At 66.9% G+C, this 56,261-nt stretch carries 55 protein-coding genes and 4 pseudogenes (2 of these 59 running past the window's edge); 35 read left to right on the top strand and 24 right to left on the bottom strand.

What is annotated here, in order from left to right:
* Positions 1-135, bottom strand: the start of a protein-coding gene (locus tag AS181_RS05415; RefSeq protein ID WP_058250550.1) for a TetR/AcrR family transcriptional regulator. 441 nt of this gene lie to the left of the window's left edge; the window shows 135 of its 576 coding nt (coding positions 1-135); the start codon lies at positions 133-135; its stop codon lies beyond the left edge, outside the window.
* Between the two features lie 110 nt (positions 136-245).
* Here AS181_RS05415 and AS181_RS05410 point away from each other — a divergent pair, with 110 nt between their 5' ends.
* Positions 246-2,045 carry an ABC transporter ATP-binding protein gene (locus AS181_RS05410; RefSeq protein ID WP_058250549.1) on the top strand — a complete coding sequence of 600 codons (1,800 nt, stop codon included), beginning with the start codon at positions 246-248 and terminating at the stop codon, positions 2,043-2,045.
* Positions 2,046-2,129: 84 nt separating this feature from the next.
* Here the strand turns inward: AS181_RS05410 and AS181_RS05405 are convergent, their stop codons facing one another.
* Together AS181_RS05405 and AS181_RS05400 are read right to left on the bottom strand one after the other, a co-directional pair.
* On the bottom strand, positions 2,130-2,654 hold the full coding sequence (locus AS181_RS05405; protein ID WP_058250548.1) for a hypothetical protein: 525 nt from the start codon (positions 2,652-2,654) through the stop codon (positions 2,130-2,132).
* Entirely contained in the window at positions 2,651-3,469 is an 819-nt protein-coding gene (locus AS181_RS05400; RefSeq protein WP_058250547.1) for a class I SAM-dependent methyltransferase, read from the bottom strand. The genes AS181_RS05405 and AS181_RS05400 overlap by 4 nt, the downstream gene beginning before the upstream one ends.
* Before the next feature lie 187 nt (positions 3,470-3,656).
* Between AS181_RS05400 and AS181_RS05395 the strand changes: the two genes are divergently transcribed.
* Both AS181_RS05395 and rsgA read left to right on the top strand, forming a co-directional pair.
* Entirely contained in the window at positions 3,657-6,140 is a 2,484-nt protein-coding gene (locus tag AS181_RS05395) for an AAA family ATPase (protein ID WP_231742283.1), read from the top strand.
* A 256-nt stretch (positions 6,141-6,396) separates the two neighbouring features.
* Complete coding sequence (rsgA, locus tag AS181_RS05390) at positions 6,397-7,482, top strand: ribosome small subunit-dependent GTPase A (RefSeq protein WP_058250546.1); 1,086 nt, start codon at positions 6,397-6,399, stop codon at positions 7,480-7,482.
* Between the two features lie 165 nt (positions 7,483-7,647).
* On the opposite strand, the gene AS181_RS05385 is transcribed toward rsgA, so the two are convergent.
* Entirely contained in the window at positions 7,648-8,418 is a 771-nt protein-coding gene (locus AS181_RS05385; protein WP_058250545.1) for a DUF6319 family protein, read from the bottom strand.
* Positions 8,419-8,620: 202 nt separating this feature from the next.
* Here AS181_RS05385 and AS181_RS24900 point away from each other — a divergent pair, with 202 nt between their 5' ends.
* Positions 8,621-8,764, top strand: a complete 144-nt coding sequence (locus AS181_RS24900; RefSeq protein ID WP_156422431.1) for a hypothetical protein — start codon at positions 8,621-8,623, stop codon at positions 8,762-8,764.
* 132 nt (positions 8,765-8,896) lie between these two features.
* Here the strand turns inward: AS181_RS24900 and AS181_RS05380 are convergent, their stop codons facing one another.
* Positions 8,897-9,838, bottom strand: coding sequence for an SDR family oxidoreductase (locus AS181_RS05380; protein ID WP_058250544.1), 942 nt, complete (start codon positions 9,836-9,838; stop codon positions 8,897-8,899).
* 116 nt (positions 9,839-9,954) lie between these two features.
* On the opposite strand from AS181_RS05380, the gene AS181_RS05375 reads away from it, so the two are divergent.
* On the top strand, positions 9,955-10,794 hold the full coding sequence (locus AS181_RS05375; protein WP_082652873.1) for a helix-turn-helix transcriptional regulator: 840 nt from the start codon (positions 9,955-9,957) through the stop codon (positions 10,792-10,794).
* 40 nt (positions 10,795-10,834) lie between these two features.
* Here the strand turns inward: AS181_RS05375 and AS181_RS05370 are convergent, their stop codons facing one another.
* Positions 10,835-11,626, bottom strand: coding sequence for a hypothetical protein (locus AS181_RS05370; protein ID WP_058250604.1), 792 nt, complete (start codon positions 11,624-11,626; stop codon positions 10,835-10,837).
* Here AS181_RS05370 and AS181_RS05365 point away from each other — a divergent pair.
* The 8 genes from AS181_RS05365 (at position 11,598) to AS181_RS05330 (ending at position 18,765) form a co-directional block, all read left to right on the top strand.
* Positions 11,598-12,308 (top strand): GNAT family N-acetyltransferase, encoded by a 711-nt coding sequence (locus AS181_RS05365; RefSeq protein ID WP_331456746.1) that lies wholly within the window; start codon positions 11,598-11,600, stop codon positions 12,306-12,308. The genes AS181_RS05370 and AS181_RS05365 overlap by 29 nt on opposite strands.
* Before the next feature lie 56 nt (positions 12,309-12,364).
* A complete protein-coding gene (locus AS181_RS24505; RefSeq protein ID WP_068972513.1) occupies positions 12,365-12,568 on the top strand; it encodes a zinc-ribbon domain-containing protein in 204 nt (67 codons plus the stop codon).
* A 90-nt stretch (positions 12,569-12,658) separates the two neighbouring features.
* Positions 12,659-14,167 (top strand): protein adenylyltransferase SelO, encoded by a 1,509-nt coding sequence (locus tag AS181_RS05355; RefSeq protein WP_058250541.1) that lies wholly within the window; start codon positions 12,659-12,661, stop codon positions 14,165-14,167.
* 25 nt (positions 14,168-14,192) lie between these two features.
* Entirely contained in the window at positions 14,193-14,564 is a 372-nt protein-coding gene (locus AS181_RS05350; protein ID WP_058250540.1) for a TraR/DksA family transcriptional regulator, read from the top strand.
* Positions 14,565-14,858: 294 nt separating this feature from the next.
* Entirely contained in the window at positions 14,859-15,902 is a 1,044-nt protein-coding gene (locus AS181_RS05345) for an NAD(P)-dependent alcohol dehydrogenase (RefSeq protein ID WP_058250539.1), read from the top strand.
* Positions 15,903-15,981: 79 nt separating this feature from the next.
* Positions 15,982-16,707 (top strand): lysophospholipid acyltransferase family protein, encoded by a 726-nt coding sequence (locus AS181_RS05340; RefSeq protein WP_058250538.1) that lies wholly within the window; start codon positions 15,982-15,984, stop codon positions 16,705-16,707.
* A 68-nt stretch (positions 16,708-16,775) separates the two neighbouring features.
* Complete coding sequence (locus AS181_RS05335; protein ID WP_058250537.1) at positions 16,776-17,867, top strand: YihY/virulence factor BrkB family protein; 1,092 nt, start codon at positions 16,776-16,778, stop codon at positions 17,865-17,867.
* A gap of 79 nt (positions 17,868-17,946) precedes the next feature.
* Entirely contained in the window at positions 17,947-18,765 is an 819-nt protein-coding gene (locus AS181_RS05330; RefSeq protein ID WP_058250536.1) for a DUF1206 domain-containing protein, read from the top strand.
* A gap of 30 nt (positions 18,766-18,795) precedes the next feature.
* On the opposite strand, the gene AS181_RS05325 is transcribed toward AS181_RS05330, so the two are convergent.
* The 4 genes and pseudogenes from AS181_RS05325 to AS181_RS05310 form a co-directional block, all read right to left on the bottom strand.
* The gene (locus tag AS181_RS05325; RefSeq protein WP_058250535.1) at positions 18,796-20,280 is read right to left on the bottom strand and encodes a flavin-containing monooxygenase; all 1,485 of its coding nucleotides are present in this window, start codon (positions 20,278-20,280) and stop codon (positions 18,796-18,798) included.
* Between the two features lie 84 nt (positions 20,281-20,364).
* Positions 20,365-20,805: a DUF1622 domain-containing protein gene (locus tag AS181_RS05320; protein WP_058250534.1), complete on the bottom strand. Its 441-nt coding sequence runs from the start codon at positions 20,803-20,805 to the stop codon at positions 20,365-20,367.
* A 105-nt stretch (positions 20,806-20,910) separates the two neighbouring features.
* Positions 20,911-22,013: pseudogene (locus AS181_RS05315) on the bottom strand (thiamine pyrophosphate-binding protein); the annotation flags it as partial.
* Between the two features lie 120 nt (positions 22,014-22,133).
* Entirely contained in the window at positions 22,134-22,928 is a 795-nt protein-coding gene (locus AS181_RS05310; protein ID WP_058250533.1) for a PfkB family carbohydrate kinase, read from the bottom strand.
* Positions 22,929-23,118: 190 nt separating this feature from the next.
* Between AS181_RS05310 and AS181_RS24500 the strand changes: the two are divergent.
* From AS181_RS24500 to AS181_RS05285, 6 genes and pseudogenes are all read left to right on the top strand, one after another.
* Positions 23,119-23,435: pseudogene (locus AS181_RS24500) on the top strand (glutathione-dependent formaldehyde dehydrogenase); the annotation flags it as partial.
* Positions 23,432-24,035: pseudogene (locus tag AS181_RS05305) on the top strand (hypothetical protein). The pseudogenes AS181_RS24500 and AS181_RS05305, both read left to right, overlap by 4 nt.
* Positions 23,989-24,328, top strand: a pseudogene (locus AS181_RS05300) (uracil-DNA glycosylase family protein); the annotation flags it as partial. The pseudogenes AS181_RS05305 and AS181_RS05300, both read left to right, overlap by 47 nt.
* Before the next feature lie 130 nt (positions 24,329-24,458).
* Entirely contained in the window at positions 24,459-24,896 is a 438-nt protein-coding gene (locus AS181_RS05295; RefSeq protein ID WP_058250531.1) for a nuclear transport factor 2 family protein, read from the top strand.
* 206 nt (positions 24,897-25,102) lie between these two features.
* Positions 25,103-26,437: an NAD(P)H-binding protein gene (locus tag AS181_RS05290; protein ID WP_058250530.1), complete on the top strand. Its 1,335-nt coding sequence runs from the start codon at positions 25,103-25,105 to the stop codon at positions 26,435-26,437.
* 135 nt (positions 26,438-26,572) lie between these two features.
* On the top strand, positions 26,573-27,586 hold the full coding sequence (locus tag AS181_RS05285) for a YihY/virulence factor BrkB family protein (protein WP_058250602.1): 1,014 nt from the start codon (positions 26,573-26,575) through the stop codon (positions 27,584-27,586).
* A 39-nt stretch (positions 27,587-27,625) separates the two neighbouring features.
* Here AS181_RS05285 and AS181_RS05280 read toward each other — a convergent pair whose 3' ends face one another.
* The 3 genes from AS181_RS05280 to AS181_RS05270 all read right to left on the bottom strand — a co-directional run bounded on the left by AS181_RS05280 (position 27,626) and on the right by AS181_RS05270 (position 28,894).
* Positions 27,626-27,946 carry a DMT family transporter gene (locus tag AS181_RS05280; protein WP_058250529.1) on the bottom strand — a complete coding sequence of 107 codons (321 nt, stop codon included), beginning with the start codon at positions 27,944-27,946 and terminating at the stop codon, positions 27,626-27,628.
* Positions 27,947-27,948: 2 nt separating this feature from the next.
* Entirely contained in the window at positions 27,949-28,308 is a 360-nt protein-coding gene (locus tag AS181_RS05275; RefSeq protein WP_058250528.1) for a DMT family transporter, read from the bottom strand.
* A 121-nt stretch (positions 28,309-28,429) separates the two neighbouring features.
* Entirely contained in the window at positions 28,430-28,894 is a 465-nt protein-coding gene (locus tag AS181_RS05270; protein ID WP_058250527.1) for a DoxX family protein, read from the bottom strand.
* Positions 28,895-29,008: 114 nt separating this feature from the next.
* Here AS181_RS05270 and AS181_RS05265 point away from each other — a divergent pair, with 114 nt between their 5' ends.
* Positions 29,009-29,479 (top strand): MarR family winged helix-turn-helix transcriptional regulator, encoded by a 471-nt coding sequence (locus AS181_RS05265; RefSeq protein ID WP_058250526.1) that lies wholly within the window; start codon positions 29,009-29,011, stop codon positions 29,477-29,479.
* An 18-nt stretch (positions 29,480-29,497) separates the two neighbouring features.
* Here AS181_RS05265 and AS181_RS05260 read toward each other — a convergent pair whose 3' ends face one another.
* Entirely contained in the window at positions 29,498-30,349 is an 852-nt protein-coding gene (locus tag AS181_RS05260) for an MmyB family transcriptional regulator (RefSeq protein WP_058250525.1), read from the bottom strand.
* Positions 30,350-30,450: 101 nt separating this feature from the next.
* Between AS181_RS05260 and AS181_RS05255 the strand changes: the two genes are divergently transcribed.
* Positions 30,451-31,209 carry an SDR family oxidoreductase gene (locus AS181_RS05255; protein WP_058250524.1) on the top strand — a complete coding sequence of 253 codons (759 nt, stop codon included), beginning with the start codon at positions 30,451-30,453 and terminating at the stop codon, positions 31,207-31,209.
* A gap of 31 nt (positions 31,210-31,240) precedes the next feature.
* Here AS181_RS05255 and AS181_RS05250 read toward each other — a convergent pair whose 3' ends face one another.
* From AS181_RS05250 to AS181_RS05240, 3 genes are all read right to left on the bottom strand, one after another.
* The gene (locus AS181_RS05250) at positions 31,241-32,254 is read right to left on the bottom strand and encodes an NAD(P)H-dependent flavin oxidoreductase (protein WP_058250523.1); all 1,014 of its coding nucleotides are present in this window, start codon (positions 32,252-32,254) and stop codon (positions 31,241-31,243) included.
* Entirely contained in the window at positions 32,255-33,721 is a 1,467-nt protein-coding gene (locus AS181_RS05245; protein WP_058250601.1) for a sugar porter family MFS transporter, read from the bottom strand.
* 222 nt (positions 33,722-33,943) lie between these two features.
* Positions 33,944-36,343, bottom strand: coding sequence for a sensor domain-containing protein (locus AS181_RS05240; protein WP_231742292.1), 2,400 nt, complete (start codon positions 36,341-36,343; stop codon positions 33,944-33,946).
* A 292-nt stretch (positions 36,344-36,635) separates the two neighbouring features.
* Here AS181_RS05240 and AS181_RS05235 point away from each other — a divergent pair, with 292 nt between their 5' ends.
* From AS181_RS05235 to AS181_RS05225, 3 genes are all read left to right on the top strand, one after another.
* Positions 36,636-37,838: a beta-ketoacyl synthase N-terminal-like domain-containing protein gene (locus tag AS181_RS05235; protein ID WP_058250522.1), complete on the top strand. Its 1,203-nt coding sequence runs from the start codon at positions 36,636-36,638 to the stop codon at positions 37,836-37,838.
* Positions 37,839-37,942: 104 nt separating this feature from the next.
* Positions 37,943-38,830: a hypothetical protein gene (locus tag AS181_RS05230; RefSeq protein WP_231742282.1), complete on the top strand. Its 888-nt coding sequence runs from the start codon at positions 37,943-37,945 to the stop codon at positions 38,828-38,830.
* 54 nt (positions 38,831-38,884) lie between these two features.
* Positions 38,885-39,745 carry an LLM class F420-dependent oxidoreductase gene (locus AS181_RS05225; protein ID WP_058250520.1) on the top strand — a complete coding sequence of 287 codons (861 nt, stop codon included), beginning with the start codon at positions 38,885-38,887 and terminating at the stop codon, positions 39,743-39,745.
* A 230-nt stretch (positions 39,746-39,975) separates the two neighbouring features.
* Here the strand turns inward: AS181_RS05225 and AS181_RS05220 are convergent, their stop codons facing one another.
* Positions 39,976-41,565: an ABC transporter permease gene (locus tag AS181_RS05220; RefSeq protein ID WP_058250519.1), complete on the bottom strand. Its 1,590-nt coding sequence runs from the start codon at positions 41,563-41,565 to the stop codon at positions 39,976-39,978.
* A 4-nt stretch (positions 41,566-41,569) separates the two neighbouring features.
* Complete coding sequence (locus AS181_RS05215) at positions 41,570-42,535, bottom strand: ABC transporter ATP-binding protein (protein WP_058250599.1); 966 nt, start codon at positions 42,533-42,535, stop codon at positions 41,570-41,572.
* Positions 42,536-42,632: 97 nt separating this feature from the next.
* On the opposite strand from AS181_RS05215, the gene AS181_RS05210 reads away from it, so the two are divergent.
* The 10 genes from AS181_RS05210 to AS181_RS05165 all read left to right on the top strand — a co-directional run bounded on the left by AS181_RS05210 (position 42,633) and on the right by AS181_RS05165 (position 50,176).
* Entirely contained in the window at positions 42,633-42,836 is a 204-nt protein-coding gene (locus AS181_RS05210; RefSeq protein WP_058250518.1) for a DUF2945 domain-containing protein, read from the top strand.
* 74 nt (positions 42,837-42,910) lie between these two features.
* Positions 42,911-43,270 (top strand): PadR family transcriptional regulator, encoded by a 360-nt coding sequence (locus AS181_RS05205; protein ID WP_058250517.1) that lies wholly within the window; start codon positions 42,911-42,913, stop codon positions 43,268-43,270.
* Positions 43,267-44,610, top strand: coding sequence for a permease prefix domain 1-containing protein (locus AS181_RS05200; RefSeq protein ID WP_058250516.1), 1,344 nt, complete (start codon positions 43,267-43,269; stop codon positions 44,608-44,610). Before AS181_RS05205 ends, AS181_RS05200 begins: the two co-directional genes overlap by 4 nt.
* 86 nt (positions 44,611-44,696) lie before the next feature.
* The gene (locus AS181_RS05195) at positions 44,697-45,293 is read left to right on the top strand and encodes a sulfite oxidase-like oxidoreductase (RefSeq protein ID WP_058250515.1); all 597 of its coding nucleotides are present in this window, start codon (positions 44,697-44,699) and stop codon (positions 45,291-45,293) included.
* A complete protein-coding gene (locus AS181_RS05190; RefSeq protein ID WP_058250514.1) occupies positions 45,290-46,006 on the top strand; it encodes a ferredoxin reductase in 717 nt (238 codons plus the stop codon). Before AS181_RS05195 ends, AS181_RS05190 begins: the two co-directional genes overlap by 4 nt.
* Before the next feature lie 60 nt (positions 46,007-46,066).
* Complete coding sequence (locus tag AS181_RS05185) at positions 46,067-46,543, top strand: glutathione peroxidase (RefSeq protein ID WP_058250513.1); 477 nt, start codon at positions 46,067-46,069, stop codon at positions 46,541-46,543.
* Positions 46,543-47,475, top strand: coding sequence for a DUF1295 domain-containing protein (locus AS181_RS05180; RefSeq protein WP_078113851.1), 933 nt, complete (start codon positions 46,543-46,545; stop codon positions 47,473-47,475). The genes AS181_RS05185 and AS181_RS05180 overlap by 1 nt, the downstream gene beginning before the upstream one ends.
* Positions 47,472-48,590: an FAD-dependent oxidoreductase gene (locus AS181_RS05175; protein ID WP_058250512.1), complete on the top strand. Its 1,119-nt coding sequence runs from the start codon at positions 47,472-47,474 to the stop codon at positions 48,588-48,590. The genes AS181_RS05180 and AS181_RS05175 overlap by 4 nt, the downstream gene beginning before the upstream one ends.
* 55 nt (positions 48,591-48,645) lie before the next feature.
* On the top strand, positions 48,646-49,371 hold the full coding sequence (locus AS181_RS05170; protein ID WP_058250511.1) for a hypothetical protein: 726 nt from the start codon (positions 48,646-48,648) through the stop codon (positions 49,369-49,371).
* Between the two features lie 4 nt (positions 49,372-49,375).
* Entirely contained in the window at positions 49,376-50,176 is an 801-nt protein-coding gene (locus AS181_RS05165) for a crotonase/enoyl-CoA hydratase family protein (RefSeq protein ID WP_058250510.1), read from the top strand.
* Positions 50,177-50,460: 284 nt separating this feature from the next.
* Here AS181_RS05165 and fadD5 read toward each other — a convergent pair whose 3' ends face one another.
* The 4 genes from fadD5 to AS181_RS05145 form a co-directional block, all read right to left on the bottom strand.
* Positions 50,461-52,071 (bottom strand): fatty-acid--CoA ligase FadD5, encoded by a 1,611-nt coding sequence (fadD5, locus tag AS181_RS05160; protein ID WP_058250597.1) that lies wholly within the window; start codon positions 52,069-52,071, stop codon positions 50,461-50,463.
* 189 nt (positions 52,072-52,260) lie between these two features.
* Positions 52,261-53,496: an RNA polymerase sigma factor gene (locus AS181_RS05155; protein ID WP_058250509.1), complete on the bottom strand. Its 1,236-nt coding sequence runs from the start codon at positions 53,494-53,496 to the stop codon at positions 52,261-52,263.
* Positions 53,493-53,870, bottom strand: coding sequence for a YciI family protein (locus AS181_RS05150; protein ID WP_058250508.1), 378 nt, complete (start codon positions 53,868-53,870; stop codon positions 53,493-53,495). Before AS181_RS05150 ends, AS181_RS05155 begins: the two co-directional genes overlap by 4 nt.
* Positions 53,871-54,098: 228 nt before the next feature.
* Complete coding sequence (locus AS181_RS05145; RefSeq protein ID WP_058250507.1) at positions 54,099-54,605, bottom strand: M15 family metallopeptidase; 507 nt, start codon at positions 54,603-54,605, stop codon at positions 54,099-54,101.
* Between the two features lie 103 nt (positions 54,606-54,708).
* On the opposite strand from AS181_RS05145, the gene AS181_RS05140 reads away from it, so the two are divergent.
* Positions 54,709-55,890 (top strand): DUF2235 domain-containing protein, encoded by a 1,182-nt coding sequence (locus tag AS181_RS05140; protein WP_058250506.1) that lies wholly within the window; start codon positions 54,709-54,711, stop codon positions 55,888-55,890.
* Here AS181_RS05140 and AS181_RS05135 read toward each other — a convergent pair whose 3' ends face one another.
* Positions 55,891-56,261: the 3' portion of a VOC family protein gene (locus AS181_RS05135; RefSeq protein WP_058250505.1), read on the bottom strand. 34 nt of this gene lie beyond the right edge of the window; 371 of the gene's 405 nt are visible here — the last part of the coding sequence; the start codon falls outside the window, past its right edge; it ends in the stop codon at positions 55,891-55,893.

Genomic DNA, 56,261 nt, shown 5'->3' with positions numbered 1-56,261 from the left:
GTCCGCCCGGTCGGCGATGTCGCCCAGGGACGTCGAGAAATCAGTTGCCCACGCCGCGATGGCGGCTGACACTATGGCCTGTCGGGTGCGCAGGCGCACGCCCGAGACGGCAGCCGGTTCCGGCGCATCGTTCACCTGGCCGAGACTATCCACCACACTCGGGTCTCTGCAACACACTTGATTGAAAATGGGACATCGATGTGTCATTGTAGAGCTTGCATGTTCCGCTCGGGAGGGCTCACACCATGACGACTTCGACAACCGCGGCCGATCCCGGGCAGACCCCGGATATGCCCATGCGCGCCAAACCCGTGATCCTCTGGGACTACATACGCCCCTACCGGGGCGTCCTTGCCGTGGGCGTCGTCCTCGGGTTGCTCGGCACCGCTGCCGAACTCGCCACTCCTCTGGTCACGAAGTGGGTACTCGACGGTCTCGCGGTGTCCGAGTCCCTTACGGCGCCGATCACGGTTCTGGCCGTGCTGCTCGTCGCCGGATCCGTGATCGGGCTGATCCAGACGATCATGTTGGGCACGCTGGCCGAACGCATCATCCTGGCCACCCGAACCGGGCTGATCGGCCACCTGCTCCGCGTCGAGGTCCCCGAACTCGCTCGCAGACCGAGCGGCGAGATGGTCGCCCGCGTCACCTCCGACACTCTGCTGATCCGGGAAGCGACGACATCGAGCATCGTCAACGGTGTCAACGGCTTCGTGGGGATGGCCGGCGCGCTGGTACTCATGGCGGTTCTGGACCTCCCGCTCTTCGCGACCACGATGGTCGTCATCATCATGGTCGGTGTCGCCGCAGCAGTCCTGATGCCCGGTCTCGCCAAGGCGCAGCAAGACGCGCAGGCCGAGATCGGTTACCTGGGTGGACGATTGGAAGGGATTCTCCGATCGATCCGCACCGTCAAGGCGAGTCGCGCCGAGGCACGTGAGTCCGACCGGATCGGCGAGTTCGCGCATCGGTCGGCGAGGAAAGGCATCCGGGCCGTCCGTATCGAGGCGTGGGCCTGGACGATCACCGGTGCGGGGATCAACCTCGCGGTGATGATCGTGCTGGCGTTCGGGGCCTGGCGCGTGGCGGACGGCTCGATGACCGTCAGTACCCTGATCGCCTTCCTGCTCTACGGGTTCCAGCTGATGATGCCGGTCTCGCTGCTCACCATGAGTGTCACCGCACTGCAGTCCGGACTTGCCGCTGCCGCTCGGATCTCCGAGATCTCGGATCTCAGAACGGAATCGGACGACGCGGTGTCCGAGCCCGCGCCGGCCCGTGTCGACCGGACCGCTGCCGCGCTCGAACTTCGCGATGTGGTGTACCGCTACGCGCCCGATGCTCCCGCCGCGCTCGACGGAATCGACCTGACGATTCCACGCCGAGGGCACACCGCCATCGTCGGACCGTCGGGTGCCGGGAAGACGACGATCTTCTCCCTCTTCCTGAAGTTCCTGCGGCCGGATCGCGGCGAGATCGTGCTCGACGGCCGACCGTTGGATCAGTGGACACTTCACGATTTACGAGCCCGGATCGCCTACGTCGAACAGGACACCCCGCTCGTTCCCGGAACCGTGCGCGACAACCTCGTCTATGCGGCACCCGAGGCCTCGGACGACGAGGTCTGGCGCGCACTCGCGGCTGTTCGGATGGATGACCGGGTCCGTGCGATGCCGGACGGTCTCCTCACCGACGTCACCACGTCCACCCTTTCCGGCGGGGAACGGCAGCGGATCGCACTCGCCCGGGCGCTGGTCGTGGACCCCGAACTCCTCCTGCTCGACGAGGTGACCGCCCAGCTCGACGGGCTCACCGAGGCCTCGGTGGCCGAGGGGATCCGACGACAGGCGACCCGCGGAGCCGTCGTCACGATCGCCCACCGGCTCTCGACCATCATGGACGCCGACCAGATCGTCGTCCTCGAGGCCGGTCGGGTGCGCGCTGTCGGCAACCATCGAAGCCTGCTCGCCACCGACGAGCTCTATCGCGAGCTGGTGGCCGCCATGCGTATCGACACCGACCTCGAACCCGCAGACCGCACGTAGTCCGGCACTTGCCCACCCGGTCGAGCCCGGGTGGGCGCTGCCGGGTGGGCGCTGTCGGGTGGGCGCTGCCAGGTGGCTGTCGGGTCAGAACCTGCCGACCACCACGTTGGTGGTCTGGACGCGCGCCCGGCAGTCACCGTCGGTGAACCGGACCCGGACGAACACCTCGTCGGCACCGTCCCGGTCCTCATCGAGAACCGAACTGGGAACCACGAATTGGCGAAGATATTCGAGTCCACGGTCCGATGCACGCAGGAATCCGTCGGTGCTCACCGAGGTGCCCGGGAAGTTGCGATCGTAGAGGTACTGCTCCTTCCCGTCGTCTCCCAGCACGATGTAGTGCATGCCACCACAGCCCCGATCGTTGATGTGGGTGACGAACCCGACGGCGTCCGCACGGGTCATCGGATACAGACCCTGGATGATGATGCGGTTCTTGCCGGCGCCGGTGATGTTCTGATCGACGATCGTCAGAGTCGCGCCCGGCGTGCGGGCGGGCGCTGCCGATGCCGTCGTCGCCAGCGGTGCCGCCACCCCGACGGCAGCGGCGATCGCCACCGCCGAAGCCAGGCGGGTGATGACCTTGCGGTGTCTGCGAGAAGCGTTCACGACCGCACCGCCTCGACCACGCGGTACTCCCAGTCGATCGAGATCCCGCCGGGGACCGGCCGCTCGTGGGACTCTGCGAGTGCGATGAGATCGGCTCGGAGTGCCTGCTCACCGTCGTCGTCGAGCTTCGACGCGGCGGTGAACGTCGGCCCGTAATGGCTCAGGAACAAGTCCGCGAACGCGGACGCGTCGACGAACCTCACGGTCAGCGCGGCAGTGTGCGAGTCCAGCGACTGCACACGGTCACCGAGCAGCGAGGCGACGTACTCCTGGTCGCCCCAACGAGTGGCGGGACGAGCTCCGGGAGGTGGCGTCACGTGGCGGCCGACGGCGGCGAGCATCCCGCCGACGAAACCGTCCGCAGTCCAGCTCGTGACGACGATCCGCCCACCCGGTCGGACGACGCGGGTCAGCTCGCGGGCCGCCTGTTCGTGATCGGCGGCGAACATGATGCCGATCGTCGAGATGCCGGTGTCGAAGGCCCCGTTGCCGAACGGCAGAACCTCGGCGGGGGCCTCGATGAAGTCGACGTCGAGATGCTCTGCGGCTGCACGGCTGCGGGCGATGTCGAGAAGTGCAGGCACATAGTCGATCGCGGTGACGTCGCCGCCCTGCCGGGCTGCGGCGAGTGCCGAGTGGCCGGTGCCGGTCGCGACGTCGAGAACACGGTCGCCGGGGATGACCGACGCCGCGGCGACGGTCGCTTCGTTGACCGGCACGGTCAGCGCGGCGATACGGTTGTAATCGCCGCTGCTCCAGACCTTCTGCTGCTTGTCGCGCAACGAGACGAGGTCCGGGGAGAGGGATGTCGTCATTGGATTGTCCATTCTATGTGGTGGGACGACTGGCCGTCGGTGACCGATGTCGGTACCGGCGCACCACAACAGTCGGTCACCGGGCATGCGGGCCACATCGGTGAGGACCTCCCATCTTTCGTCGAGCGTCCTGCCCTTGAATGGGTAGACCCACCTATTCGGCCGTCTCGCGGCCTACACTCGGACGGTGCGTCTGTTGGAGAGAACCGATCAGTTGTCGCAGATCAGCGCGGCATTTGCCCGGTTCCCGACCGGCTCGGCGTTCTCGATCACGGGCGAGAGCGGCGCGGGCAAGACGACGCTGGTCGCGCAGATCTGTGCGACCGCTGCAGATGTGCGCGTCCTGCGGGTGGCCTGCGATCCGCTCGACACCCCGCGACCACTGGGACCGGTGAAGGATCTCGGGATCGGCCGCGAGCCGATGATGCTGGCCGACGTCTGCGAGGCCGCCTTCGCCCATCTCGGCGCCGAGCCGACGCTGCTGGTGGTGGAAGATCTGCACTGGGTCGACGCCGCCTCGACCGATGTGCTGCGGTTCTTGTGTCGCCGGATCGAGTCGGTGCCGCTGCTCTTGCTGCTGACTCATCGAGATCTCGAACCGCAGGCGGCGGCGCGTGCACTTCTCGCCGAAGACGTCTGTCGGATCGAACTGCCGCCGCTCAGCGTCGCGGCGATCGCAGAGCTGGTCGAGGGCACAGGTCTCGATCCCGCGCGTGTGCATGCCGCGACCGGCGGCAACCCCTATTTCGCGACCGAGGTCTCTCGTGAACCCGACCTGCCGATCCCGTCGTCGGTGCGCGATGCGGTCCTGGCGCGGACGACCAAGGTCAGCGCGGCCGATTTCGAAGCCCTTCAACTGATTGCGGCGTCGCCGGAACGGGTGTCGGACACCGCGCTGCCGGTCCTGCGGATCGGTTACCCCACTCTGCAGCGTCTCGCCGACACGGGACTTCTGGAATGGGGGCCCGACGGCACTCTTTTCCGACACGAATTGGCCCGTCGGGCAATCGAATCCACGATTCCGCCGGGTGGGGTGGCCCATCTGCACGCGCAGCTCCTGGACGCACTCGAGCAGCTGGTCACCGTGCACCCGTCGGTGTTGACCCACCACGCCGTCGCCGCCCGGGACTTCGACCGCGCCGTCCGTCATGCCTGCGCCGCAGCCGAGGACGCCATCCGCGGCGGAGCGCACACCGAGGCCGTCGCGTACTACGAGATCGCCAAGCAGCACCAAGTCAATGCTCCGGCCCGCGAGCGTGCCGAACTGTTGTTGGCGCTGGCCAACGAGCAGTACATGGTCAGCCGACTGCGCGATGCGATAGCCAGTGTGAACGAGACCTTCCCGTTGTGGACCGAACTGGGTGACGACACCGGGTTGGCCACGGCACATGTGGCCGTCGGGGTCTACGAGTACTACAGCGCGCATCGGCAGAGCGCGGAATCGCACCTGGGTCGTGCCGCGGAGATCGCCAACGGGACGGGGGCGTCGGCGGTGTACAGCGAGGCGCAGATCCACCGCGCGTTTCTCGCGTTCATGCGGGGCGACGTGTCGGGAACGGCGTCCCTGCTGGCCGACACCGCGTCGGCATCCGACGAGGAACTGCGGCTGTGGAACAAGGTCGTCTCGGACTCGGCTGCGCTGTCCACCGGCGAAGTCGACTCTCGCAGAAGACTTCTCGATCACATGGAAACCGCCCGCACCCTCGGCTTCGACGAACTCGCATCAACCGTCTATTCACAGGTGGCCAGTCTCGATGTCGAACAGGGAAGGTACCGGGCTGCCGACCGGATCCTCGACGCGGGTCTCCCGTTCACGGTGGAGCGCGACATCCAGATCTGTCGCCACTGGCAGACCGCGGTGCGGAGTCGCCTGCATCTGACCCGCGGACACTGGAACGGAGCCCTCGAGGACGCCGGGGCGGTCATCGACGCCGACGGGATGCCGATCGCCACGCTGTGGCCGCTCCTGGTCACCGTGCTGGTGCCGCTCCGATGCGGCGCGTCGTTCGACATCGACGAGATCGAGAACGCCTGGACCCTCGCCAACCAGATCGATGAACCCCTCCGACGGCTCGCGGTCCTGACCGCCCTGGCGGAGATCAGTTGGATGACCGGGACCGAGGACGCCCGGGTCACCGCGGCGCATACCCTCGACGATGACGGAACAGAGTGGGGCTCAGGGAGTCTCGCCGTCTGGCGTGCGAGGCTCGGGTTGTCGACGCAGACCGGGCCGATCGCGGCGTCGTACCGATTGTCGCTCGACGGTCGGCACGCCGATGCCGCGCGCTGGTGGTCAGACGCGGGTGATCCGTTCGCATCGGCGATGTGCTGGTTGGATTCCGACGAACCAGCCCGTGGTGTGACGATGCTCGACGGACTCGGCGCCGCGGGTACCGCCGATCGTGCGCGTGCGTTGATGCGCGAACGGGGTTGCGCCACCGTCCCGCAGCGCCCTCGGCCCACGACACGCGTGAACCCCGGTGGCCTGACGAACAGGCAACTCGAGGTCGCCCGCCTGGTGGCGGAGGGACTATCGAATTCGGAGATCGCCAAGCGGCTGTACATCTCGTCGAAAACCGCGGACCATCACGTGTCCGCGGTCCTGGCGAAGCTGGGGATGACGTCGCGTCGTGAGGTGCTCGCGCAGGGCGCCGCGTTGGGGCTCCGGTAGCGCGAACCCGCGGAAGAAAAAGGAGTGGTGGGCATCGCCGGACGGTGTTAGCGTGAGCCGCTCTGTCCGGAGGGGGCAGCACGAGACCTGGAGGTGAGTCGATGGTTGCCGTCGAGATCGCTGGCATCGTCAGCATCCGAACCATCCCTGTTCCTCCAGCCCGTTGCTGATCCTCGAACACCGTTCTCGCACGACCGACTGAGTTGCGAGTCGGATGACTCCTGGGGTCGCGGGCTTTCCTCGAAAGTCCCCAACAGTGAATTCTGCAAGTAATTCGTCTTTTCCCGTCGAGCTCGCCGCTCTCGGCTGGGACGAGCATTTCTCGACCCTGTACACCGACCGCGCGTCCGACGACGAGCTACCAGCTCGCATCGTGCGGGTGGATCGCGGCGGGTGCGACACCATCACCGCATCAGGTCCGGTCCGCGCCATCCGCGGTGTCGGGCGGACTGCGGAGCGCGAACAGTCCGTGTGCACCGGCGATTGGGTGGTGCTGCGCCGAGACGACGGGCAGGCCCGGATCGTGCACCTGTTGCCGCGCCGGACGGCGATCGCGCGCGCGAGTTCGGATCGGACATCGGAACGGCAGGTGCTCGCCGCCAACGTCGACACGGTGATCATCGCGGTGTCGGTCGCGGACAGGGTGAATGTCGGTCGCGTCGAACGCCTGCTGACCTTGGCCTACGACGCCGGCACCCGGCCGATCATCGCGTTGACCAAGTCGGATCTGGTTGACGATCCTCTTCCGGGTGAGGCGATGGTCGCCGCGGTCGCTCCGGGCGCCGACATCGTGACGACGAGCACGATCACCGGCGCAGGCGTTGATCTCCTCGAGTCCACCATGACCGGCACCGCCGTCCTGCTGGGCTCGTCCGGCGCCGGCAAGTCGAGCCTGGCCAACGCATTACTCGGTCGTGAACAGATGGCGGCCAACGAGATTCGGGCGGTCGACGGAAAGGGTCGGCACACGACGGCGCACCGCGAGCTGCTGCTCCTGCCGGGAGGCAAGGTACTCATCGACACACCTGGCCTGCGTGGGATCGGGGTGCAGGATGTCGCCGAGGCGGCCGGCCGTACGTTCGCCGACATCGAAGAGCTGGCTCGTGAGTGCGCGTTTCGCGATTGCGAACACCGCAGTGAGCCGAGATGTGCCGTACAGGAGGCGATCCGGGACCGCCGACTCGACGCCGGCCGGCTGGAACGCTATCGCAAGCTGCTGAGGGAAAGTGAGTGGTCGGCCGCTCGGGGCGACGCCCGACAGGCGAGCAAACGGAGCAAGCGGGACAAAGCGATCACGCGAGACATTCGCGCGATGTACCGGTTCCGGGACCGGCAGGCCTGACGGGCCGTTCGTGACGCGCCCTCCGCAAGCTCCGGGCGCTCCTCAGGGAGCAGGGGGTCGCCCTTGCAGGCTCCGGGCGCTCCTCAGGGAGCAGGGGGTCGCCCTTGCAGGCTCCGGGCGCTCCTCAGGGAGCAGGGGGTCGCCCTCGCAAGCTCCGGGCGCTCCTCAGCGAGCGCGGCCGCGCTGGTCGTCGACGGACCCGTCGAGGTTGGCCAGCGCGGCCCGCGCGGCTTCGAGTTCCTGACTGAGCTCGTCGATGCGGCGTTGCGCGGCCGTTCGGGCCGATTCGATGACGGCGTCGACCGCGGCGATCGCGGTCTCGTCATCGAGCTCCCGCATCGCCCGGGCCACCCGGTCGGCGGTGATCTCGACGGGTTTCGCCAGCTTTCTGGTTCCGACCGCAACCGACAGCGTCCACGTGCTCTCCCCTGCCGCGGTGATGGTGACCGTGGTCGGCGCGGTCGGCGTCTTGGCCTTTCGCGACGACCTGGTCGTCGCAGGCGCCGGCGCCGACTCCGCCGCCCCCGGCGGGGCATCCGTCGCAGGACGCGCCTTTCGGGACGGGCGGGCGGAACTCGATTCCTCGACATCTGTTTTCGATGACGACGTCGGTTGTGGCTTCGGGGGCGCCGGTTCCGGTGTGCGTCGACGAACCGCAGCGGTCGCAGTGGTGGCGGCCTCCGGTCGGTGACGTCGCAGTTCGTCGGCTTCGAAGGGCAACTGGTCGTCGACGCCCCTCGGGCTCACCGTCACTGTCGTACCGTCGATCGACACGACTCGCGCCGAGGCGCCGGCCTCCAGGTTCAGCGATGGCATCGCATCGCGCAGATAGACCGTGGCTCGCTTACCGGCCGCGAGTGCCGCGGACAGCGACTCCAGGTCGTCGGGACTCAAGCCGGCCCTCGTCTGTGAACTCACCGCGCCATTGTCGCACATGCGTGCGAATCAACGTTACCCATCCCTGCGTCGCGCCATTGGCGCTTCGCCGTTTGCGCAGTTCAAACCTAGTAGCTATGACCGTTATCGTTTCGTTACCCTTCGCATCGGTGTGGCCTCGAACGTCGCCGCCGGGTCTCTGCGAAACGTTCGCGGCCCTAATGTTCTCGGGGAAGGTAACGGGTCTTCGGAGGGACAACTTGTGACAGAGGCCAGCACCCCGACACGCACATCGTCGGTCAAGGCACGCGAGACCCCGATTGCCGATCACGCGTATGCAGGCGTCACGATCGCGGCGCTGCTGTGCGCGACCTCGGCAGCGACATTCCTGACGCTCTTCCCCTGAACCGGGCGTCCCTCAGACCTCAAGTGGAAAGCACCACAAGTGCTCATTGCCGGTGTGTCACCTGCGTCGACTTCGGTCCGCAGGTGGCACACACCACTTGACGATCGCACATCGGCGCCGGGAGGCCCGTCTTCAGCCCGCTGTCACCCGGGTGAGCTGTTCAGACACCGCCCACAGACGCGATGCCGCTTCGCGATCACGGAACGGTTGCCAGGGTTGCCGTAATCCGGGCGGCCCGCCGGCGTCACCGGGCCACCGTGGTCCGAAGAACGCATCATCGGGCGTCTCCGGCTGCGTCGCCGCCATCAGTGCTGGGAGGGCAGCGGTTTCGACGGTGCCCACACCGACGCCGTGCCGCGACATCCACTCGATCACCCGCCGGCCGCTCGTCGGCGCGGTCCTGCCGACCTCAGGACGAGCGGCGAGAAGGCTGGTCGGGGCGACTCCCGGATGGGAGATCACGCTCGTCACATCCCAACCGGCAGCGCGGCTTCGGCGTCCGAGTTCGAGTCCGAACAGCGCGCACGCGATCTTGGACTGGCGGTAGGCCTTCATTGCGTCGTAGTGACGCTCCCAGTTCAGATCATCCCAATTGATCGAGCCTCGTTTTGCCGCGATGCTCGTCTGCGAGACCACCCGTGCCTTCCCGGACTGGAGCAGCGGAAGCACCGCGACGGTCAGGGCGAAGTGTCCTAGGTGGTTGGTGCCGAACTGGACCTCGAATCCATCGCCTGTGGTCAGGCGTTTCGGCGGAGTCATGATCCCGGCGTTGTTGATCAGGATGTCGATCGGTGTGCCGTCCGCCCGGAGCCTGCCGGCAAGCGCCTCGACCGATGCCATCGATGACAGGTCGACTTCCTCCATCGTGAGTGTGGCGGCGGGGTGACGATCACGAATGCGCTCGACCGCCCTCGCCCCCTTGTTCGGATCACGCACCGGCACGACCACTTCCGCACCGGCGCCGGCGAGCGCATTCGCGATCTCCCACCCGATGCCGTCACTCGCGCCGGTCACGACCGCTCGACGGCCCGTGAGATCGGGGATGGACAGGCTGTATCTGCTGTTTCGTGTCATGCGGAGCTCCTGACGGACTCGGAATGTTCCCGCTTCCAGTCTTGTGTCGGTCCGCACCGTTATCCACGGCCTGTCGATCCGTGGCTCCGCGGTTCCGGGCGCGCAAGAATGGCCGAATGATCGATCGACCCGGTCTCGCTGACTTCCTTCGGGTGAGGCGTGCCGCCCTTCAGCCCGAGGACGTCGGACTGCCTCGCGGGCAGCGCCGTCGCACAGGTGGACTCCGTCGCGAAGAGGTGGCTGCCCTGTGTCACATATCCGCCGACTACTACTCACGACTCGAACGCGAGCGCGGCCCGCAGCCGTCGCCACAAATGGTGGCCGCCATCGCACAGGGCCTCCACCTCTCCGTCGAGGAGCGAGACCACCTGTTCCACCTCGCCGGCCACCGGCCGCCCGTGCGCGGACCCGACCGCGAGCACATCTCCCCGGGCATGATGCGGATCTTCGACCGACTCGCCGACACCCCGGCCGAGATCGTCACCGAACTCGGTGAGACGTTGCGCCAGAACCGACTCGGGGTGGCATTGGTCGGCGACCTCATGCGGTTCGACGGGCCGGCGCGGAGCATCGGCTATCGGTGGTTCACCGATCCCCGGGCTCGCCAATTGCATCCGACCGACGACCACGACTTCTACTCACGGATGTACGTATCCGGACTACGAGGAGTGGCTGCGCTACGAGGCCCGCAGTCGTATGCGGCGTCGCTCGCGGAACGGCTCACAGGCGAGAGCGAAGAGTTCCGCGAGATCTGGGCACGGCACGAAGTGGGTATAGCTCCTCGCGAGATCAAGAGGTACGTGCACCCCGACGTGGGATTGCTCGAACTGAGTTGCCAGATCTTGGTCGACCCGCGGTGTTCGCATTCGCTGCTCGTCTACACCGCGACCCCGGGCAGTGCGAGTGCCGAGAAGCTCCGGTTGCTGTCCGTCGTCGCGGCACCCACGGCGACCTGACACCCGGCAAGCGAAGCCGAGTCACTCGGAGGGCGGCCGCTCAGAACCCCCCGAAGTCGCCACCGCCGAAGTCGCCTCCCCCGCCGAAGTCGCCGCCACCGAAATCTCCCCCGCCGAAGTCGCCGGAGTCACCACCGCCGAAGTCGCCGGAGTCACCGCCTTCCAAGGCGCCACCGTCGGAACCGTCGCCGGCGCCACTCTCGAAGGACTGCGCGTCATAGGGGACGCCCGCCATGCCGGAGAACATCGCCGAGAACAGGAACATCGATCCGAGTCCCCAGGCGCCGGCGACCAGAGCCGGTTTCCACCACGGCTCGGAGTACCAGCCGGCGGGTACCGGCCTGCCGGCGACGCGGCCACCGGGATAGTAGTTGGGCGTCTGCTCCGACGGGTTGGGCGATGCGGCGACCTTTCGTCCCTCGAACTCCACAGTCCGGTCCTCGGTGACCGCACCGGCACTCTTCTGCCCGTCGAGCTCGGGGATCGCCGGACCGGGGTCGAGGTCCATGGCGGCCCGAGCCGCACGGATGTAGTAGAGCCCCTCGATCGCAGTCTGTTTGGCCAGCCGCGCCTGCACCGGCGAATTGGCCTGCTCGATCTGAGACCCCGCCGCGGTGTATCGCTCCCCCGCGTCGGCCAGCGCCTGTTTCGATGCCGGGCCGTCGCCGACCAGCATGAACACCTGGCCGCCCAGACGTTCGATCACCTGTCGTGCGTCGGCTTTCGCGTCCTCGAGGGTGCGGGCCGCGTTGGCGCCGGAACGCTGTTGGGCGAACACCACCACCCCGACGACGATCACGACGATGACGGCGATCAGGATCAGTGCTTCCATGCTTCCCTCCGGTTTCGCGAGTCCGCAGCCCGGTGGCGGTGACGTCAGGCCGACAAAACGGACACCACCGAGCGTACCGATGCCCGCCGACCCGATGCGTCTCGACAGATGGCGAGCACCTCCGGCCTCGTCCATTCTCCGCGAGGCCGGCGGTGGTCGCGGAGTTTCTGCGGTGCCGCACGCGCAGCCGCCGACCGTCATCGGTCACCCTGGGTGGGTGACCGGTCGACACGCGGTACGAATTCAACCTTCGCAGAACTCCCACCTTGTGGCCGAGCTCCGCTGGGAGTGGGCGTACGAAGACGATCGCTCCGTCGGGCCGTGGCTTGGCGATACCGCCTTCGCCGCCGCGGTTGCGAGTTGGTTGGACGATGAGCGACGAACGGTCTGGACCGCGGGCACGGACGACATGACCGTGGGAATGGTGTGCTTGACCGAACACGCCCGGATGCCGAGTCCCCGGCAGGGCGCCGGCGGCCGATGGGGTTATCTCGGTCATCTGTACGTCCGCCCGGCGTTCCGCGGTTCCGGGATCGGACGTGAACTGGTCCGGCATACCGTCGCGACCGCGGACGGCCGTGGATACGCGAAGGTGGTGCTCAACCCGACCGAAGCATCGACAGACCTGTACAAACAATGCGGTTTCACAGCCGAGAACGACCTCATGGTCCGCCGCCCGTGATCGACTACCGCGGCGCGTGACCGGCCGCCGCGAGCCGCGAACTCTACGATGGCGGCGTGTTCTTCTTGTTCGGATATGGCCGTAGGCAGAAGCATCTCGGTGCGGGTCAGACCCGCACCTGTCCCCGCTGCCACAACACCACCCAGTGGGCGCGGATGCGTGAATACAGCCAGTTCAGCGTGTTCTTCATCCCGATCGCCCGGTGGAACCGGCGCAACTTCGAGGCCTGCGGCATCTGCGGCGCGGCGCTGGCGGCCTGATCGCCGTCCGGGGTGAGTGAGGTGGACACTCCTCCCTCGCCCCTTCTGCGCCGCCGGTTTGCCGGTCCGGAAACTGGTTACCCTCGAAGGGTGTCCGTCTCTCCCGATACTCCCGCCCGCACGAGTGCTGCGATCACCGGCTTCGAGCGCACCTTCGTCGACGAGCTGACGCCCTTCACCGTGCCGTGGCAGGGTGCCGAGACGCCTGACCCCCGACTGCTCGTCGTCAACGAGTCACTCGCCGACGACCTGGGCCTCGACATCGCGGCACTGACATCCGACGACGGTGTCGCACTTCTGTCGGGTGCGGCCGCGCCCGCCGATGCCGTCCCCGTCGCCACCGCGTACTCGGGGCATCAATTCGGCGGGTACACACCGCTTCTCGGGGACGGCCGGGCGTTGCTGCTCGGGGAGCTGATCGACCGCGGCGGTCGACGAGTCGATCTACAGCTCAAGGGTTCTGGGCGTACCCCGTTCTCCCGAGGTGGCGACGGATTCGCGGTGGTCGGGCCGATGCTGCGCGAGTATCTGATCAGCGAGGCCATGCACGCACTGGGGATCCCGACCACGCGTTCGCTGTCGGTCGTGGCCACGGGGCGAGACATCCAGCGCACCGGGGCCGAGCCCGGCGCGGTGTTGGCGCGGATCGCAGCCAGCCATCTCCGTGTCGGCACCTTCGAGTACGCAATCCGGAACACCGACCTGACGCAACAACTCGCCGACTACGCGATCAGCCGTCACTACCCGGAGCTCGCGAAAGCGTCGGAGGCCGGCGACGGCAACCGGTATCTCGCGTTCTTCGAAGCCGTACTCGAACGTCAGGCCGCACTGGTGGCCCAGTGGATGCTGGTGGGGTTCGTGCACGGCGTGATGAACACCGACAACACGACGATCTCGGGTGAGACCATCGACTACGGGCCCTGCGCCTTCCTCGACGCCTTCGACCCGTCGGCGGTGTTCAGCTCGATCGACCACGCGGGCCGATACGCCTATGGGAATCAGCCCGCCGTCCTGAAGTGGAATCTGGCGCGGTTCGCCGAAACCCTGCTCAGGCTCATGGCCCCGACACCCGATGAGGCGATCGCTGCGGCGTCGGACGTGCTCGCCACGTACGAGGCGCGGTACGAACACCATTTCGCCACCGGCATGGTGTCGAAGATCGGTCTGACAGAAGCGCTTTCCGAACCCGAACTGGTCGCCGACCTGTTGACCCTGATGCGTGATCATCGCGCGGACTGGACAGGCACCTTCCGGGCACTGGCCGACGAACTCCGCGGAGATCAGGTCCCGATCATCAGCCTCATGCCGCGCGCGCAGATCGGTCCGTGGCTGGAACGATGGCGCCGTGAACTCGCCCGTCTCGGGCGCGAGCCCGCTGCGGTCGCCGAGACGATGGACACCGTGAACCCGGTGTACATCCCGCGCAACCATCAGGTCGACGCCGCTCTGCGCGCCGCGACCGACGGCGATCTGGAACCGTTCACGCGGCTGATGGATCCCGTCACGCATCCGTTCGAACGCCGCTCCGAATGGGCTCACTACGCGGCGCCGGCCCCGCAGGCGTTCAGCGACAGCTTCCAGACCTTCTGCGGCACCTGAGCGAGACGACTTCGGTGGGCCCACGGTGACCTCGAGCCAGGACGACGAGTCGCGAGATGCGCTGCTCGCAGAACGGGAACGAACCGCCGCGCTGATCGAATCGTTGTCGTCCCGGCTGGCCGCGGTGCTCGAGGCGACGAGCGACGCGGCGGCCGACGACGAGCACGATCCGGAGGGTTCGACTCTCGCGGTGGAACGCGGCCATCTGGTTGCGCAGCTGGAACGGTCGCGAGTCCGGCTCGACGAGATCGGTGCCGCCCTGGACCGGGTCGGCGCGGGTGCCTACGGCCGGTGCGAGGACTGTGGCGAACCCATCGGTGCCGAGCGCCTCGAAGTCCTGCCGGCCACCCGGCAGTGTGTGCGGTGCGCCGCGCGGAATCAGTCGCGACGATGGTGACCCGGAGTCGCAGCGTTGTCCGGTCCACCCGTACTCCAGAGTGCATCCGGTCCTCTTCCGACTCCGGCTGTCGTCTCGGCTGATTGACTCTGCCCCAAGGGGTTTGATGCACCCGACACGCCGCGACATCGAACTCCGTGGTCCGTCCCGGCTTCTGATCGGCTTGTCCACCTGTGCCGCGGTTCAGCAGGAATTCGCGTCTCATTTCCCGCCGACGTATGCGCGTACAGCCATACGCGGGTAGACCGGAAGGCGGGAGAGCACGCAAACGACTCGAACCGAGAGGTGTCCGGCATGAAAGCCATCCAGATCGTCAAGCCAGGAAGTCCGCCCGAGCTCCGCGAGGTCGACAAGCCGACACCCGGCCCCGGCCAGGTGTTGTTGAAGGTGACTGCAGCCGGTGCGTGCCACTCTGACGATTTCGTGCTCAACATGCCCGCCGAGGGTTTTCCCTATCCGTTACCCATGACGCTCGGGCACGAGGGAGCCGGTGTGGTCGCCGAGATCGGAAGCGGTGTGACGTCGCTGACCGAGGGAACCGCGGTGGCGGTCTACGGCCCCTGGGGTTGCGGGGTCTGTCACTTCTGCTCGCGTGGGTTCGAGAACTACTGCAGTCGTGCGGCCGAGCTCGGCATCACTCCACCCGGGCTCGGCAACGAAGGCGCGATGGCCGACTACATGATCGTCGACGACGCCCGGCACCTCGTTCCGCTCGGTGATCTCGACCCGATTGCCGCGGTACCGCTCACCGACGCGGGGCTCACGCCGTATCACGCGATCAAACCATCGCTACCGAAGCTCGTCGGCGGCACCACGGCAGTCGTCATCGGTGCGGGCGGACTGGGGCACATCGGGATTCAGCTGTTACGCCATCTGACCCCGGCGCGCATCATCGCCCTCGACCTCAGCGAGGACAAGCTTGCGTTCGCACGCGAGGTGGGTGCCCACGAGACCGTTCTCAGCGATGCCGACGCCGTGGCGAATGTCCGGAAGATCACCGGAAACGACGGCGCCACCGCGGTATTCGACTTCGTCGGCTTGCAGCCGACCATCGACACCGCGATGGGAATCGTCGGCACATTGGGCGACGTCGTGATCGTCGGCATCGGTGACGGTGTCGCCGCTGCGAAGGTCGGCTTCTTCACCCAGCCCTACGAGGTGTCCGTTCGGGCGCCGTACTGGGGTGCGCGGCACGAACTGATCGAGGTCCTCGACCTCGCGCGCGACGGTGTCCTGGAGGTCGCCGTCGAGAAGTTCTCCCTCGACGACGGGCTCGAGGCCTACCGTCGGTTGGCCTCGAACGAACTGCGTGGCCGGGCGGTCGTCGTCCCCGATTGACCTCGGAGCTGTACCCGGGCTGTCATGTGTAGTCCCGTTGCGGCACCGCGGCGCCGCAACCTACGGTACCGTAACTTAGGTGAAGGTCGAGCTGTCCGAGGCACAGGCGGTATACGAGCACTACCTGACCCATCAGCAGGACCGCGCCCGGGCGCGAATGATGTACGCGGTGCTCGCCGCCCGAATCCGGCCGGTCGTGCGCTTTCGTTCGCGGGAGGCGATCGTCCGCGCCGTGCGCAGCGGGGCTCCGCTGCTCATTGCGGCGAATCATGTCTCCGAGCGCGACCCGTTGGTCCTCGCAGCTGCAGGCTTCCGGTCACCGCTGCGGCACCGGATAGGCAGCCTGCGTGTCCTCGCGAAAGACGAACTGTTCCAGGATCCGGAACAGCGAAAGAAGATCGACACTCTGGGCGGGATCCCGGTGTTTCGCAGCAAGGACCACGGAGTGCGAGCTGCGGCCGACGCCGGGCGTCAGATGATCGCCGTCTGCGTCGAACGAATGGCGCGCGGGGACAGCATCGCGGTGTTTCCGGAGGGGACCTGCAACGAGGGCGACCCGACGGAGGTTCAGCGGCTCGGCACCGGGATCGGCCACATCGCCCATCGAGCCCTGCGTGACGGTGTCGGACTGTGGTTGGTCTCCGCCGGGATCGCCTACCCGGCCGGTGGTGGCCGGCCCGTTGTCGCTCTGGGCGAACCGGTGGACCTCGGCGCCCGTCGAGACGACACACCCGCCGCCGTGACCCGCTGGATCCAGCGAGATCTGCAGGGCGCGGTCGACGACGCCTGCGGCCACGTGCGCTGACCCACAGGTGACGGGTGCGCCGACGTCGGCCGGGTTTGGCTTGCGCGTTCGCCGGTTAAGCGTAGGGGATGAAACGAGATGACGCCGCTGAACGAGCTGACAAGGAACCCGCCTCAGCTGAACCGGACGTTCGCGACGACCCCGGATCCGCCGACCCCGATGACCCGCGCAAGCCGGACTCCCCCACGGACCTGACCAAGCCGTCGCTCCTCTTCGTGCTGAAGAAGACCGCGCGGGAGTTCTCGCGCGATCAGTGCACCGATCTGGCAGCGGCGCTCACCTACTACTCCGTGCTCTCACTGTTCCCGGCGCTCCTCGCGCTGGTCTCGCTGCTCGGTGTGTTCGGTCAGGGCGAGAAGACGACCGACGCCGTCCTGCAGATGGTCGACGACCTCGGACCGTCGTCGGCCGTGGACACGTTGCGGGGCCCTGTCGAACAACTCGTGGCCGCCCCCAGCGCCGGTTTCGCGCTCGTACTCGGTCTGCTCGGCGCGCTCTGGTCCGCGTCGGGTTATGTGGGGGCGTTCGGACGCGCGATGAACCGGATGTACGAGATCGACGAAGGTCGTCCCCTCTGGAAGCTGCGGCCGATCATGCTGCTCGTCACGCTCGTAGCACTTGTCCTTGCCGCCGCGGTGGCACTCATGCTGGCAGTCAGCGGACCGATCGCGAAATCGATCGGAGACGCCATCGGTTTCGGCGAGACCGCGCTGACCGTGTGGAACATCGTCCGTTGGCCGATCCTCCTGCTGTTCGTCATCCTGATCGTCGCCATTCTCTACTGGGCAACCCCGAACGTGCAGCAGCCGAAGTTCCGGTGGATCAGCGCCGGTGCGGTGCTGGCCATCGTCACATGGATCGTCGCGTCGGCGGCATTTGCGCTGTACGTCTCGAACTTCGGCAGTTACAACAAGACCTACGGCGCACTCGCGGGAGTCATCGTCTTCCTGCTGTGGCTGTGGCTGACGAACCTCGCGCTGCTGTTCGGGGCCGAGTTCGACTCCGAACTCGAACGTGGCCGACAGCTACAGGCGGGGATGCCGGCCGAAGAGCACCTGCAACTGCCGCCTCGGGACACCACGGCGTCGGACAAGAACGACGAGAAGGACCAGAAGTACATCGAACAGGCTCGGGCCCTGCGTAACTCGCACGGGAAGTGAGCGACCGGCCGGCACCCCGTAACGTCAGTGGAACCGGCCGGGCACCAGATCGGTCGAACGGCGGAAGGAACGTGGCGCGATGAGCCGCAATCAAGTGACCGGCGCGGTCGACCGCGCCACCGACAGCCCTTGGTTCGAACGCTTGGCGCGTGCCGGCCACGCCGTCAGCGGCCTGCTCCATCTGCTGATCGCCTACATCATCCTGCGCCTCGCGTTCGGTGGGGGCGGGAACGCCGACCAGTCGGGTGCGTTGGGGATCTTCGCCGACTCGTCCGGCGGCCGCGTCGTCCTGTGGGTGGCCGCGGTCGCGTTCGCAGCACTCGCGCTGTGGCGACTCGCCGAGGCCGTCGTCGGACCCCACGCCACCGAACCGGGCGAGGACAGTGATGGCGCCGAGCAGTGGTTCGATCGCGGAAAAGCGTTGTCGCTCGCCGTGGTCTACGTCGGGTTCGCTTGGTCGGCAATACGTTTCGCGACTGGCCAGGGCAAGTCGAGCGGTCAGGAGAACGCCGGACTGACAGCGCGACTCCTGCAGTCCGGTGGCGGCAAGTTCGTCCTCGTCGCGGTCGGCCTGATCATCATCGGCGTCGGCGTCTACCACGTCTACAAGGGAGCCAGCCGGTCGTTCCTCGACGATCTCAAGATCTCCGACGACAAGGCGGCGACAATCGCGGGCGTGATCGGTTACTGCGGCAAGGGTGTCGTTCTGGCCGGCACCGGCATCCTGGTCATCGTGGCTGTTGCCTCTGCCGATCCGTCGAAGGCCACGGGGATCGACGGCGCGGTCAAGACACTGGCCGGCCTGCCCGCCGGGCAGGTGCTGATGATCCTGGCCGCGGTGGGTATCGCCGCCTACGGCGTCTACTGCTACTGGCTGGTGCGGTTCGCGCGGATGTGACTCAGCCCGCCGTCCGGCGAGTCGTCACCGCTACCCGACCGTCGACCGCACCCGCTCCCCCGCCCGCGCGAATCGGACGTTGTCGTCGGCGACGTCACCACGGAACAACTTGCGGTCGGCGTAGTAGCTCATCGACATCACCCAGGGCTCCTCAGCTCCCTGCTTGGGCAGGGTGTCGAGGGCTCGTTGGACGTAGCCGGCCCCGAAGTCGAGCAGTGGCCGAGTCGGCATATCGGGGTCCGCGACCGCCCACACACTGTCGTATCCGTGAGAATCCATGTGCGCCAGAAGTTTGCAGAAGTATTCGCACAACAGTCCGATCTTGAGGGTCCACGACGCATTGGTGTAACCGATCGCCAGCGCGAAGTTCGGGACACCGGACAGCATCATCCCGCGGTAGACGACGGTGTCGGGAAGGGACACCGGTTCACCGTCGACGCTCAGCTCGATGCCGCCGATGATCTTGATGTTGAGCCCGGTGGCGGTGACGACGATGTCGGCCTCGAGTTCCTCCCCGCCCACTGTCCGGATGCCGTTCTCGGTGAAGGTGTCGACCCGGTCGGTGACGATCGAGGCCTTCCCTGAGCGGATGACACGGAACAGGTCGGCGTCGGGCACCACACACAGCCGCTGGTCCCACGGGTTGTACGGGGGGTTGAAATGCGTGTCCACCGGATAGTCCTCGGGCAGCTGAGATTCGTTGATCTTGCGGATCACCCGACGGGCGACCGATGGGAATCGCTGGCACAGTTCGAAGAGCACCCGCTGCTGCGCGACGTTCTTGTGTCGGGTCAGTGCGTATCCGCGTTCGGTGCCGAACACTTTCTTGAGGGTGTTGGCGATGGCGTCCTCACGGGGCAGCGGGAGGATGTAGGTCGGTGTGCGCTGGAGCATGGTCACGTGCGCGGCCTGTTCCGCCATCGCGGGAAGCAGCGTGACCGCCGTTGCGCCGCTGCCGATGACCACGACCCGCTTGCCCGTGTAATCGAGGTCCTCGGGCCAGTGCTGCGGATGCACGATCTCGCCACGGAACGTCTTGGTGCCGGTGAACTCCGGCGCGAACCCCGCGTCGTAGTCGTAGTAACCCGAGCCACAGAAGATCCATCGCGCACTGATCTGGCTTCGCGTTCCGGTGTCAGTGTGTTCGACGTCGACCGTCCACCGCGCGGCGTCCGACGACCACGCGGCCGCCACCACCCGATGCCCATACCGGACCAGCGGAGCGAGATCGTTCTCGTCGATCGTCTCGTGGAGGTAATCGAGGATTCGCGGGGCGTCGGCGATCGCCTGTCGATCGGTCCAGGGCTTGAAGTCGTACCCGAAGGTGTGCAGGTCCGAGTCGGACCGAATCCCCGGGTAGCGGAACAGGTCCCACGTACCGCCGGCGGTATTCCGGGCCTCGAGAATCGCGATCGACTTGCCAGGGTGTTCGGTTCGCACCCAGCGGGCCGCACCGATGCCGGAGATCCCGGCACCGACGATGAGGACATCGACTTCGTCTGGGATCGTTGTCACCCGGCACTCCTTCGGTCGGTCTGTCGGTGATCGGCATCCAGGATGCCTCGCCGGTCGTTGTCGGCGCCAGACCGGGTGGCGACACTACCCGTCGACGCGTCGCGCGGTGCGTTCGGTTGTCGGTCGCGCAGCTGCTGCGTCGTTTGCGACCGCTGCACCGAGCAGTTGTCCACCGCTGGTCAGCAACGCTCGACGCCACGGCGCCACGCCCTCGATCTCGATCTGGATGGACATCGACAACACGGTACGGATGAGGACGATGAGCCCGAGGATGAGCGCATCCTCGATCGACGGTTTGGACGTGATGGTGCGGATGAGATCCGCCGCGACCAGGACTTCCAGCCCCAGGAGAATGGCTGCTCCGAGTGTGTTGCGCAGTACCGAGAAGGCAGTGTTGCCACCCTCTCCCCGACGGAGCGAACGTGCGCCCAGCACGCACGCAATGATCGCTCCCACGATCATCGCGAGGGCTCCGACTGCCTCGAACCCGACCGCTACCGCTGTGAAGAGTTCCTCACCGCTCATGCGGTGGAGAGTACGGGACCGGGGCGCAGCCGGTGTCCCGTGTAGTCAGTCGTTGTCGGACTGCCGTCCGGGTAGGAACTGGCGGATTCCCTGTCTGGCTGCGTTCTTGGCGCCGATGGCATAGGGCACCGCCGGCCCCATCGTGGCCAGCGTCCCGGACAGCGACCCCCTCATCTCGTCGCGGAAGACGATGTGCCGTGCGTACCAGTTGGCGGCACTGCCCGAATCCGCGGTGATGATGCAATTCGACGCGGTGCGTGGCGAGAGCTCGTGAAAGACGCGCATCGGATTGACTGGATCCACGTCGGTCATCGCCTGGCCGGCCGCGTTCGTCCACCAGCGCTCGACGTCGGCTTCGACCTTGTCGCGCCACGAACGGTCGGTCTTGGCTTCGAGGAGCGGGATGAGAGCTTGCAGCGTGGCGCGTGCGTCGCCGACGACATTGAGCTCATTCGGGTAGCGCATGCCGATCATCTCGGGTGAATGGTCGATCTGCACTCCCCTGGCCTGTCCGAACGACGGAAGGAACTGCGAGTACGGGAAATTCGATCCGACGGTTAAAAGGGTGTCGCAGCCCGACATCAATCGATGGCTGGCCGTCGTGCCGAGCAGGCCGATGGATCCCGTGACCCACGGCAGCGTGTCGGGGAGGACATCTCGCCCGAGAAGCGCTTTCGCGCAACCGGCGCCGAGGATGTCGGCAACCGTGATGAGCTCAGGCGCACATCCCCGTGCCCCCTGGCCGACCAGCATCGCGACCCGCTCCCCGGAGTTGAGGATCTCGGCGGCACGCGAGACCGCGTCTGGGTCCGGCGCGGGAGTCGCCGACGTGACCCCGAGGCTGGACGGGACCTGCTTGAAGGCCTGCCGTGGTGGATCGTAGGTGAGGTCGAGAACATCCGAGGGAAAGATCAGGGCCGTCGGCGCGCGTTCGGCGAGCGCGATCCGGATCGCCCGGTCGATGAGTGGATGCCGCCGGGACCACTGGTCGCGGCACATACACCGACCTCACCGGAGAATTTCGCGTACCCGACGGCTCGGAACGCGCTCATCTCCTCGTGGCGCGACTGCACGAACTGCGGATCGTCCTCCGCGCGTACCCAGGCCGACAGCAGGCCGTTGATGCCGTCGCCGGGGTAGCCGAAAACCTGCCGGACCCCCCACTCCCGAAGGCGTTGCAGCACGATGTCGGCGACGGTCTCGGACATGGATTCTCCTCGGGACGACGTCCCGGACGGTGACGGTGACCGCCGGGCTGTCGCTCGACTACCCGGGGAGAAGCCCGCTGACACCCGACGGGCTGGGCCGACCGAGCACTCGCCCGTGGGTCACCTCGATCCGTGCCACACGGCGTCGAACGGTGCGTTCGAGGCGAGCCGGCCGACGATGCCGTCGTGGGTGAACTGCTTGGCGGTCCGGATCGCGTCGAGGACCCCTGCGCCCTTGGTGAGTTCGGCGGTGGTGGCGGCCGCGAACACGCAGCCGGCTCCGGAGACCCGCTCGTCGCCCACCTTCGGGGCACGCAGGACGGTGACCTCGGAGCCGTCGAAGACGACGTCGATCGCCTCCTCGCCGGGGAGTCCGACCCCGCCCTTCACGACGACGACCTTCGGCCCGAGTTCATGGATTCGCCGCGCCGCCTCGGCGAGGTCGTCGGTGGACGTCAGTTCGTCCATGCCGGCCAAGGTCGCGGCCTCGAACAGATTGGGGGTCACCACGGTGGCCAGCGGCAAGATCTCGGAGCGGAGGGCGTTGTCGGTGTCGAGTGCGGCGCCGGGCTCCTGGCCCTTGCAGATCAGCACCGGGTCGACGACGACGTCTCGCCACTGTCGGGAGCCGAGCGCCTGCGCGACCGTGGAGATGGTGGCCGGGGTGCCCAGCATGCCGATCTTCACGACCTCGGGTTCGTGCGCGGCAGTGGCCACCTCGATCTGATCGGCGATCACCCCGGAGTCGATCGGTACGAACCGATGGGACCACTCGTTGTTCGGGTCGAAGGACACGATGCAGGTGATGGTCCCGACACCATAGGTACCCAGCTGTGCGAAGGTGCGCAGGTCGGCCTGGATGCCCGCTCCCCCGCTGGCCTCCGAACCGGCGATCACATAAGACACCATTGACATCGACGATCTCCTCCCGAGGACTGTCCTGGATTCGGGTTCCTTTTCTACACCCCCGCGCGTGACACCGGTCTGCGCGCACCGCGCCGCCGGCGCGGTTAGTACCGCATTTGTGGGGTACCCGAACGCGCGTTAGTCCAGACACGATGTGCGCGATGGTCTACCGCGTCCCCGCTGCCAAGTTCCAGCTGCAGGCGGGTCACCGATCGCCCTCAACTGGGCCATCGATGCGGTCCGCAAAGGTGGCACCGTTTCGGTCATGGGTGCGTACGGGCCGATGTTCAGCGCGGTCAAGTTCGGCGACGCCATGAACAAGGGACTCACCCCGAACATGAACCAGTGCCCGGTCAAACGGCAGTGGCCGAGACTGTTCGACCACATCCGCAACGGCTATTTCACACATTGTCACGCATCGAATTCCGCTTCGAGCACATCGCTGAGGGCTACCGCATCTTCTCCGAGGAGCTCGACGACTGCATCAAGCCAATCATCGTTGCCGACGCCGGCTGAGGAGGACCCGTGCCCGCTATCCCGCAGACCGCCCCCACGACCCCGACACCGCCGCACTGGTCGACCGCATACCCGGATGGGGCGTCGACCTGGATCCCGCAAACCGCCCCGCGGTTCCGCGCGAACTGCCCGTCGAACCGGCCCCGGGCGTCCACTGGACCGTCCCCGAAGACCAGCCCGAGCGTCAGCCCCGAGCGATCGAACGAACATGCCTTTCTGCCACCGGTTTTCGGCACGTCCACGCCGCCGCGCGGGCTGTCCGGGGTGATCCGACGCTCCGCGTACCGCTACAGCGTGGGGCGCGCGGCGCATTGGCTGATCCTGCTGGGCGCCGATCGCGTGGCGTCCATCGAGGCGCACCTCGCGTCGTTCGCGACCGGTCGGCCCGACAACCCGGTGACCGAGACGGGCATCCGGTCCGAACTCTCCCACCACGGATGGTCGTCGCGCCGTGGCCGGAAACGCGTCGACGGCAACCACTCCCGGTTCGACCCGTTGCTGGTGGGCGGGCCGCGGGTGATCACCGGGGCCGCGGCGGGTGTCGCGGTGGGGTGGGCCGCCCGGTTCGACGATCATGTTCATCGGCGAACAGCCCGGTGACCAGAAGGATCGTGCCGACGAACCGTTCGTCGGTCCGGCCGGCCGCTGTCGTGTGTCTGGGTGCCACGGCCGCACAGGCCTTGCTGGGCACCAACTTCCGGCTCACCCGACACCGTGGCGAGCGCTTCGATCTCGGCGCCGACGGAGACCTCGGCCCCGACCATTCCGAGTCCGTGGTGGCGACCGTGCACCCGTCGTCGATTCTCCGCGGACCCACGGATCAGCGCGAGCGGGCCTTCGACGCCTTCGTCGCCGACCTCCGCGTCGTCCGCGACCTCGCAGCATCGACCTGACTTGCGGCACCCGCTCCGGTGCGGTTTCGCTGACAAGCGTCTGGACTGGTGTCTATAGTCGGCGGCGACGGCCGGTCTCGGCGCTGCCGCGACGGGCCGCCCGTACCGGATACCGGTGGACGGGAGAACGATGGACCTGCAGGAGATCAGCGACCGGTTCGGCATCGCGGACACGTTGTACCGGTACTCACGAGCGGTCGACACCAAGGACTGGGAACTCTGGCGCTCGGTGTTCACCCCGGAGGCGGTGGTCGACTACTCGTCGACACCCTACGGTCAGGCGGGCACTCGGGACGAGATCGCCGCGTGGCTGGAGGAGAGTTTCGCGTTCGTGTCGGTGAGTCAGCACTTCATCACCAACATCGAGTACACGTTCGACGGAGACCGGGCCGACGTGCGCGCCATGTTCTACAACCCGATGCGTTTCGTCGGCATGCCCGAACTCAGCACCTGCGGCGGCAACTACCACCATTCGATGGTCCGGACCGCGGAGGGCTGGAAGAGCGCGGGCCTCGTGGAGGAGTGCCTGTGGTTCGAGAATTCGCCGGCGGGCGCGAACGACAGCTGACGGGCAGACCTGAACTCGACCGTCAGACTTCGATCAAGGTCTGGCTGTCGGATTCAGGTCTGGTGGTCTGGGTTCGGTCTCGGCCAAACGTGCCGTTATCGAATCGTGGCCACGGAGAACGATCCGGCACCGACCGCGCCGAGGCGACGGCGCCGAGCGGCTTCGCTCCCTAGCCTGGGCGGAACACCCCAGAGCGGAGGAGTCAGGTGGACGAGTCGCGAACCTGTCTGGTCACCGGAGCGACCGGTTACGTCGGCGGCCGATTGGCGCCCCGGTTGTTGGCACGCGGGCACCGAGTGCGCGCACTGGCGCGGACACCGGAGAAGCTCGCCGACGCACCGTGGTTGTCTGATCCGACGGCCGAGGTGATTCGGGGTGATCTGTCTGATCGCGATTCGCTGGTCAAGGCCTTCGCGGGTGTGGATGTCGTCTACCACCTGGTCCACTCGATGAGCACCGACGCGGACTTCGCGGCCGAAGAGCGGCGTGCCGCGGAGAATGTGGTGGCCGCGGCTCAGCAGAACGGCGTGTCGCGCATCGTCTACCTCGGCGGTCTCCATCCGTCGGGCACCGACCTGTCCGAACATCTGGCCTCACGCGCCGAGGTCGGCGACATCCTCATCGACTCACCGATCGAGACCATCGCGTTGCAGGCCGGGACGCTGATCGGCTCGGGGTCGGCCTCGTTCGAACTCATCCGGCACCTCACCGAGCGACTGCCCGCGATGACGACGCCGCGGTGGGTGCACAACAAGATCCAACCGATCGCGGTCGACGACGCCCTGCATTACCTCGTGGAAGCCGCCACCGCCACCGTCCCGTCGTCGAGGACCTGGGACATCGGCGGTCCCGACGTCCTCGAGTACGGCGACATGATGCAGGTATATGCCGAGGTCGCAGGTCTTCGACCTCGAGTCATGGTGGTACTGCCGTATCTCACGCCGGCGCTGGCGAGCCGCTGGGTCCGGTTCGTCACGCCGATTCGCGGCAAGATCGCTCGACCGCTGATCGAGTCCCTCGAATGCGACGCCGTCTGTCGCGACCGAGCCGTCGACGCGATCATCGATCGTCCGGAAGGGGGGTTGACCTCCTACTCGGAGGCGGTTGCCCACACGCTCGAACGCTCGGCGCGCGGCGATGGCCGTGCCTCGTGGGCCAACGCGTCCGTAGACGTGTCGCCGGCCGAACCCCTTCCCACCGATCCACAGTGGGCCGGTGAGGAGATGTTCGAATCGGAGACCCGGGTCAGTGAGCGCGCGAGTAGTGCGACGGTCTGGGAGCGGCTCGAGTGGGATGCGCGGCACCGCGGTGAGATCGTGCTCGCGCAACGACCGGATCGACTTCGTATTCGTTTGCGCGACAACCGGTTCGGCAGATCGTATCGCGAGTACCGCCTCCAGGATGCGGACGACGCGGACGGGTCGGTGACGGTCACGACCACCGACCGCTACTTCCCGCGCGGGCTGGCGGGGCTGGCCTATTGGCGTCTGGGAACACCCTTCCGCGCCCTCGGCATCCCGGGTTTCGATCCGTTCCGGTGAACCCCCGATCCGATGACGTGTCCCGAAACGTCTCGTGCTCGGGTTAAAGTCGGCACGACCGTGGTAACTCCCGGTGAACGACTCGTTCAACGGAACGGGGAACAGGCACGGTCCGGCGAGGAGAAGGATGATCGGGTGTCGTTGACCGAGCGGGTCGACCGTTTTCAGCGGCGTCATCCGGCGACCGGCTTCCCGCTTGCCGTCATCTACAAGTTCGTCGACGATCAGGGCGCCTACCTGGCCGCGCTCTGCGCCTACTACGCGTTCATCTCGTTGTTCCCGCTGTTGCTGCTGTTCGCAACGGTGCTGGGGATCGTCCTGGCCGACAACCCCGACCTCCAAGACCGCATCCTGGACTCGGCGATGAGCCAGATCCCGGTGATCGGTGGGCAGTTGGGCGAACCCGAGAAGCTCAGCGGCGGGGCCACCGCCATCATCATCGGGGTTGTCGTGTCGCTGTATGGCGGCCTCGGAGTGGCCGTCGCCGCCCAGAACGCGATGAACACGATCTGGGCAGTGCCGCGCAACGAGCGTCCCGACCCGATCTTCGCCCGTTTGCGTGGCCTCCTGTTGTTGTCCACGATCGGTGTTGCGGTCATCGGCCTGACCGTCGTCAACGGCGTCTCGGCCGCCTTCGAACTCGGCATCGTCGGACGCTGGCTGGCGATCCTCGGATCGGTGGCGTTGAGCACGCTGGTCTTCACCGTGGCTTTTCGGATCGGCACGGCCCGCGACGTGTCGATCCGGGACGTACTGCCGGGCGCCTTCGGGGCGGCGGTCTGCTGGCAGATCATCCAAACCTTCGGCGCGGTCTATGTGCAGCACGTCATCGGTAACGCCAGCTCCACCAACGGCGTCTTCGCGATCGTGCTGGGCCTGCTCGCCTTCCTCTACGTGTCGTCGATCGTGATCGTCATCTGTCTCGAGACCAACGCGGTTCGCGTCGACCGGCTCTATCCACGTTCGCTGCTCACCCCGTTCACCGACAACGTCAGTCTGACGAAGGGCGACGAGGCGGCGTACTCGGCGCAGGTTCTCGCGCAGCGCAACAAGGGTTTTCAGGAGATCGACGTCTCCTTCGACAACCCGCGTGACGTCGAGTCCGGCGCTGAGGTGGACCAGCGCTCCCCCGGTCCAGAACGCGGCTGACCGTCGGCGCTCGCGGCGCGACATCAGCGACGCCGGAACTCAGTGCAGCGCGCCCAATTCGACGAGCAGCACACCGACGATGATCACCCCGATGCCGGCCACCATGCGTCGATTGAGGCGTTCGCGGAACAGGAAGTGTGCGGCGACGGCCGTGGCTGCGACCCCGGCCGCCGCCCAGATGCCGTACGCCACACCGAGGGGCACGCCGTGCCGCAGCCCGAGGGTCAACGCGACGAATGCCGTCAAATACCCGAGGACGACGACTCCGTAGAAGGCCGGTCGACCGGTCGCGGCGGCACGCAGCGCGAGGGTCCCGGTGACCTCGGCGACGATGGCGGCGACGATGAAGACATATCCCACGGTCAGACCCCCGAAGCGGCGGCGGAGTCGGTGCCCTCGTCGACGGGTGGCCGGTGGCCGGTCTCGACGAGGAGAACCCCGATCATGATGCACACGATGCCGATTCCCATCAGGAATCCGAAGGGCTCGTCGAAGATCCAGGTCGCCAGTACCGCGGTGAGTGCGACGCCCGACGCCGACCAGATCCCGTAGGCCACGCCGATGCCCATGCCGCGCTTCAGGACTGCGGCCAGGAGCATGAACGCGAACGTGTAACCGACAGCGACCACCGCGTACAGCATCGGTTCGGTCTGTGAACCCTTGAGTGACAACGTCGCCGCGACCTCCGAGGCGATTGCCGCAATCAGCATCAGCCAGGTCATATCTCTCATTCCACTCGACGCCCTACTGGGACTGTAGGCGAGGACCGCGGACGGCGAACGCCCCGGTCCGCAGGGTCGGCGGACCGGGGCGCATGAACCGGGCGCCGGTAGCGGAGCGGGGTCAGCGCGAGGTGTCGACCAGGTCGCGCGACCGGGTGTCGTCGGCGGCGAGCCAGCGGACCTTCGACCCCAGCGCGGCGTCCACGCTGAAACGTCCGGCGCCGATCACGGCCAGGAGCAGTGCGCCGGCACCGAGGGCGAGCACGAACTCGTAACCACCGTCGGAGACCCAGATGCCGTTGTCGACGTGTGCGATGAACAGCGCGCCGATCATGTCCAGCGTGAACAGGGCGGCGACGATCGGGGTCAGCAGCCCGACGATCAGGGCGATGCCACCGAGGATTTCGAGCCACGTGACGACGAACGCCGAGAAGGACGCGGCCGGAACACCCATCATGTCGAACCCGGTCTGCGGTCCCGTCCAGCCGTTCTGCTGGAACTTCTGCAGGCCGTGGGCCAGGAAGATGACGCCGAGAGCGACGCGTCCGATGAGGATGCCCGCGCTGCGGACGATGGGGTTGGTCATGACTGAGCCGCCTCACTAGATGGTTGTGACTTGAAGTATCAAGTGAAGGCTAGGTGTTGACACTTGATGCGTCAACCTGATCACGGACGTGATCACTTCGTATACACTGCGCAGATGTCCACTGCCCCAGAGCCGAACTGGCTCGACGACGAGGAAATGGACGCCTGGATCCAGGTGGCAACCGCGCTCGCCCGTCTCCCCCACGCCCTCGACGCCCAGCTTCTCCGTGACGCCCAGATCACCCACTTCGAGTACGAGGTGATGGCAGCGCTGTCCGAGGCCCCTGACCGCACCCTGCGTATGAGCCAGCTCGCCGAACTGTCCTACGGTTCGCTGTCCCGGCTCTCGCATGTGGTCGGCAGACTCGAGAAGCGGGGATGGGTTCGACGCCATCCGTGCCCCGAGAACGGGCGATTCACGAATGCCGTTCTCACCGAGTCGGGTTGGGAGAAAGTGGTGGCCACCGCTCCCGGGTATGTGACCAACGTGCGTGAGCTCGTCATCGACCGCCTCACGCGTGCGCAGCTTCGCCAGGTATCCGCGATCGGGAGGCGGATCAACACTCGTGGCACCAGTTCGACATAGTCCCCCGGAGCCAGACGGTCAGCGCGGATCGAGTCCGAGTTCTTGTGTGCCGAGCACGTTGAGCAATTCGATCTTTCCCGCTGCGTCCGTTCGCGGCGCTGCCGTCAGCACGAGCAACACCTGGGTTTCGTCCTCGGTGAAGAGCGCCTGACAGTCGACCTCGATCGCGCCGACCTCGGGATGGATCAGGATCTTGTGGTCCTCGAAGCGTCGGCTCACGATGTGGGTGTCCCAGAGTGTGGCGAACTCGCTGCTGCGGCGTCGAAGTTCCGTGACCATCGCTCCGGCACGGGAATCGGCGCCCATGACGCCGTAAGCGGCACGGAGCGAGGCGACCTGCGCACGGCTCTGTCGCCCGTGATCATCAGCCCGGTAGCGGCCGCGTTCCTCGTCGGGGTACACGAACCACCGGTAGATGGCACTGCGATCCATTCCGACGAGATGGTCGGTGTCACCGAACAGCGCTCGCGCGCAATGATTCTGGACCAAGGTCTCCCCCAGTGCCGAGAGGATGAGGGCGGGGGTGTCGGTGAGCCGGTCCAGTACCCGCAGGAGTCCGGGCGCGATGTGGTCCGAGGCCGCCATCCGGTCCGGCGCGCTGTGTCCGGCTACCCGGAACAGATAGTCCCGCTCATCGGCAGTGAGGCGAAGTGCGCGAGCGAGCGCCGCCAGCATCTGGGTGCTCGGTTGTGGGCCGCGGCATTGTTCGAGACGGGTGTAGTAGTCGGTCGACATCGTGGCGAGCTGCGCCACCTCTTCGCGTCGAAGACCCGTCGTGCGTCGCCGGGCGCCCCCCGGCAGACCGACATCCGATGGTTGCAGACTGTTGCGTCGGCTCACGAGGAACCCGGCCAGCGCATCACGATCCATCAGGCCAGTATCACGGCGTCGGTACCGCGTTGCCAGGGATCGGCGATCCCCCGATGGTTGCGCTCTGGATGACTCGCCCGCCGGATCCGAGACTCGATGACATGAACCTCACCGGAAACACCATCTTCATCCCCGGAGCGACCAGCGGGATCGGCTTGGCACTTGCGACCCGTCTGCACGACACGGGCAACACCGTCATCGTCGGCGGGCGGCGCACCGAACTCCTCGACCGTATCCGTTCGCAACACCCCGGGTTGCACACCGTCGCGATCGATGTCGCCGACCCGGCCAGTGTCGAGTCCGCCGCACGGAAGGTCATCGCCGAACACCCGAACCTCGACGTGCTCGTCGCGATGGCCGGCATCATGCGGGCGGAGGATTGGTCGTCCCCGGCAGGTTTCCTCGATGCCGCGGAGGCAATGGTCACCACCAATCTCCTCGGTCCGATCCGGCTGATCGGCGCGTTCATCGACCACCTGCGGTCTCGACCGTCCGCCACGATCATGACCGTGTCCTCGGGCCTGGCATTCGCCCCGCTCCGGGTGACGCCGACCTACAACGCCACGAAAGCGGCGATCCACATGCTGAGCGAATCGTTGCGCCTACAGTTCGCCGATACCGGGGTCGACGTCGTCGAACTCGTGCCGCCGGCGGTTCGCACCGACCTGCTGCCGGGTCAACGGGACAGCGACTTCGCCATGCCCCTCGACGAATTCGTCGATGAGGTCGTCCATCTCATCGGCACACAGCCCGCCGCCACCGAACTGCTCGTCGAGCGGGTGAAGTTCCTGCGGTGGGGTGAGGCGCGCGGCGACTACGTCGACGTCGTGGCGACGCTGAACGAGCAGGACCCGCACTGAGGTGGGAGGAGCGCGACCCCTTCGCTCCCGATCACCCGAGCCGGGCGATGGTATCGACGGCCGACTCCTCGACGGCGTCGCGGTATCCGCTCCCGGCCCAGAGGTTGATCCCGTCGGGGTCGTTGCTGGCGGCGCGTCGGATGCCACCGGTCAACGTGTTGACGGCCGGGTACTCGGCCACCGCGGCGTCGGAGAACCTGTCGGTGAACAGGTTTCGCAGGGCGCGTGCCGGTCGGCCGCTGAACGCCCAGGTGACCACGGTGTCGGTTCGGTCCGGATCGGCGAGAGCCGCCCCGTGCGCGGGTTTGGTGCCGGCCTCGGTGGTCCGCAACAAAACCGTACCCACCTGCACCGCAACGGGTCCCGCGGATCGGACCTCGTCGGCCCGGGCCGACGTGGAGATCCCACCCGCCGCCACGATCGGCAGCGGCACCCGGTCGGCGACCGCGCGGATCAAGTCGTCGAGCGGCTCTGTGGGAGGAGGGGTCCGGCGGTCGAAGACCGATCGATGGCCACCGGCGTCGGGACCCTGCACGCACAGCCAGTCAGCACCGGCTCGACCGGCGATCTCGGCGTCCGTGGCCGTGGTGACCGTGACCCCGACACTGCACCCGTGCCGGTGCAATTCGGCGACGACCTCGGGTGCGGGACACCCGAACGCGAAAGACACGAGCGGGATCCGCTCGTCGCACACCAGCCGGATCTTGTCGTCGAAGTGGTCATCGTCCTCGCCCAGGTCCTCGACCTCGGGAAGCGTCACGCCCAGACTTCGCGCATACGGGACGAGTTCGGCGCGGTAGCGGGCGAGGTCGTCGCGGTTCACCGGCTCCGCCTCGGGAACGAAGATGTTGACACCGAAGACCTCGGTGCCGGCCGTCCGCACGGCCGCGATGTCGGCGCGCACCTTGTCGGGAGTCTGGTACCCCGCGGCGAGCTGGCCGACACCGCCGGCCGATGCCGCGGCCACCACCAGTTCCGGGGTGCTCGGACCACCGGCCATGGGGGCGGCGACGACGCGGCTGGAGAGCTCACGCAGATCGAACATTCAGGCTTTGTCCTTCGCCGCACGGACCGCAGTGAACTGCGACAGTCGCGCCTCTGCCACCGAATCCATCTGCTCGAGCTCCATCCCCTTGGTCTCCTCGACCTTCCGGAGGACGTAGAAGAACGAGGCCGCGGCGCAGAAGGCGAAGAAGCCGTAGATGATTCCGAGTCCGACGGCTTCGGTCATCGGCGGGAACAGCATCGAGATGGTGAAGTTCGCGACCCAGTTCACGGCCGTGCAGACGCCCAGGGCGACACCGCGGATGCGGTTGGGGAACATCTCCCCCAGCATCACCCACATCACCGGGCCCCACGTCGCGGCGAAGGCGACCACGAACAGGTTGGCGCCGATCAGTGCGACCACACCCCACGGGTCGGGCAGCGTGATGTTCTCGCCCTCGCCGATCTGCTGGGTGAACGCGATACACGCCATGAGCAGGCCGATGAACATGCCCACCGAACCGCCGAGCAGCAGTTTCCGCCGCCCGATGCGGTCGACGAACAGGATCGCCACGAAGGTCATGACGACGTTGATGACGGCGGTGATCACCGATGTCTTGAACGAGTCGGCCTCGGAGAAGCCGACGGACTGCCACAGCGTCGTCGAGTAGTAGAAGATCGCGTTGATACCGACGAACTGCTGGAAGACTGCCAGCCAGATGCCGACCCAGACGAGCGGGTGCAGCCCGAATGACGGTCCGGCGATGTCCCTGATCGACGACTTCGCCTCGCGCTTGACCGTCAGCTTGATCTCTTTGACCCGCTCGAGGGGGTTCTCCTCGCCCGTCACCTCCTGCAGGATCCGGGCCGCCTCGGCATCACGGTTGCGGCCCACCAGGTATCGCGGCGACTCCGGGATCAGCAGCGCCAGCACACCGTAGACGACGGCGGGCACGACACCGACGAGGAACATCCACCGCCACGCCTCGAGGCCCCACCAGAAGTCGTTCGACGCGCTGCCGGCGCTGTCGGCGAGCAGGGCGTCGGAGAGGAGTGCCGCGAAGATGCCCATCGTGATCGCCAACTGCTGCAGAGACCCCAGGGCGCCGCGGAAGCGGGCCGGAGCGATCTCGGCGATGTATGCGGGAGCGATCACCGATGCGATACCGATGCCGATACCGCCGAGCACACGCCACAAGAGCAGGTCCGGGATGGTCTGTGTGAAACCGGTGCCGATCGAGTTGATGATGAAAAGCGCGGAGCCGAGCAGCATCACGCGCTTGCGGCCCCACACGTCGGCCAATCGGCCCGCGAACCATGCGCCGAGCGCACAGCCGAGCAACGCGATCGCGACGGCGAAGCCGGTCATCAGCTTGCCGAGGGCGAAGTCCGCTTCGATCGAGTCGACGGCGCCGTTGACGACCGAGCTGTCGAAACCGAACAGGAAGCCACCGACCGCCGCGGCGACCGTGACACCGATGACCTTCGCCGTGTGTTGCTCGGCGACTTGCCGCTCCGCGTCGGTCATGACGCCGTCCAGAGCGTTGCAGGAGTCCACCGCAGAATGTGTGTCATGTCCGTGACCTCGCTGTCCGGTTGCATGGACGCCGGGTAATCGACGTGGCGATCAATCTACTCGCGTGCATCGCCGAGTCTGACGGTAACGGACACAGTCGCATGCATAGCGCAGATACGCCCCACGGTATGGCGTGGGACGCCTCGGTGACAGTGTTGGTCTGGCGCGGACAGGTCAGCCGGTCTCCCAGACACCGGGATTCGCCCGGATCCGGACTCCGGACCCGATCACGTCGGCCAGCGGGGCGGGACGCCCGAAGTGATAGCCCTGCGCGAGGTCGCAACCGACCTCGGCGACCGTGGCGGCCTGCGACTCCGTCTCCACTCCCTCGGCGACCACCCGCATCCCGGCCGCGTGCGCCATGGTGACGATGCCGGCGAGGATCGATGTGGCGCTCGGGTGCTCGTCGAGAGCGTCGACGAAGGACTTCGCGGTCTTCAGGACACTGACCGGCAGGCGGTAGAACTCGCTCAACGACGACGCACCGGTCCCGAAATCGTCGAGCGACACGTGTGTTCCGAGTTCGCGCACGTTGCGCAACAGGGTGAGCAGGTCTCCGTCGAGCGGGTCCAGTGCACTCTCGGTGATCTCCAGGCAGAACGCGGCGGGGTCCATGCCCGAGCGGGTGATCGTGTCCCGGAGCCGGTCGGGGAACTGGCCATTGGTGAGCTCCCGTCGGGAGACGTTGACGCACAGCATCACCCGACGGAGTTCGGCGACAGCGGCCACCTCGGCGGCCGCTGTCTCCAGCACATAGTTGCCCACCCGGTCGATGAGATTGGATCCTTCTGCGAGCGGGATGAACTCGGTGGGCGAGATCGACCCCAGTTCCGGGTGACGCCAGCGTAGAAGGCTTTCCAGGCCCACCAGGGCGCCGTCGACGGTCGACACGATCGGCTGATAGTGGATCTCGAGTTGATCGGTGTCGGTGTCGAGAACGCGCCGCAGTTCCTCTTCGATGCGCTGCCGGCGCTGCAGTTCCTCCCGATGCTGCGTCTGGAAGCGGACGTAGCGCGCACGAGAAGCCTTGCGTGCTTGATACAGCGCGATGTCGGCATCGCGCAGCAGGTCGGTGGCGGTGTAGTCGTCACCGGCCTTGACCGTCGCCACGCCGATGCTCGCCTCCACCTTGAGCGGTTCGGTGCGGGTGCTCACCGCGATCGGCTCGTACACCGTCCCCCGGATCTTGTCGATCTGCTGCTCGATCTCGTCGGCCGAACAGGCGATCCCCAGGGTGGCGACGAGAACGAATTCGTCCCCACCAATCCGGCCGACCGAGGCCTCGTCGGGCGTTGCCGCCGCCAATCGCTGTGCGACGGTGTGCAGCACCTCGTCACCCACGGCATGGCCGAGCGAATCGTTGACCAGCTTGAAATTGTCGAGATCGATGTAGAAGATCGCGACGCAGAAGGCGTTGTTTCCGTCGTCGAGTCCGGCCATGTGCGACTCGAGTTCGCGGATGATCCCCGAGCGGTTGTACAGACCGGTCAGCGGATCGTGTACGGCTTCCCACGCCAGCTGGGTGCGTTCGCGGTAACGGTCGGTGATGTCGGCGAACGACACCAGGACGACCACCTCGGCGCCGTCGTCGTCGATCGGCCGGCAACTGCACGAGAGCCAACGCTCGCCGGCGGGCGTGGTGATCGTCGCGGTCGCGTCGGTGACCGCCTCACGGGTGCGCAGGCAACGTGCGATCGGTGATTCGTCGCCGTCGAAGTCCAGCGGCAGTTCGTGGACCCGGGCACCCGGGACCGCCTCGGAACCGAGCATTGTCCCCGCGGCCGGGTTGGCGAGTTCGATGTCGCCGTCCTCGCGAACGACGATGACCGCCTGGTGCAGCGCGGCGAGGATCGTCCCCAGCCGCTCGATGAGGGGACGACGGGTGGGTTCGGCGACGATGAGGAAACCGTCATCCATCGTCGTCACCGAGGTGTGGGCGAGAAACGATCGCCCGGTGTCGGAACGGCGGTGCAACTGATCGACGGTGCCGCCCAACGACACCGCCGCGTGCGGGTCCACGTGCGCTCCGACGACGTCGTCGATATTTTGTCCGATCGCCTCGGACGCCCGCAGGCCGTACATCTGCTCAGCGGCCGGGTTCCAGGAAGTGACCGTCATGTGGTCGTCGACGGCGATCACCGCGTTGCTGACGTGATCGAGGAGCGCCGCCTGTCGTCGCAGGGCCGATTCGATCGCTTTCTGAGCTGTGATGTCCCGCAAGATCACCTGATACGCAGGCTTGTCCTGCCAGACGGTGCGCACCGACGTCACCTCCATGGGGCGGGTGACCCCGTGCGCGTCGACCATCACCACTTCTTCGGGCACGGTCGACGCGCCGGCCTCCTCCCCCATGCCGATGATCCGATCGAGCATATGTGGCAGTTCGTCGGGATGGACGAAGTCGGCGATGGACCGTCCGAGCATGGCGTCGCGTTCGTCGACGCGAGCGAACGCCAGCGCTGCCGAGTTCACGTAGACGATCAGGCCGTCTTGATGGACCGCGATGGCGTCCGGGCTCAACTCGAGGAGTAGGCGATACCGCTCGGCGACGGCGGCGTCACTGGGACGGGCCATGGGTTCGGCATCCGGCGCGACGAGTCCGGGCCGGTCATCGCCGTCAGCCCTCGGTCGTCCCACCGCGCCGCCCCCTCCGATCGTCATCCCCCCGATGCCCATCCTCCCCCACGCGGCTTCGAAATATGGGCGCTGCGTGATGCAAGTGTGCGCCAACTGGGTATTCGAGCGTCGAATACCTGCGTGAACTGGTCAAATGTCGGGTTTGCGCGGGATCCTGAGGGCGGGTCGCCCACGAGGGCTGCCGCGATGGATCTCACTCCATCGCATATCGCACAGAAAGTTCACGATCATGACGATTCAGCGCTCGACCATTTCAGGCCTGGGAGCCGTGAGTGGCTACGGATGGGGCCGCGATGCACTGTGGAACGGTCTCACGTCCGGGAAGTCGGCAGCCGCGTTGCACCACGGTTTCGGCTTCGTCGGCGGGCAGCCTTCCGAGACGCGCGAGGGCGTCGGCGAATCCGGTCGGGATGAGCCCGGGTGGATCGTGCGGGTACCCGACGGCGGCGACCCGTTCGACGGACGCACGCGCTTCTCACGCGCGATGCGTGCTGCCGCACGAGAGGCCATCGAGGACGCCATGGCTCGGGGCTGGAAGCCGGGTGTGCGGGTGGGACTCGTACACGCCTGCGTGCTCGGCGATCTCGACATGTATCCGATGGTGACCTCGGGCGTCGGCCGGTACACCGGACGGCAGTACCTCTCGGTGACCCCGTCGACGCCGGTCTCCCTGCTCATGCAGGAGTACGGATTTCGCGGACCCGCGATCAACGTGTCGGCGATGTGCACCTCGGGCTCGGCAGCGATCGTCACCGCGAAGTCGTGGCTGGACTCCGATCTCGTCGACGACGTCGTCGTGGTGGCCACCGATTTGTCGGCCAAGCCCGAGGTGGTCGCGATGTTCGTGCAACTCGGCGTGGCGATCACCGACACCGATGCGCTCAGCGCCTGCCGCCCGTTCCAGGAGGGCAGCCGCGGATTCACCTTCGGTGAGGCCGCCATCGCGTTCACGATGACGAACCGGTCCGGTGACGGATACGCCGACGTGCTGGGCGGCGCGATGTCCCATGACGCTTTCCACGTCACATCCATCGACCCGGAGCTGACCAACGTGCGGTCGTGCGTGGAGCAGGCGCTGTCGATGTCCGGTGTCGACGGCGCGAGCATCCGCTACCTCAACGCGCACGGCCCGGGGACCCGCCAGTGCGATCACGCCGAGGCCACCATCGCCGAGACCATGCTGCCCAACGCCGAGGTGTTCTCGGTGAAGCCGCTGGCCGGGCACTGTCAAGGCGCTGCCGGGGCCGTCGAACTCGCTGCTTCGCTGCTCGGATACGAGCGGGGTGAGGTACCGGCGACCCCGCGCACCGCCGACGCGATCATCCCGCAATTGCTCGACGGACGAACCGATCTGGTCAGCGGGTTGACCCTCAAGACCTCCCTCGGAATGGGCGGACACAACGCGGCGGTCGTCCTCGCGCCCAATGCGTGAATGGTGTGACGAACCGCCGACCTCGATGCGGCCCGGGCTCGCCGCTCGGGCCGCATCGAACCGGAAATGCTGCGGAATACCGCGTCGCGTCCCACAATTCAGCAATGAGCAACGAACCCGATCCTCCGGTGGGCGATTCGACGCGGACTGATCCGCCGCCGACGTCGGGCGCTCGTCGGGCACTGACCCTGTTCCTCAACTCGCCGTTCGCGGGTATGTCCCCGTGGATCCTGATGGCGCTGCTCGCCGGACCCGGTAGGTTCGAGGAAGCCGCGGCGACGGCATTCGCGCTGTCGCTGTTGCTGGTGATCGGCGGCCACAAACGGGGTTCGAGCGTCAAACTGCTCGAGGTCTTCGACGTCACGTACTTCGGTTCGATGGCGCTCATCGCGTTGTTCGCCTCCGACGGCGTCATCAACTGGCTGGAGCGGTGGGGCGGGGAGATGACGAACATCGCCCTCGTCGCGTTCGCGTTCGGCTCGATCGTGATCCGTCAGCCCTTCACGCTGCAGTACGCGCGGGAGAGCACCGAGAAGGAGTTCTGGGACAGCCCGCTGTTCATCCACATCAACTACGTCATCACCTGGGCGTGGGTCGGCGGCTTCGGCGTCGCCGCGATCTCGGGCGCATTCGGCGATCTGGTGCTCGACGACCCGAACAACTTCTGGACCGGATGGATCATCCAGATCGGCGGCACGATCTTCGCGATCGCCTTCACCGAGTTCTATCCCGACTACGCGACCTACCGGGCTGCGGTTCGTGAGGGTTGGGCCACCGACGAGAAGCCCGAGAGCATCATGCATCTGTTCGGTTGGGTGCCGATCTACGTTCTCGCGATCGGCATCTCCGGACTGGTCACCGACTCCCTCGGGACAGTTGCCGGCGTCGTCCTCATCGTCGCGGGCGTCGTCGCGATCAACGTGTTCAAGCGGATGACGGCCGCCATGGACGCACGACTGGAGGCGACGGCGGGACGACCGACACAGAGCTGACTCGGGTCGGACGCTTCGGCGCGGCCCGATCGCTCGATCGGTAGTGTCGACGGCATGAAACTCGACGGCGTAGGAATCTGGAGTTCACCGCTACGGTACGGAGACACCGGGGAGGCCGCCGAAGCGGCTGCCGAGCTCGACGACCTGGGATTCACGGCCCTCTGGATCCCCGATGTGGGGGGTCCGGTGCTCGACTCGGTCGAGAACCTGCTCGGCGCGACGCGGAAGGCCGTCGTCGCCACCGGCATCCTCAACATGTGGATGCACGAGCCGCACGATGTCGCGGCCGCGCATGTGCGCCTCACCGAGCAGTTCGGTCCTCGCTTCCTCCTGGGCCTCGGGATCAGCCACGCGCCGTTGATCGACGCCCAGGAAGCCGGTCGCTACCAGAAGCCGCTCGCGACCACCAAGGCGTTCCTCGACGGTCTGGACGACGCACCGCAGCCGGTGCCGGCCGATGCACGAGTACTGGCCGCCCTCGGGCCGAAGATGTTGCAACTCTCGGCCGACCGGACCGCCGGTGCCCACCCCTACCTGGTGACCCCGGACCACACCAAAGTCGCCCGGGAGACCCTCGGCGACGGTCCGCTGCTCGCACCGGAACAGACGGCGATCTTCGCCACCGACCGCGACGAGGCGCGCGCCGTCGGCACCAAGTGGCTGAAGGGCTACCTCGCGATGCCTAACTACGCGAACAACCTTCGACGCCTCGGGTTCTCCGAGGACGACCTGAGCTCGGTGAGCGACCGCCTGTTCGACGCTCTGATCGTCTGGGGCGACGACGCGGCGATCCTCAAGCGGATCGACGAGCATCGGTCCGCCGGCGCCGACCACGTGTGCGTCCAGGTGCTCCAAGCCGACCACCGGGGCTTCCCGCGCGAGCAGTGGCGTCGCCTCGCGGCGGCGCTGGGCTGATGCGTACGGTCCTTGCGGTGCGAGCCACCCTCTGCTCCCTCATCCGAAGGAACGACATGACCATCGCTCCCTGAGGTGCGAGGAGCGCCAGCGACGAGCCACGAAGGGCCTGGTGAGACAGGTTGCGGAGCCCTTCGTGGCTCGCTTCGCTCGCACCTCAGGGACCAGTTATTGGGCTCGCACTTCAGGGAGCAGCTGTCGGGCTCGCACATGAGTAAGGTGCGGCGTCTTCACGGGATGTCCCGCCGGCGGAAGCCGGCGAACCCCAGCGCGACGAGCAGCACCACGACGACCCCCACCCAGACCAGTCCCCACCAATCCGGCTGGGCAGCAGACACATCCGGTACGTGATGAAACGGGCTGAAGCCCAGCGCCCAGTCCGGGAGTTTAAAGCTCGGGCCCAGGATCGTGAGCACGAAAGACGCCAGGACGCCCAGCCAGATCGCGGGCCGCACGCGGGGTCGGGCGCCGATGACGGCGACGGCGATGCCGACGACCGCCCACACGGCGGGGATCGTGGCGATGGACTGGAGGAACACGTCGCCGAAGCCGAGGCCGAGATCGGCCGTGGCGGCGAAGACGCCGACGACCAGCCCGGCAATGGTCACGAGCGCGGCGGGGACAACGAGGGCGACACCGGTGACGGCGCCGAAGTACCTCGGACGGCTGACGCCGGTCGCGAGCACCGCTTCCGCGCGGTCGTCGAGCTCCTCGGTCCGGATGCGATTGACGATCTGGACCCCGGCCACGGATGCGATGATCCCGACCAGGCCGAGAATCGTTGTGACGAAGGCCGATACCAGGTCCGCGGGCGACGCCGCGCCGGAGGCGAAGATCTGGGCCATGGCGGGATTCGCGGTCAGCAGGCCGCGGACCGACCGGGTGAAGTAGCCGAAGATGACGCCGAGTCCGACGAACGCGACCGTCCACGCGACGATCGGCGCCCGGTTGAGGCGGATCGCCAGCGCCAGTGGCGAGCCGATGCGGCCCCGTGCCGGGCCCGGCCGGGCCGGTATGAGTCCCTGACCGAAATCCCGTGCACGCTGCAATGCGAAAGCCGCTGCGCCGACGACGACCGCGAACGCGACGCCGATCAGCAACGGCCACCAGTGATCGCCGGTCGCGGGTCTGGTCTCCTGAATCCATCCCAGCGGATTGACCCATGTGGTCCACGTCGGTGCGTCCACCGAGAACAGAAACCCGCGCAGCACGAACAGGACGCCGAGCAGCGACACGGCGATCGTGGTGGCGGCCCTGGCGTCGGAACCCACCTGGGCGCTGACCGCCGCGATCGCGCCGAACATCCAACCGGTGACCGTGAATCCGGCGCCGAGCAGGAACGACGACCCCCACGCCCCACCGCACAGCGACGTCGCGAGACCCGCCAGGATGCCGATGGCGATCGAGCACACGCCGGCCATGATCAACGCGGTCGACAGTCGGGCGGCACGTCCGAGCACCCCCGCGGCGAGAAGTTCGGCCTGGCCGGAGTCCTCCTGTCCCCGTGCGGCTTTCACCACGATCAAGATCGCGCCGAGCGCGGCGATGAACCCGCCGAGTGCGAGGCTGCGCCACGCGACGAATCCGTCGACCGTGGCCAGGTCGTAAGCGGGTCCGAAGATCAGCCCGAGTGCGGGATTCGAGCCGATCGTCGTGGCGAATGCGGCGCGTTCTGCGGCGTCGGGAAACAGTAACGGGTAGGCGATGACCGACGACACGGCCAGTGCGGTGGGCAAGACGATCCACGGCGCGAAGCTGCGACCTTCATGGTGCAGGGAGGCCCGTAACAGCGGCGGCGTACCGATCGTCGATGCAGTCATCGCCTCACCGTTCTCCGGCGGACACGTCGTTCTTCTCATACAGCGACAGGAACAGGCTTTCCAGTGAAGGCGGTTCGACCGTCAGCGATCGCAGGCCGCAGGCGGTCAGCGCTGACATCACCGGACCGATCTGATCCGAGTCCACGGTCGCACTCAGTCGGAGCCCGCCGGAGTCGTGGTCGTGCGAATCGATATCGTGCACCTCGGCGTTGTGCAGTTGCGCCACGAGGTCCGGGCTCGGCGCCGAATCCAGCTCGGCACGAACGGAAGTGCGGGTGTGACCCCGCAGCTCTGCCAAGGAGCCGGTCGCCACGACGGCCCCGTCGCGGATGATGCTGAGCCGGTCCGCCAGGGTCTCCGCCTCGGCGAGGATGTGACTCGACAGCAGCACGGTGGTACCGCGGGCGGTGGCCTCCCCCACGACCTCCTGGAAGACGTTCTCCATCAACGGGTCCAGGCCCGACGTCGGCTCGTCGAGGATGAGCAGCTCGACATCGGATGCCAGCGCCGCCACGATCGCGACCTTCTGCCGGTTTCCCTTGGAGTACTGCCGTCCACGTTTGGAGGTGTCGAGCTCGAACCTGGAAACCAGGTCGGCCCGGCGCCCCTCGTCGAGTCCGCCGCGCATCGAGCCGAGCAGATCGATCATCTCCCCGCCGGTCATCGTCGGCCACAACGCGACGTCGCCGGGTACGTACGCCAGCCGGCGGTGCAGCTCGACGACGTCACGCCAGGGGTCGCCGCCGAGGAGTCGGACCTCTCCCCCGTCCGCGCGCAACAGACCCAGCAGGACCCGGATCGTCGTCGACTTGCCCGCGCCATTGGGCCCGAGGAAGCCGTGGACCTCCCCTCGCGCGACCTCGAGGTCGAGTCCGCGAAGCGCCTCGAACCTACCGAACGACTTACGCAGACCCCGGACGTCGATGGCGGGCTCGGTTCTCTGCGGGTTCTCGGAACGTTCGACGCTCATGCGTACCTCCGGCTCGACACGACGTGATGATCGTTCCACAGCGACTGTTGCAGCGGAGAAGGTTTGACCGTCGATGTCGGCGGGGCACACTGCCGCCATGGCGATCAAGAAGAACGACACCGTCCGCTGGAACACCTCTCAGGGCGAGACCGAGGGCACTGCGGAAGAGAAGCACACCAAGGAATTCACCTTCGAGGGGCAGAAGTTCAAGGCCAGCGAGGACGAGCCGTACTGGATCGTCAAGTCGTCGAAGACGGGCTCGAAGGCAGCCCACAAGGAGTCGTCTCTGTCGAAGAAGTAGTCGGCCCACGTCGGTCCGAGGACTCCTATACCTAGAACTGCTATGCTCATAGCAGTTCTAGGTATAGGAGTGCTATGTATATCGAGAAGGACCTGGTGGCCGCGTCCGCGACCCCGCTGGTGCTGGGAATTCTCGCCGAGGGCGAGTCCTACGGGTACGCCATCCTCAAGCGGGTCAGAGTGATGTCCGGTGGTCGGATGGAGTGGACCGACGGCATGCTCTATCCCCTCCTGCACCGTTTGGAGCGCGCCGGCCACGTCGAGGCGAGCTGGGGCAAGGCCGAGACCGGGCGGCGTCGCAAGCACTACTCGATCACGGCATCGGGGTTGGCCGCGCTCGCCGAGCGGAGGTCGCAGTGGGAGGTCGTGGCCGACGCGCTCGACCAGGTGTGGCGGACGGTCGCCCTGCCGCCGACCGCGGAGGGCCTGGCATGACCGCGGAGACCGAGCTCGAGAGCCAGATCGACCGATGGCGCGGATACGTTCTCCGACACCAAGCCATCGCCACCACCGACGCCGACGAGATGGAAGACCACCTCCGCGGGCAGATCGCCGACCTCGCCGCCGGTGGCCTCGACGACGACGAAGCGTTCCTGGTCGCCGTCAAGCGCATGGGCCGCGTCGATGCGCTGTCGCGTGAGTTCGCCCGCGAGCACTCCGACCGGTTGTGGAAGCAGCTGGTGCTGACCGCGGAACCATCCGGCGATCTGGGCCGACGACGTCATGAACTCGGAGTCGTGATCGGCCTCGTCGTCGCGGCCGCCACGACCGTCCGCGTCGCCGTCGAGGTCATGCCGGAATGGGTACTCGTCCGCAATGCCGCGTTGCTCGTACTTCCTTTCATGGCACTGTATTTCGGTTGGAAGCGCCGCGTCTCGACGCGAACCGCGCTCACGGTGATCGGTGCATTCGTCGTGACCGGAATCGTCGTCAACGTCTACCCGTTCGTCGACGACGGCACCACCCAGGCCATCGTCGCGATCCACGCGCCGATCGTCCTGTGGTTCCTCATGGGGGTGACCTACGTCGGTGGCCGCTGGACGTCCGGACCGCGTCGGATGGACTTCATCCGGTTCACTGGCGAATGGGTCGTGTATGCAACGCTTCTCGGCCTCGGTGCGGGAGTCCTCACCGGCCTGACCGCGGGGGCATTCGGTGCGCTCGACATCGACGTCGACACCGTGATCTCCCAGTGGCTGGCGCCCATCGCCGCGCCCGGCATCGTCCTGCTGGCGGCATGGCTGGTGGAGGCGAAGCAGAGCGTGGTCGAGAACATCGCACCGGTGTTGACCAAGGTCTTCACGCCCGTCACCGCGGTGATGCTCGTCGTGCTGCTGATCGCGATGGTGACCAGTGGCGACGTCGTGGACGTCGACCGTGAACTGCTGATCCTGGTGGACCTGATACTCGTGGTCGTGCTCGGCTTGCTGCTGTACGCGATCTCGGCGCGCGATCCGCATCTGCGCCCGGAACTCTTCGACCGCTTGCAGCTGATTCTGGTCGTGACCGCACTCGCGGTCGACGCGGTGATGCTGACGATCATGGCGTCGCGGATCGCGGAGTTCGGGTTCACGGCCAACAAGACGGTGGCGCTCGGTCTCAATCTCGTCCTGCTGGTGAACTTGTCGTGGGCGGCGTACCTGCTCTTCGGTTTCGTCCGCCGCCGCCGCGGGTTCGATGCGACAGAGCGGTGGCAGACCGACTACCTGCCGGTGTTCGCACTCTGGGCGGCCGCGGTCGTCGTCGTGGTACCGATGCTGTTCGATTTCGCCTGACCGCACCAAAATGCCGCGCCGACTAGGCGGCGCCGGGAGCGAAGCGGGCGGGCCGAATACATGCGAGCCGCGTAGACTCCGCGACCATGGCGATCGTCAACCGAGGGTTCGTGGGGCGCCGCGACCGCGACGCGCGGCGTCTCCCTCCCGGTCAGTACACGACACTCGATTTCCCGGTCCTGTCCGCGGAGCCGACACCCGCGATCGTTCCGAATGACTGGATGCTGGCCGTGCAATCCGCGGACCACCGGGCCGCCACGTTCACATGGGACCAGTTCCAGGAACTGCCGCACGACGACATCACCACCGACATCCACTGCGTCACGCGGTGGTCGAAATTCGACACCCGGTGGCGGGGGGTCTCGTTCGACACCTTGCTGCAGGCGCTGCCGTGGGAACCGGCCCCGTTCGTGATGGCGCACTGCCACGGCGGATACACCACCAACGTGCCGCTCGCCGATCTCGTCGACGGCCGCGGCTGGATCGCCGACACCTATGACGGCGAACCCCTGTCCGCCGAGCACGGCGGCCCGGCTCGCCTCCTCGTGCCACACCTGTACTTCTGGAAGAGCGCCAAATGGGTTCGGCGACTTCGTTTCATGGCCGAAGACGCGCCTGGATTCTGGGAGGAACGCGGGTACCACATGTACGGCGACCCCTGGCGCGAACAGCGCTACTCGTGACGACCTGGCATCTCACGACGGTCACCGCGGTCGTCGACCTCACCCCAACCGCGCGAGCGCTGCGCCTCGCTCTCCCCGAGGCCGTCCACGCATTGCCCGGCCAGCACGTCGACATCCGGTTGACCGCCGAGGACGGCTACTCCACCGCACGCGCCTACTCGTTGTCCGACGTCCGCGAGACCCGGTCGATCGAGGTGACCGTCGAACGACTCGAAGACGGTGAGGTGTCGCCCTACCTCGTCGACATGGTGGAGGTCGGCGACCCGTTGGAGATCAGCGATCCGCACGGATACTGGTTCACCTGGCCGTCCGGCGACGACCGTCCCGTCCAACTGATCGGCGGTGGCTCCGGGATCGCGCCACTCATGTCGATGATCCGCAGCCGCGAGGTCGAGGCGCCGCAGACCCCCTTCTCCCTCGTGTACTCGGTCCGCAGTCCCGAACGCGTCTACTACCGCGATGAGATCCGGCAGTTGATCGCGCACCGCCGCATGGATGTTCACCTGATCCACACCCGGGTGGCACCCGACGACGCGACGCGGCCCGCGGGACGTCTCACCGCCGACGAACTCGCCGCGCTGACCATGGATCCGGCCACTTCGCCGACCGTGTTCATCTGCGGTCCGAACCGGTTCGTCGAGAACTGCGCACAGTGGATGGTCGAGGCCGGACACGACCGCACCCGCATCCGGACCGAGCGATTCGGTGAGTGACCCCGGGACGCTTCGACGATTTTCCCAAGCAAGTGCTTGATCGGCACGTAGCGTAGCGGCATGACCTCTGTGTACGACTTCACCGCCACCGGCATCGACGGCGATCCCGTCGAACTCTCGCAGTTCCAGGGCTCTCCCCTGCTCATCGTGAACACCGCCTCGCAGTGCGGGTTCACCCCGCAGTACCGCGGTCTGGAGGCACTGCACCGGGATTACGCCGACAAGGGTCTGCGAGTGCTCGGCTTCCCGTGCGATCAGTTCGGGCACCAGGAGCCGGGCGACGAGGAGGAGATCAAGAACTTCTGCTCGCTGACCTACGACGTGACCTTCCCGATGTTCGCGAAGGTCGATGTGAACGGTCCCGACGCCCACCCGCTGTTCGCGTGGTTGCGGGACCAGAAATCCGGCGTGCTCGGCGGCCGGATCAAATGGAACTTCACCAAGTTCCTCATCGGACGGGACGGGTCCGTCGTCGCGCGATACTCGCCGACGACCAAGCCGGAGAAACTCGCCGGATCCATCGAAGAACAGCTGTGATGGAGACGCCCGTGAGCACCGACAGCACCATCAGCCGAAGCGGTTCGTTCGTCCGCGTGACGATCGCCTACGTGCTGGCCTTCGCGGTCGCCGCCGCCTGGCTAGTCTGGGGTCCGGCCACCGCCTACCTCTGGATCGACACCTTGATCGCCGATCTGCTCGCCACCCTCGTGATCTTCGCGTTCAGCCGGTTCTACGGGAATTCGAGCTTCTACGACGCCTATTGGAGCGTCGTGCCGCCCGCGCTGTTCATCTACTGGTGGGCCGCCGGTGACGTCGGGATCGACGCTGTGCACTGCTGGGTCATCGCCGTCGTCATCGGTGCCTGGGCGATCCGTCTGACCGCGAACTGGGCGATCGGCTGGCCGGGTCTCCACCACGAGGACTGGCGGTACCCGATGCTGAAGGCCGGTGCCGGCCGGGCGGAACTGCCCGTCGACCTGATGGCGATCCACGTCTTCCCCACCATCCAGGTGTTTCTCGGCATGATCCCGATCTACGTCACGGTCACTCATACCGGCGGCGTGCTCGCGTGGCTGACGGCGGTTGCGGCCGTCGTCGGACTCGCTGCGACGGCGCTCGAGTACGTCGCCGACGGGCAGCTGCGACGGTTCGCCGCTCACCGAAAACCGGGCGCCGTCCTCGACACCGGAGTGTGGGCCTGGTCGAGACACCCGAACTACTTCGGCGAGGTCCTGTTCTGGGTGTCGATGGCCCTGTTCGGGCTCGCCGCCTCGCCCGGTGACTGGTGGTGGCTGTTCGTGGGCGCGGTCTTGATGCTGGCGATGTTCCTCGGCGCGAGCATCCCCATGATGGAGAAGCGCAGTCTGGAGCGGCGCCCCGGTTACCAGGACGTCATCGACCGGGTGCCTCGCTTCGTCCCCCGACCCCCGCGCTCGGCCGCACATCCGCCGGATCAGGTCACTGCGTGAGCCGACCACGCGTCGTCGTCGCCGGTCTCGGTGATTCCGGGGTGCTGACCGCGATCCATCTCGCCCGGCATGCCGACGTCGTGGGCATCTCGTCGAAGCCGGGGCTTGTCAGCGGGCAGGAACTCGGGCTGCGGATCAGCCGGCCCGATGCGTGGGCGCGCGACTACCGGATTCCGTTCAGGCGCTTCCGGAAGCTCGACGACATCCGGACCGTCCACGGCACACTGACGGGTGCCGACCTCGGTGACCGCACCGTCACCGTCGCCGACGCCAACGGCACCGAGAGGGTCGAGCGTTTCGACGCGCTGGTCATCTCCACCGGCGTGCGGAATGGGTTCTGGAGACATCCGGAACTGCAGTCGGAAGCCGACGTCGACGCCGAGTTGCGCTCGGCTCATGCACGGTTCGCTGATGCCGAGACCATCGCGGTGATCGGTGGCGGTGCGGCGGCGGTGAGTGCCGCCGCCAACCTGGCGCAGACCTGGCCGGGCAAGCGAATCGACCTGTATCACCCGGGCGAACGTGCTCTGCCGCAGCATCATCCGCGGACATGGGCCATCGTCCTTGCGCGGTTGCGCCGGCTCGGCGTCGGCGTGCACGGCGGCCATCGTGCGGTCGTGCCCGACGGATTCGGCTGCGACGAGATCACTCCGGGGCCGGTGAACTTCTCGACAGGGCAGTCGCCGGTGGAGGCCGATGCCGTGCTCTGGGCCATCGGCCGGGTGAGACCGAACACGGAGTGGCTTCCGCGGGAGGTGCTCGATCCGTCGGGCTTCGTGCGCGTGACGGCCGAACTGCGCGTACCCGGAGCGGATCTCGTCTACGCGATCGGCGACGTCGCGGCGACCGACGACCTCCGCAGTTCCGCTCGGAATCGTGCCGATCGTCTGCTCGCACACAACATCCGGTCCGACCTCACCGGGCGGCCGGGCCGTGCGCGGCGCTACGCTCCCCCACGGCGGCGTTGGGGTTCGGTGCTCGGTGTCCAGGCCGACGGTCTGCAGGTGTTCGCGCCCAACGGGCGACCGTTCCGATTCCCGGCGTGGTCGGTCGACACGATCCTGCAACCGTGGATCGTCCGTCGCGGAATCTACGGCGGCATCCGGAAGCGGTGAGTGCACGGGTGCTTTTCCGGGCGGGCGGGCGGCGGTCCGCGCATACACTCGGCCCATGAGCAACGAACCGTTCTCTGCCAATCCATCCGGACAGCCGCCGACCCCGGGCGGGCCCGGACAGACGCCCTCCGGCGCGTACCCGACGGGAGCGGTGCCTCCCGCCGCGCCGCCACCGGAAGCCTCCCAGTATTCCGCCGGAGCCACGCCCGGCGTCGCGCCGACCGACTCGACGACCGATGGGACGACCCCGGTCAAGCCGACCGCCGCCGAACGCGCGAACTCCGTGGTGAAGAAGGTGGTGATCGGGCTCGTCATCGCCGCGCTGCTCGTCGTCACCTACTTCATCCTCGAGGCGTTCCTGCCGCGCTGGTGGGCCGGTCAGATCGGGCAGCGCGTCGAAGGATCGTTCAGCCGCGGCATCGGCACCGGCCTGGTTCTCGGCATCGTGTGCACCTTTTTGCCCGTGCTGTTCTTCACGTTGGCGTTCGTCAACCGAAGCCGCATGAAGAACGTCCCGACGATCATGTTCGCCGTTCTCGGCGTGCTCGTCGCGATCCCCAACCTGCTGACCCTCACGGTGGTCGCCGGCGGTGGGAACGGCGCGCATGCCGGCGAGCGCATCTTCGACGTCGAAGCGCCCGGCTTCCGCGCCGCCACCGCCTGGGGCGTGATCATCGGGGTCGTTCTGGCGATCGGCGTCGGCTACTTCATCTGGCGTTACCAGCGCCGCGGACGTCAGCTCCGCGAGATCAAACACCCACCCACAACAGATCGGAAGTAGATACATGACCGAGCAGCGGATCGTCGTGGACATCGACGACGCCGGTGTCGCCACGGCGACGCTCAACCGGGCCGACAAACACAACGCGCTCGATCCGGCGATGTTCAATGCGCTTATCGACGTGACGGGCACCCTCGCCGAGGACAACCGCGTCCGGGCTGTGGTGGTACACGGTGCGGGCAAGAGTTTCTGTTCCGGCCTGGACGTGTCGAGCCTGGGTCAGGGTGGCGGGGTGAACTCGCTGCTGGAGCGCGAACCGGGCGTACTCGGCAACCACGCGCAGCGGGTGTCACTGGACTGGGGCCGCATCCCGGCACCGGTGATCGCGGCCATCACCGGCAACTGCTTCGGCGGTGGCCTGCAGATCGCGCTGGGCGCCGACATCCGCTATTCGACCCCCGACGCGCGCCTGTCCATCATGGAGGTCAAGTGGGGACTGGTGCCCGACATGGGCATCACCCAGACCCTCCCGCGACTCGTGTCCGCCGATGTGGCAAAGGAACTCACGTTCACCGGACGCATCGTCGACGGCGCCGAGGCCCAACGACTCGGGCTGGTCACCCGCGTCGTCGACGATCCGCTCACCGCCGCACTGGATCTCGCGCACGAGATCGCATCGAAGTCGCCGCACGCGGTCCGTGCCGCCAAGCGTCTCTACGACGAATCGTGGGCGGGCAGGGATCCGGCCGCGGCGCTGATGCTGGAGAGCGAACTCCAGGTCGGACTGATGGGATCCCCCAATCAGATGGAGGCGGTACACGCCGGGATGGCGCGACGCGAAGCGCGCTTCGCCGACCCGGAGTGATCGGAAGCCCGTGGTGGCTCGTCGCTTTCGCTCTTGCGCCCCCTCTGCTTCCAAATCCGTGAGAACGACCTAACCCCTGCTCCCTGAGGTGCGAGGAGCGCAAGCGACCCACCCCCGCTCCCTGAGGTGCGAGGAGCGTTAGCGACGAGCCACGAAGGGCCTGGTGAGATGCGTCGCCAAACCCTTCGTGGCTCGCTTCGCTCGCACCTCAGGGAGCATAGAAATCGGACGCTCACCTCAGGGAGCATAGAAATCGGACGCTCACCTCATGGAGCGGGCGGTGATCAGTTCGACAGACCGGCGTCCTTGCTGCCGTAGGCATCTCGGAGCCGTGGCTTGACGACCTTCCCCCCGGCGTTGCGTGGGAGTTCGTCGATGATCACCAGGTCCTTGGGGTGCTTGAACCGCGCGAGGTTCTCGTTGAGGTGCGGCTCGAGATCGGCGAGGGTGAGGTCCTCGACGCCTTCGGCGAGCACGACCACGGCGACCGGCACCTCGCCCCACTTCTCATCTGCGCGACCGATGATCGCGGCCTCGGTGATGCTCGGATGGCTGAACAGGACGTTCTCGACTTCGGCGCAGTAGATGTTCTCGCCGCCCGAGATGATCATGTCCTTGGCGCGGTCGACGACGTAGAGGAAACCCTCTTCGTCCTGGCGCACCAGGTCGCCCGAGTGGAACCAGCCGCCGCGGAAGGCTTCTGCGGTCGCCTCGGGCTTGTTCCAGTAGCCGATCATCATGTTGGGTCCGCGATACACGATCTCGCCGACCCCACCGGGTTTGACGTCGTTCATCAGCGGATCGACGATGCGCGCGGTTACCGCCGGGACGACCTTGCCGATCGATCCGAGCTTGCGCAGTGCATCCTTGCCCTCGAGGATCGTCGTCACCGGTGACATCTCGGTCTGACCGAACGCGGTCATGTTGGCGGCCTCCGGGAAGGATTCGTTCATCGCGTTCAGCACGGTGTCCGACGCCGGGGCCGCGCCCCAACTCATCGTGCGCAGCTTGAGCTTCCGGGGGCGCGCCTTCTGCGCCGCACACACGGCCTGCCACTGAGCCGGGACCATGAAGACCGACGTGACGCCCTCGCGCTCCAGCGTGTCGAGCATGGTGTCGGGATCGAACGCGCCGAGCGGGTGGAGCACCGCGCGGATCCCGCGGTAGAAGATCGGTGCGAAGCCGCCGATCCCCGCGATGTGGAACAGCGGCGGCACGATCGAGGCGACGTCATCGGAACCGGACTGTGCCCCGGCCGTGGCGATCGTCGTCACCGCCTGCGCCTGGATGTTCTGATGGGTGAGCATGGCGCCCTTGGGTTTTCCGGTGGTGCCCGAGGTGTACATGATGGCGGCGACGGTGTCCTCGGGCACGTCGACCTCCGGCAGCTCCGACGCGCCCTCGGCCAGCAGGGTCTCGAAGTCGAGATGGTCGGCGTTGTCGCTGCCGTCGACGACGATGATGGTCTCGATCTGACCGGTCGACCCGGCGACCGCGTCCGCGATCGGCGCGAGGAGGGTCTCGGTGACGACGACCTTCGTACCGCTGTCGGTGACGAGGTAGGCCACCTCGGCGGGGCTCATGCGGATGTTGACCGGTACCGGGATGGCGCCGATGAGAGTGGCCCCGAGAATCGCCTCGATGTACTCGGTGCGGTTGAGCAGGGCCATCATGACCCGATCACCGAACTGGACACCCCGCCGGTGGAGTGCGGCCCCGAAGGCGCGCGACCGGTCGTCGAGTTCCTTCCAGGTCGTGTTCTTGTCGAGGTAGGTGATCGCCGTGTTGTCCGGGGTCATCATGGCGTGCCGGCGGACCTGGTTGTTCCAGTGATTGCGGCGCGAGCGGTACGGCTCGGTGGTCAGATCGTTCGTGACCTCGGCACTTGCAGTCATGACTGCCTCCATTCGTCGAGCGGGGCTCGACCCGTTGTGAAGCCCTCGGTGAGGGTCCGGCACAGTTGTGTCCCGAGTCACACATTAGGTCGTCCGTGTTGCCAGAATCAGGCATTCCCGCCGTTTGGTGACACCAGGCCGGCGCCACCCTCGACCGTGCGTCGTTTTCCGTCGGGCTCGCGACGATCCCTAAACAACCTCGCGCGCACGTCGTCGCAGATACTCTCGCGCTCGCTCGTCGCCGGTGAGCTCGGCGGCCCGCTCGAAGTGCTCACGCGCCGCGTCGGAGTGCCCGGCCCGAACCAGCAGATCTGCCTTCGCCGCGTGGAACGGGCCGAAACCCGCGGCGTCACCGCCCAACTCGTCAAGCAGGGATAGCCCATCTGCGGGAGAGCTCGCCCGCCCGACGATCGTAGCGTGGGCGATTCGCGCACCAAGCGTCGGCGCCACGGCCATGAGCGCGGACGACAGCGACTGTAATGCGGCCCAGTCGACGACACCGGTGCGTGCGCGGTCGGCATGGACCGACTGCATGGCAGCTTCGAGCTGGAACCGACCGTGCGGCCGGCCGAACGCCGATGCGCGTCGAAGCATCGCTTCCCCGTCCCGGATGAGCGCGGCATCCCAGGTGGCCGGATCCTGCTCCTCGAGCGGGATGAACGGGCCGGTCCGTGCCGGCGCCCGCGACAACGACAGCGCGATCAGTGCAGCGAGACCCCACGCCTCGGGATCGTCGAGCAGCGCGGCGAGCGTGACGGCCAGGTGCAGCGACTCCCCCGCCATCGATTCGACGGTGTCGGGATCGGTCCCGTCGGCGTCGTTCCATGCGATCGCGAAACACCCATAGACCGCTTCCAGCACAGCGGGGAGTCGCTCCGGCATCGCCGCGCGGTCGGGAACGACGAACGGTATCCGGGCGTCGCGGATCCGGCGTTTGGCGCGCACGAGGCGCTGCGACATCGTTGCCGGGGCGACCGTGAAGGCGGTCGCGATGTCGGCGGCCTCGAAGCCGAGCACCGACTGCAACATGAGTGGCGTGCGGGCGGCGGCGTCGATGGCCGGATGCGCACAGGTGAACAACAATTCGAGCCGCTTGTCGGGAATGGCGTCGGGGTCCACATCGTCGAAGGGGGTCACTGTGGTTGCTCCGGGAGAGATGGTGTCGTCGAGGATCTTCGACGTACGGTGCGCCGCCGACTTCCAGACGTCGCGCAGCTGGTTGCGTGCGACCGTGAGCAGCCAGCCTTCCGGGTTCGCGGGTACACCATCTGACGGCCACGAGGTGAGTGCACGTTCGAAGGCGGTGGCCAGTGCATCCTCCGCGAGAGCGAGATCCCCCGACGCGGCGGCGAGAAGCGCCACCAGCCGCGAATACGACTCGCGGGCAGCATGTTCGGCGGCGGTGTGCGCTTCTCGTCGGGTCATGCGTTGGGTGTCCACGCACCATCGACGGTGTAGGTCGCGCCGGGCCTGATCTCCACGACACCCCACTCGATCGGCGGTGCCTGACGCGCCCACTCGATTGCGGCGTCGAGATCGTCGACATCGATGACGACGGTTCCGCCGAGCTGCTCCTTGGTGTCGGCGAAGGGGCCGTCCTGAACGACGAGCCGGCCGTCGACCTTGCGCAGCGTCGTCGCGACGTCCGAGTGCTGTAGGACTTCGGCACTCACGAGCACGCCGGCGTCTTGGAGGGCCGTCGTGTAGGCGGCGAAGGCGGCTTGTCCCTGAGCGATCGCTTCCTCACCGAGGGTCGACGCGTCCATCTCCGGGTAGTGCAGCAGCAGCGAGTAATGCATGATCTGGCCTCTCGTTCAGCGGGCCGCTCGTCGGTCCGTGTGCAGTGATGACGAGCGTGCCGGACGCCATTCGACACATTCGGCACGTCAATTTTCGCTTGCGATCATCTCCCCGCCCCCCCCGCTCCCTGAGGAGGCCCGGAGCTTGCGGAGGGCCGTGTCCCCCCGCTCCCTGAGGAGGCCCGGAGCTTGCGGAGGGCCGTCACGAAGGGTCATCGAACCGGGCCATCATGAACGGCCAAGCTGGTCAGCGCGGGCCGCGGCGTCGGGCCACATCGCAGGGCACGGAAGACCGGGTACGGTCGCTAGCTCGAAGTGCCACCACTCGTTGGCGAAGGTTCGGCACAGACCCCAGCGGTAACCGGTTCGTTCGAGCCAAGCGGCGCCTTCCCGAGGGCCGACGTCGATGGCGTGGCCGCTGACATGTGGCGACTCCTCCGCCGGCAGGACCCACCGTCGAGCAGTTTCCGGGCTGCCGTAGGTCGCGATCGCATCACGCCACATCTGCCGCTGCTCCGCGTCTGTCCGCTTACCGGACGTGATCCACAACGAGACCCCCTGTGCGCGTGCGGTGTTCGACGCCTGCTGGTAGGCCGTCGCCAGCGCTGGATCGAGGCCGGCGGTGGGCGGCGCGGCATTCGCCGGCACGCCGCCGAGTCCGGATAGCAGCAGGGCCCCGAGTACGGCGGTACAGATGACCGTGATTCGCCGGGCCGCGATGTCGATGAACCTCATGACCGCAGTAAACCGTACGACCGACGCCTATCGCATCGAACCGTCGGAGCTATTACCGTTTACTGCGGGTGGGCCGCGTGCGAGCCTGTGGAGGGTCGGAAAAATGAAGAAGCGTCTGGTGGTCTGTTGCGACGGCACGTGGAAGTCGTCGAAGGACCCACAAATTTCGAATGTCGAGAAGATCGCCCGAGCCGTCACCACCGATGCCGACGACGGCGCTGTGCAGCTGGTCCATTACGTCAACGGTGTGGGAACCGGGTCGGGCTGGTCCGACCGCGTCATCGGCGGGGCGTTCGGTCGCGGCCTCGATGCCAACCTGATTGATGCCTACCGATTCCTCGCCCTGAACTACGAGCCCGGTGATGAGATCTTCGTCTTCGGGTTCAGTCGCGGCGCATACACTGCACGGAGTCTCGGGGGCATGATCTGGCACATCGGCCTGGTCACCCCGCTCGAACTCGCGCAGCACCCGACCGAGAACCTGTTCGAAACGGTCCTGCGGCACTACCGGATGAAGCGGGAGGATCGCCCGGCGAAGACCCCAGGCGCCCCGGTGCCGGTCAAGTTCATCGGCGTCTTCGACACCGTTGGTGCCCTCGGCGTTCCCGGCATCACCCGCGTCAAGCACAAGTTCCACGACGTGAAGCTCGGCAAGAACGTCGCAGTGGCCAGACAGGCGCTCGCCATCGACGAACGTCGGCTGACATTCGATCCCTGCGTCTGGGAAGTCGACGAGGCAGATGAGGGCGAGATCGATGTCAAACAGGTGTGGTTCGAGGGGGTCCACTCCGACATCGGCGGTGGTCTGGCGGTCACCGAACCGTCGGAATTGAGTCTGTCCTGGATGGTGCGCGAGGCGGAACTTGCGGGCCTGCAGTTCTGCTACAAGCGATTCACGCCTATCAGCTTCCCCATCGACCCGTCGAACGAGAAGTACGCGACCAACAAGTCGATGAACGCTGCGTACCGCATCGTCAACATCTTCAAGCTCGCGTTCGGCCCGCTGCGGATGCGCGGAGAAACCGTGCGTCACAAGGGTCAGTCGCGATTGCTCGAGGCGAACAAGAATGATCCAGCAAGGCCGCTGTACATAGCCGCGCCCGCGCTCACTCGGTGGACTGACGACATCGGGTCACGCAAGAAGAGGGCGACGAACATCGGCGCGTGGGAAGAGCTGATCAAGGACCTATCGGTCCGCGCGGTCGACATTCCTCCGCTCGAGGCGCCGGTGACTACCCGACAACCGGCATCCCCCGCGTCTGAGTCGCTACTTCCACAGCAATAGTCACTGCGGGGCAACGTCTTTCGTCGCAGCGATCTGGATGAGGTTTCCACACGTGTCGTCGAAGACCGCGACGACCGCAGGTCCGATATCGGTCGGTTCCTGGGTGAACTCCACGCCGAGGCCCCGTAGCCGCTCGTACTCGGCCTGCACATCGTCGACGGCGAACTGCGCCAACGGGATTCCGTCTTCGATGAGCGCGTCCCGGTAGGGCTTGACCGCGGGATGGCCAGACGGTTCGAGAAGGAGTTCCATCCCCTCGGGATCGTGAGGGGAGACCACCGTCAACCACCACGTGTTCTCCCCCATCGGAATATCATGGCGAGTCGTGAATCCGAGTATCTCGGTGTAGAACTCGTGTGCCTTGCGCTGGT

Source organism: Gordonia sp. SGD-V-85, from assembly GCF_001456905.1.
Lineage (GTDB): Bacteria > Actinomycetota > Actinomycetes > Mycobacteriales > Mycobacteriaceae > Gordonia > Gordonia hongkongensis.
Note: the sequence above shows the minus strand (reverse complement) of the source record. Positions and strands in the feature narration are given on the sequence as shown.

Excerpts from the sequence above, each read along its gene's own strand:
- AS181_RS05345 (WP_058250539.1), top strand. The coding sequence starts at position 14,859 with ATGAAAGCCATCCAGATCGTCAAGCCAGGAAGTCCGCCCGAGCTCCGC.
- AS181_RS05155 (WP_058250509.1), bottom strand. The coding sequence starts at position 53,496 with ATGACCCGACGAGAAGCGCACACCGCCGCCGAACATGCTGCCCGCGAG.
- AS181_RS05265 (WP_058250526.1), top strand. The coding sequence starts at position 29,009 with ATGTCCACTGCCCCAGAGCCGAACTGGCTCGACGACGAGGAAATGGAC.
- AS181_RS05310 (WP_058250533.1), bottom strand. The coding sequence starts at position 22,928 with ATGTCAATGGTGTCTTATGTGATCGCCGGTTCGGAGGCCAGCGGGGGA.
- AS181_RS05410 (WP_058250549.1), top strand. The coding sequence starts at position 246 with ATGACGACTTCGACAACCGCGGCCGATCCCGGGCAGACCCCGGATATG.
- AS181_RS05365 (WP_331456746.1), top strand. The coding sequence starts at position 11,598 with ATGACGGCGATCAGGATCAGTGCTTCCATGCTTCCCTCCGGTTTCGCG.
- AS181_RS05250 (WP_058250523.1), bottom strand. The coding sequence starts at position 32,254 with ATGTTCGATCTGCGTGAGCTCTCCAGCCGCGTCGTCGCCGCCCCCATG.
- AS181_RS05295 (WP_058250531.1), top strand. The coding sequence starts at position 24,459 with ATGGACCTGCAGGAGATCAGCGACCGGTTCGGCATCGCGGACACGTTG.
- AS181_RS05195 (WP_058250515.1), top strand. The coding sequence starts at position 44,697 with ATGGCGATCGTCAACCGAGGGTTCGTGGGGCGCCGCGACCGCGACGCG.
- AS181_RS05180 (WP_078113851.1), top strand. The coding sequence starts at position 46,543 with ATGGAGACGCCCGTGAGCACCGACAGCACCATCAGCCGAAGCGGTTCG.
- AS181_RS05270 (WP_058250527.1), bottom strand. The coding sequence starts at position 28,894 with ATGACCAACCCCATCGTCCGCAGCGCGGGCATCCTCATCGGACGCGTC.
- AS181_RS05260 (WP_058250525.1), bottom strand. The coding sequence starts at position 30,349 with ATGGATCGTGATGCGCTGGCCGGGTTCCTCGTGAGCCGACGCAACAGT.
- AS181_RS05275 (WP_058250528.1), bottom strand. The coding sequence starts at position 28,308 with ATGACCTGGCTGATGCTGATTGCGGCAATCGCCTCGGAGGTCGCGGCG.
- AS181_RS05200 (WP_058250516.1), top strand. The coding sequence starts at position 43,267 with ATGACCGCGGAGACCGAGCTCGAGAGCCAGATCGACCGATGGCGCGGA.
- AS181_RS05210 (WP_058250518.1), top strand. The coding sequence starts at position 42,633 with ATGGCGATCAAGAAGAACGACACCGTCCGCTGGAACACCTCTCAGGGC.
- AS181_RS05335 (WP_058250537.1), top strand. The coding sequence starts at position 16,776 with ATGAAACGAGATGACGCCGCTGAACGAGCTGACAAGGAACCCGCCTCA.
- AS181_RS05185 (WP_058250513.1), top strand. The coding sequence starts at position 46,067 with ATGACCTCTGTGTACGACTTCACCGCCACCGGCATCGACGGCGATCCC.
- AS181_RS05170 (WP_058250511.1), top strand. The coding sequence starts at position 48,646 with ATGAGCAACGAACCGTTCTCTGCCAATCCATCCGGACAGCCGCCGACC.
- AS181_RS05255 (WP_058250524.1), top strand. The coding sequence starts at position 30,451 with ATGAACCTCACCGGAAACACCATCTTCATCCCCGGAGCGACCAGCGGG.
- AS181_RS05235 (WP_058250522.1), top strand. The coding sequence starts at position 36,636 with ATGACGATTCAGCGCTCGACCATTTCAGGCCTGGGAGCCGTGAGTGGC.
- AS181_RS05145 (WP_058250507.1), bottom strand. The coding sequence starts at position 54,605 with ATGAGGTTCATCGACATCGCGGCCCGGCGAATCACGGTCATCTGTACC.
- AS181_RS05400 (WP_058250547.1), bottom strand. The coding sequence starts at position 3,469 with ATGACGACATCCCTCTCCCCGGACCTCGTCTCGTTGCGCGACAAGCAG.
- AS181_RS05230 (WP_231742282.1), top strand. The coding sequence starts at position 37,943 with ATGAGCAACGAACCCGATCCTCCGGTGGGCGATTCGACGCGGACTGAT.
- AS181_RS05205 (WP_058250517.1), top strand. The coding sequence starts at position 42,911 with ATGTATATCGAGAAGGACCTGGTGGCCGCGTCCGCGACCCCGCTGGTG.
- AS181_RS05330 (WP_058250536.1), top strand. The coding sequence starts at position 17,947 with ATGAGCCGCAATCAAGTGACCGGCGCGGTCGACCGCGCCACCGACAGC.
- AS181_RS05225 (WP_058250520.1), top strand. The coding sequence starts at position 38,885 with ATGAAACTCGACGGCGTAGGAATCTGGAGTTCACCGCTACGGTACGGA.
- AS181_RS05165 (WP_058250510.1), top strand. The coding sequence starts at position 49,376 with ATGACCGAGCAGCGGATCGTCGTGGACATCGACGACGCCGGTGTCGCC.
- AS181_RS05385 (WP_058250545.1), bottom strand. The coding sequence starts at position 8,418 with ATGTGCGACAATGGCGCGGTGAGTTCACAGACGAGGGCCGGCTTGAGT.
- fadD5 (WP_058250597.1), bottom strand. The coding sequence starts at position 52,071 with ATGACTGCAAGTGCCGAGGTCACGAACGATCTGACCACCGAGCCGTAC.
- AS181_RS05140 (WP_058250506.1), top strand. The coding sequence starts at position 54,709 with ATGAAGAAGCGTCTGGTGGTCTGTTGCGACGGCACGTGGAAGTCGTCG.
- AS181_RS05320 (WP_058250534.1), bottom strand. The coding sequence starts at position 20,805 with ATGAGCGGTGAGGAACTCTTCACAGCGGTAGCGGTCGGGTTCGAGGCA.
- AS181_RS05220 (WP_058250519.1), bottom strand. The coding sequence starts at position 41,565 with ATGACTGCATCGACGATCGGTACGCCGCCGCTGTTACGGGCCTCCCTG.
- AS181_RS05150 (WP_058250508.1), bottom strand. The coding sequence starts at position 53,870 with ATGCATTACTCGCTGCTGCTGCACTACCCGGAGATGGACGCGTCGACC.
- AS181_RS05240 (WP_231742292.1), bottom strand. The coding sequence starts at position 36,343 with ATGGCCCGTCCCAGTGACGCCGCCGTCGCCGAGCGGTATCGCCTACTC.
- AS181_RS05370 (WP_058250604.1), bottom strand. The coding sequence starts at position 11,626 with ATGGAAGCACTGATCCTGATCGCCGTCATCGTCGTGATCGTCGTCGGG.
- AS181_RS05380 (WP_058250544.1), bottom strand. The coding sequence starts at position 9,838 with ATGACACGAAACAGCAGATACAGCCTGTCCATCCCCGATCTCACGGGC.
- AS181_RS05215 (WP_058250599.1), bottom strand. The coding sequence starts at position 42,535 with ATGAGCGTCGAACGTTCCGAGAACCCGCAGAGAACCGAGCCCGCCATC.
- AS181_RS05375 (WP_082652873.1), top strand. The coding sequence starts at position 9,955 with ATGATCGATCGACCCGGTCTCGCTGACTTCCTTCGGGTGAGGCGTGCC.
- AS181_RS05245 (WP_058250601.1), bottom strand. The coding sequence starts at position 33,721 with ATGACCGACGCGGAGCGGCAAGTCGCCGAGCAACACACGGCGAAGGTC.